46 protein-coding genes (2 of these 46 cut by a window edge) are annotated in these 57671 nt (G+C 63.0%); 22 read left to right on the plus strand and 24 right to left on the minus strand.

Annotation, left to right across the window (positions count from 1 at the left end):
- The 3 genes from DM806_RS12340 to pedF form a co-directional block, all read right to left on the minus strand.
- On the minus strand, nucleotides 1-1218 hold the 5' portion of the coding sequence (locus DM806_RS12340; protein ID WP_179043495.1) for a methanol/ethanol family PQQ-dependent dehydrogenase. Its footprint begins 537 nt before the window's first position; the window shows 1218 of its 1755 coding nt (coding positions 1-1218); it begins with the start codon at nucleotides 1216-1218; its stop codon lies off the left edge, out of view.
- A 97-nt stretch (nucleotides 1219-1315) separates the two neighbouring features.
- Nucleotides 1316-2188: a substrate-binding periplasmic protein gene (locus DM806_RS12345; protein ID WP_179043496.1), complete on the minus strand. Its 873-nt coding sequence runs from the start codon at nucleotides 2186-2188 to the stop codon at nucleotides 1316-1318.
- Between the two features lie 4 nt (nucleotides 2189-2192).
- Entirely contained in the window at nucleotides 2193-2618 is a 426-nt protein-coding gene (gene pedF / locus DM806_RS12350) for a cytochrome c-550 PedF (RefSeq protein WP_179043497.1), read from the minus strand.
- 147 nt (nucleotides 2619-2765) lie between these two features.
- Between pedF and DM806_RS12355 the strand changes: the two genes are divergently transcribed.
- The 4 genes from DM806_RS12355 to DM806_RS12370 all read left to right on the plus strand — a co-directional run bounded on the left by DM806_RS12355 (nucleotide 2766) and on the right by DM806_RS12370 (nucleotide 9729).
- Nucleotides 2766-3722: a PQQ-dependent catabolism-associated beta-propeller protein gene (locus DM806_RS12355; protein WP_179043498.1), complete on the plus strand. Its 957-nt coding sequence runs from the start codon at nucleotides 2766-2768 to the stop codon at nucleotides 3720-3722.
- Nucleotides 3723-3835: 113 nt separating this feature from the next.
- Nucleotides 3836-5230, plus strand: a complete 1395-nt coding sequence (locus DM806_RS12360; RefSeq protein WP_179043499.1) for a porin — start codon at nucleotides 3836-3838, stop codon at nucleotides 5228-5230.
- Nucleotides 5231-5341: 111 nt separating this feature from the next.
- Entirely contained in the window at nucleotides 5342-7345 is a 2004-nt protein-coding gene (locus DM806_RS12365) for a TonB-dependent receptor (protein WP_179043500.1), read from the plus strand.
- Between the two features lie 68 nt (nucleotides 7346-7413).
- Nucleotides 7414-9729, plus strand: coding sequence for a TonB-dependent receptor (locus tag DM806_RS12370; RefSeq protein WP_179043501.1), 2316 nt, complete (start codon nucleotides 7414-7416; stop codon nucleotides 9727-9729).
- Nucleotides 9730-9732: 3 nt separating this feature from the next.
- Here the strand turns inward: DM806_RS12370 and DM806_RS12375 are convergent, their stop codons facing one another.
- Both DM806_RS12375 and DM806_RS12380 read right to left on the minus strand, forming a co-directional pair.
- Nucleotides 9733-10674 carry a quinoprotein relay system zinc metallohydrolase 1 gene (locus DM806_RS12375; protein WP_179043502.1) on the minus strand — a complete coding sequence of 314 codons (942 nt, stop codon included), beginning with the start codon at nucleotides 10672-10674 and terminating at the stop codon, nucleotides 9733-9735.
- Nucleotides 10671-11465 carry a quinoprotein dehydrogenase-associated SoxYZ-like carrier gene (locus tag DM806_RS12380; RefSeq protein ID WP_372859514.1) on the minus strand — a complete coding sequence of 265 codons (795 nt, stop codon included), beginning with the start codon at nucleotides 11463-11465 and terminating at the stop codon, nucleotides 10671-10673. The genes DM806_RS12375 and DM806_RS12380 overlap by 4 nt, the downstream gene beginning before the upstream one ends.
- A gap of 81 nt (nucleotides 11466-11546) precedes the next feature.
- On the opposite strand from DM806_RS12380, the gene DM806_RS12385 reads away from it, so the two are divergent.
- Nucleotides 11547-12107: a rhodanese-like domain-containing protein gene (locus DM806_RS12385; RefSeq protein ID WP_179043503.1), complete on the plus strand. Its 561-nt coding sequence runs from the start codon at nucleotides 11547-11549 to the stop codon at nucleotides 12105-12107.
- Nucleotides 12108-12214: 107 nt separating this feature from the next.
- Nucleotides 12215-12691, plus strand: a complete 477-nt coding sequence (locus tag DM806_RS12390; protein ID WP_179043504.1) for a pseudoazurin — start codon at nucleotides 12215-12217, stop codon at nucleotides 12689-12691.
- Nucleotides 12692-13144: 453 nt separating this feature from the next.
- Here DM806_RS12390 and DM806_RS12395 read toward each other — a convergent pair whose 3' ends face one another.
- The 7 genes from DM806_RS12395 to DM806_RS12425 all read right to left on the minus strand — a co-directional run bounded on the left by DM806_RS12395 (nucleotide 13145) and on the right by DM806_RS12425 (nucleotide 25358).
- Nucleotides 13145-13384: a TonB-dependent receptor plug domain-containing protein gene (locus DM806_RS12395; RefSeq protein WP_218647479.1), complete on the minus strand. Its 240-nt coding sequence runs from the start codon at nucleotides 13382-13384 to the stop codon at nucleotides 13145-13147.
- Nucleotides 13385-13416: 32 nt separating this feature from the next.
- A complete protein-coding gene (locus DM806_RS12400; RefSeq protein ID WP_179043505.1) occupies nucleotides 13417-14772 on the minus strand; it encodes a sensor histidine kinase in 1356 nt (451 codons plus the stop codon).
- A complete protein-coding gene (locus tag DM806_RS12405; protein ID WP_179043506.1) occupies nucleotides 14772-15446 on the minus strand; it encodes a response regulator transcription factor in 675 nt (224 codons plus the stop codon). The genes DM806_RS12400 and DM806_RS12405 overlap by 1 nt, the downstream gene beginning before the upstream one ends.
- Before the next feature lie 8 nt (nucleotides 15447-15454).
- The gene (locus tag DM806_RS12410; protein WP_179043507.1) at nucleotides 15455-16849 is read right to left on the minus strand and encodes an efflux transporter outer membrane subunit; all 1395 of its coding nucleotides are present in this window, start codon (nucleotides 16847-16849) and stop codon (nucleotides 15455-15457) included.
- Nucleotides 16846-19956 carry an efflux RND transporter permease subunit gene (locus tag DM806_RS12415; protein ID WP_179043508.1) on the minus strand — a complete coding sequence of 1037 codons (3111 nt, stop codon included), beginning with the start codon at nucleotides 19954-19956 and terminating at the stop codon, nucleotides 16846-16848. The genes DM806_RS12410 and DM806_RS12415 overlap by 4 nt, the downstream gene beginning before the upstream one ends.
- Nucleotides 19956-20933, minus strand: coding sequence for an efflux RND transporter periplasmic adaptor subunit (locus DM806_RS12420; protein ID WP_179043509.1), 978 nt, complete (start codon nucleotides 20931-20933; stop codon nucleotides 19956-19958). The genes DM806_RS12415 and DM806_RS12420 overlap by 1 nt, the downstream gene beginning before the upstream one ends.
- A 282-nt stretch (nucleotides 20934-21215) precedes the next feature.
- Nucleotides 21216-25358 (minus strand): molybdopterin-dependent oxidoreductase, encoded by a 4143-nt coding sequence (locus DM806_RS12425; RefSeq protein ID WP_179043510.1) that lies wholly within the window; start codon nucleotides 25356-25358, stop codon nucleotides 21216-21218.
- Between the two features lie 657 nt (nucleotides 25359-26015).
- On the opposite strand from DM806_RS12425, the gene DM806_RS12430 reads away from it, so the two are divergent.
- The gene (locus tag DM806_RS12430) at nucleotides 26016-27248 is read left to right on the plus strand and encodes an SAM-dependent methyltransferase (protein ID WP_179043511.1); all 1233 of its coding nucleotides are present in this window, start codon (nucleotides 26016-26018) and stop codon (nucleotides 27246-27248) included.
- Nucleotides 27249-27361: 113 nt separating this feature from the next.
- Here DM806_RS12430 and DM806_RS12435 read toward each other — a convergent pair whose 3' ends face one another.
- From DM806_RS12435 to DM806_RS27600, 7 genes are all read right to left on the minus strand, one after another.
- Entirely contained in the window at nucleotides 27362-27598 is a 237-nt protein-coding gene (locus tag DM806_RS12435; protein ID WP_179043512.1) for a hypothetical protein, read from the minus strand.
- Between the two features lie 291 nt (nucleotides 27599-27889).
- Nucleotides 27890-28768, minus strand: coding sequence for an ImmA/IrrE family metallo-endopeptidase (locus tag DM806_RS12440; RefSeq protein WP_179043513.1), 879 nt, complete (start codon nucleotides 28766-28768; stop codon nucleotides 27890-27892).
- A 120-nt stretch (nucleotides 28769-28888) separates the two neighbouring features.
- Nucleotides 28889-29254 carry a hypothetical protein gene (locus DM806_RS12445; RefSeq protein WP_179043514.1) on the minus strand — a complete coding sequence of 122 codons (366 nt, stop codon included), beginning with the start codon at nucleotides 29252-29254 and terminating at the stop codon, nucleotides 28889-28891.
- A gap of 286 nt (nucleotides 29255-29540) precedes the next feature.
- A complete protein-coding gene (locus tag DM806_RS12450) occupies nucleotides 29541-30476 on the minus strand; it encodes an alpha/beta hydrolase (protein ID WP_256869282.1) in 936 nt (311 codons plus the stop codon).
- Between the two features lie 86 nt (nucleotides 30477-30562).
- Nucleotides 30563-31102, minus strand: a complete 540-nt coding sequence (locus DM806_RS12455; RefSeq protein ID WP_372859515.1) for a fasciclin domain-containing protein — start codon at nucleotides 31100-31102, stop codon at nucleotides 30563-30565.
- A gap of 111 nt (nucleotides 31103-31213) precedes the next feature.
- The gene (locus DM806_RS12460) at nucleotides 31214-31909 is read right to left on the minus strand and encodes an anti-sigma factor (protein ID WP_179043515.1); all 696 of its coding nucleotides are present in this window, start codon (nucleotides 31907-31909) and stop codon (nucleotides 31214-31216) included.
- The gene (locus DM806_RS27600) at nucleotides 31902-32780 is read right to left on the minus strand and encodes a sigma-70 family RNA polymerase sigma factor (protein ID WP_306294763.1); all 879 of its coding nucleotides are present in this window, start codon (nucleotides 32778-32780) and stop codon (nucleotides 31902-31904) included. Before DM806_RS27600 ends, DM806_RS12460 begins: the two co-directional genes overlap by 8 nt.
- Nucleotides 32781-33237: 457 nt before the next feature.
- Between DM806_RS27600 and DM806_RS12470 the strand changes: the two genes are divergently transcribed.
- The 4 genes from DM806_RS12470 to DM806_RS12485 all read left to right on the plus strand — a co-directional run bounded on the left by DM806_RS12470 (nucleotide 33238) and on the right by DM806_RS12485 (nucleotide 36440).
- On the plus strand, nucleotides 33238-34332 hold the full coding sequence (locus DM806_RS12470) for an alpha/beta hydrolase (protein WP_179043516.1): 1095 nt from the start codon (nucleotides 33238-33240) through the stop codon (nucleotides 34330-34332).
- Between the two features lie 86 nt (nucleotides 34333-34418).
- Complete coding sequence (locus DM806_RS12475; protein ID WP_218647481.1) at nucleotides 34419-35444, plus strand: alpha/beta hydrolase; 1026 nt, start codon at nucleotides 34419-34421, stop codon at nucleotides 35442-35444.
- A 58-nt stretch (nucleotides 35445-35502) separates the two neighbouring features.
- Complete coding sequence (locus DM806_RS12480; RefSeq protein ID WP_179043518.1) at nucleotides 35503-35931, plus strand: carboxymuconolactone decarboxylase family protein; 429 nt, start codon at nucleotides 35503-35505, stop codon at nucleotides 35929-35931.
- On the plus strand, nucleotides 35928-36440 hold the full coding sequence (locus DM806_RS12485; protein ID WP_372859516.1) for a (R)-mandelonitrile lyase: 513 nt from the start codon (nucleotides 35928-35930) through the stop codon (nucleotides 36438-36440). The genes DM806_RS12480 and DM806_RS12485 overlap by 4 nt, the downstream gene beginning before the upstream one ends.
- Here DM806_RS12485 and DM806_RS12490 read toward each other — a convergent pair.
- On the minus strand, nucleotides 36428-37321 hold the full coding sequence (locus DM806_RS12490; protein ID WP_179043519.1) for a LysR family transcriptional regulator: 894 nt from the start codon (nucleotides 37319-37321) through the stop codon (nucleotides 36428-36430). The genes DM806_RS12485 and DM806_RS12490 overlap by 13 nt on opposite strands.
- Before the next feature lie 143 nt (nucleotides 37322-37464).
- Here DM806_RS12490 and DM806_RS12495 point away from each other — a divergent pair, with 143 nt between their 5' ends.
- Together DM806_RS12495 and DM806_RS12500 are read left to right on the plus strand one after the other, a co-directional pair.
- On the plus strand, nucleotides 37465-38898 hold the full coding sequence (locus tag DM806_RS12495; RefSeq protein WP_179043520.1) for an MFS transporter: 1434 nt from the start codon (nucleotides 37465-37467) through the stop codon (nucleotides 38896-38898).
- 14 nt (nucleotides 38899-38912) lie between these two features.
- Complete coding sequence (locus tag DM806_RS12500; RefSeq protein WP_179043521.1) at nucleotides 38913-39770, plus strand: aldo/keto reductase; 858 nt, start codon at nucleotides 38913-38915, stop codon at nucleotides 39768-39770.
- 69 nt (nucleotides 39771-39839) lie between these two features.
- Here DM806_RS12500 and DM806_RS12505 read toward each other — a convergent pair whose 3' ends face one another.
- A complete protein-coding gene (locus tag DM806_RS12505) occupies nucleotides 39840-41072 on the minus strand; it encodes an MFS transporter (protein ID WP_179043522.1) in 1233 nt (410 codons plus the stop codon).
- A gap of 219 nt (nucleotides 41073-41291) precedes the next feature.
- On the opposite strand from DM806_RS12505, the gene DM806_RS12510 reads away from it, so the two are divergent.
- Together DM806_RS12510 and DM806_RS12515 are read left to right on the plus strand one after the other, a co-directional pair.
- Entirely contained in the window at nucleotides 41292-42725 is a 1434-nt protein-coding gene (locus tag DM806_RS12510) for an MFS transporter (RefSeq protein WP_179043523.1), read from the plus strand.
- A 99-nt stretch (nucleotides 42726-42824) separates the two neighbouring features.
- Nucleotides 42825-43760, plus strand: coding sequence for a LysR family transcriptional regulator (locus tag DM806_RS12515; RefSeq protein WP_179043524.1), 936 nt, complete (start codon nucleotides 42825-42827; stop codon nucleotides 43758-43760).
- 51 nt (nucleotides 43761-43811) lie between these two features.
- Here DM806_RS12515 and DM806_RS12520 read toward each other — a convergent pair whose 3' ends face one another.
- Complete coding sequence (locus tag DM806_RS12520; protein ID WP_179043525.1) at nucleotides 43812-45140, minus strand: aminomethyl transferase family protein; 1329 nt, start codon at nucleotides 45138-45140, stop codon at nucleotides 43812-43814.
- 127 nt (nucleotides 45141-45267) lie between these two features.
- Here DM806_RS12520 and DM806_RS12525 point away from each other — a divergent pair, with 127 nt between their 5' ends.
- Genes DM806_RS12525 through DM806_RS12535 form a run of 3 tightly spaced genes read left to right on the plus strand, consistent with a single transcriptional unit; the run spans nucleotide 45268 to nucleotide 47980 of the window.
- Entirely contained in the window at nucleotides 45268-46251 is a 984-nt protein-coding gene (locus DM806_RS12525; protein ID WP_179043526.1) for a methylenetetrahydrofolate reductase, read from the plus strand.
- A 32-nt stretch (nucleotides 46252-46283) separates the two neighbouring features.
- The gene (gene purU, locus DM806_RS12530; RefSeq protein WP_179043527.1) at nucleotides 46284-47135 is read left to right on the plus strand and encodes a formyltetrahydrofolate deformylase; all 852 of its coding nucleotides are present in this window, start codon (nucleotides 46284-46286) and stop codon (nucleotides 47133-47135) included.
- 2 nt (nucleotides 47136-47137) lie between these two features.
- Complete coding sequence (locus DM806_RS12535; RefSeq protein WP_179043528.1) at nucleotides 47138-47980, plus strand: bifunctional 5,10-methylenetetrahydrofolate dehydrogenase/5,10-methenyltetrahydrofolate cyclohydrolase; 843 nt, start codon at nucleotides 47138-47140, stop codon at nucleotides 47978-47980.
- 28 nt (nucleotides 47981-48008) lie between these two features.
- Here the strand turns inward: DM806_RS12535 and DM806_RS12540 are convergent, their stop codons facing one another.
- Both DM806_RS12540 and DM806_RS12545 read right to left on the minus strand, forming a co-directional pair.
- Complete coding sequence (locus tag DM806_RS12540) at nucleotides 48009-48986, minus strand: MBL fold metallo-hydrolase (protein WP_179043529.1); 978 nt, start codon at nucleotides 48984-48986, stop codon at nucleotides 48009-48011.
- Between the two features lie 97 nt (nucleotides 48987-49083).
- Nucleotides 49084-51306, minus strand: coding sequence for a TonB-dependent receptor (locus DM806_RS12545; protein ID WP_179043530.1), 2223 nt, complete (start codon nucleotides 51304-51306; stop codon nucleotides 49084-49086).
- A gap of 280 nt (nucleotides 51307-51586) precedes the next feature.
- On the opposite strand from DM806_RS12545, the gene DM806_RS12550 reads away from it, so the two are divergent.
- The 4 genes from DM806_RS12550 to DM806_RS12565 form a co-directional block, all read left to right on the plus strand.
- Nucleotides 51587-52666 carry an aromatic ring-hydroxylating dioxygenase subunit alpha gene (locus DM806_RS12550; RefSeq protein ID WP_179043531.1) on the plus strand — a complete coding sequence of 360 codons (1080 nt, stop codon included), beginning with the start codon at nucleotides 51587-51589 and terminating at the stop codon, nucleotides 52664-52666.
- Nucleotides 52667-52871: 205 nt separating this feature from the next.
- Nucleotides 52872-54554, plus strand: coding sequence for a thiamine pyrophosphate-binding protein (locus tag DM806_RS12555; protein WP_256869285.1), 1683 nt, complete (start codon nucleotides 52872-52874; stop codon nucleotides 54552-54554).
- Between the two features lie 61 nt (nucleotides 54555-54615).
- Nucleotides 54616-56484: a PD40 domain-containing protein gene (locus DM806_RS12560; protein ID WP_179043533.1), complete on the plus strand. Its 1869-nt coding sequence runs from the start codon at nucleotides 54616-54618 to the stop codon at nucleotides 56482-56484.
- Nucleotides 56485-57593: 1109 nt separating this feature from the next.
- Nucleotides 57594-57671, plus strand: partial view of a hypothetical protein gene (locus DM806_RS12565; RefSeq protein ID WP_179043534.1) — the 5' end (the start) only. Its footprint extends 129 nt past the window's final position; the window shows 78 of its 207 coding nt (coding positions 1-78); the start codon lies at nucleotides 57594-57596; its stop codon lies beyond the right edge, outside the window.

Genomic DNA, 57671 nt, shown 5'->3' on the forward strand with positions numbered 1-57671 from the left:
GAAGACGGGCTTGCCCTTTTCCGTTCCGGGGGCGGGCGGACGGCCTGCCTCGATATAGTTGGGGCGGCCGGTCTTGGGGTTGATGCCGTCGGCCCAGGTGGTCTGCATCACGAATTTGGATGCGCTGATAAATTTCCCGTTGGTGCGGTCGAGTATGTAGAAATAGCCGTTGCGATCAGCCTTCGCGCCGAGCTTCATCGGCTTGCCCTTGATCGTCGCGTCGAAGGGAATGAACTCGTTCACGCCGTCGAAATCCCAGCCGTCATGCGGCGTGGTCTGATAATGCCATTTGATGAGGCCGGTGTCGGGATCGATCGCCAGCGTCGAACTGGTGTAGAGATTGTCGCCGGGGCGCAGATGGCTGTTCCAGGGAGCCGGGTTTCCGGTGCCGAAGAAGAGCAGGTTGGTTTCCGGGTCGTAGGTGCCGCCGAGCCAGGTCGCGCCGCCGCCGGTCTTCCACAGGTCGCCTTGCCAGCTGGCGTTGGTCTTGCCGGTGATGCCGTTATCCTTGCCCCGCAGCGTTCCCATATGGCCTTCGATCACCGGGCGATGCCAGATGAGTTCGCCGGTATTGACGTCTCTTGCTTCAACGGCCCCCACGACGCCGAATTCGCCGCCGCTGTTGCCGGTGATGACCATGCCCTTGACGATAATCGGCGCTGCGGTGGCGCTATAGCCTTCCTTGTAATCGGCGATCTGCTTGTTCCAGACGACCTTGCCGGTGTTGCGGTTGAGGGCCACGATACGGGCGTCGAGCGTCGCGAAGATGATCTTGTCGCCATAGATGGCCGCGCCGCGATTGACGACGTCGCAGCAGGGCATGATCGCTTCGGGCAGGCGCGCGTCATATTGCCATTTTTCCTCGCCCGTGCGGGCGTCGAAGGCGAAGACGCGCGAATAGCTGCCGGTGACGTAGATGGTGCCGTCATAGACGATCGGCTGGGCTTCCTGTCCGCGCTGTTTCTCGCCGCCTAGCGAGGAGGCGAAGGCCGGCACCAGCTTCGCCACGTTGGACGTGTCGATCTGCTTGAGCGTACTGAAGCGCTGCGCCTGCGGGCCCATGCCATAGGTCAGCACGTCGCCGGTCGAGGCCGCGTCGTTCATCAGGTCTGCGTCATTTGGTCCGGCAGTACCGCCCTGGGCCAAAAGTGGCGCCCCCGCCACGACGAGCGCAAGCGCGGCGGCACTGCCGAGCGAGCGCAGGATACGTCCCTTCATCATCATCCTCCCTTGTTCGGGAATGGCCTGCATTCCCTTGCGAAAATCAGCCTATGCTCGTTGGCGCAGGCAGCAATTGGACCTTGGGTCGGGCGGTTCAGCCTGCGGCGACGGGCGCCATGTAGGTGACGCCATGCGCGGCGAAGAGCGCCTGCATCTCGCCCGACGAGACCATCCCGCTCATGATTTCCTCGATCGCGTCGCCCAGCGTGCGGCTGTTTTCCTTGACGGCAAGGCCGATGTCCCAGCCGGCGGAGGTGAAGGCGGGAAGGGGCATTTTACGGCGCGCGACGCCGCCGGCACCGCGTTCGTGCAGCACCGCCTCGATCTGGGCACGGCTGGCGAGGACGCCGTCGGCCTTGCCGTCGATCATCGCGTTCACGGCTTCCGCGCCGCTCATATAATGGGTGACGTCTTTCGACAGTGCGCCACCGAACGCGCCGATCAGGTAGAAGTCGGGAATGCTGTCCAGTTCGGCGGCGAGCCTTTTGCCCTTCCACTGGACCGGCGGGGCGTCGCAGTCGATATCGTCATGCCGCCCCGCGAACTGGAATGTCTCGCGATAATAGGGCGCGATGATCGCAACCTGGTCGTTGCGAGCGGCAAAGGTCCGGTCGAAGGGAATGTGCAGCATGATGTCGGCGGGCATGAAGCCCAGCAGGCCGCCCTTCCACACCGCGTTGCGCAGATCGTCGTCAACGCTTTCGTCGGCCGTGATCTGCGCCACGTCGGCGCGCAGGTTGAGCTTGCTTGCCAGCGCCTTTGCCAGGTCGACGTCGATGCCGACCAGCTTGCCGTCCTTCTCCCAGGACCAGGGGCGGTTGTCCCTGTAGACTGCGACCCGAAGGGTTCCCAATTCCCTGACCCTGGCGAGCGGCGCGGCGCCTGCAGGATTTGGAGCGAGGGCAGGAAAGGCGCCCGCCACCGCCATGGCGCCCGCACCCTGCAACAAAGCGCGCCGGCTCAACATCGCCTCAACCCTCGTGCTTGGTTTCGAGCCAGGCGCGGATCGCCCAGCCCGCCTTCTGCCCCAGCACGTCGCCGAAGGGCGGCATATAGACCTTGCCATCATGGGCCGAACCATGGCGGAAGCGTTCCATGAACCATTGGTCGCCGGTCTCGCCCAGTTCCAGATAGCGAAGGTCGGGCGCGATGCCGCCGCTTTCGGCGTCGAGGCCATGGCAACGCGCGCAATTCTGGCCATAGGCCGACTGGCCGATCTCCACCGCCTTGGCATTGCCGCTATAGGGGTTCTTTTCCAGCCAGTCCTGACCGATTTCCGGCAGCGCGGTCGTATCCACCGCCTGCGGCACCACGTCGCCATGCGCCATCAACTGGCCGGCGGTGGTGCCGCCCAATAGGACCATGGCGCCCAGCAAGATCATGCGACCCTTGTTCATCTACCCTATCCTCACCCTGCATCTGTCCCTGTTGCTGGCGAGTGTAGGCTGGTGCGGTGTTCGGCCCCATTGACCATTGGTACTATCCCGCGCGCCGGGCAGGGCGACTAGACCCTTGGGAGGAGAGGAATGAGGAAGGGCAAGACAATGAAATCCATATGGCTGGCGGGGCTTTTCCTCTTGCCGGGGACAGCGTTTGGCGAGACGCTCTACGTCTCGAACGAGCGTGGCAACAGCGTGTCGGTGATCGATGCCGCGACGCAGACCCTGATCGCGACATGGTCGGTGGGCGGGCGTCCGCGCGGCATCACCGTGTCGAAGGACGGTAAATATATCTATCTTTGCGCCAGCACCGACCATGCCGTGCAGGTGATCGAACGGGCGACGGGCAAGATCGTCGCCGAACTGCCGTCCGGGGAAGATCCCGAGCAGTTCTTTCTTTCGCGCGACGGCGAGACATTGTTCGTCGCCAATGAGGATGGAGCCGCACTGACCGCGATCGACCTCGCGACGAAGAGCGTGGCGTTCCAGGTCGATGTCGGCGGCGAGCCGGAAGGGGTCGCGCAAAGCCCGGACGGCCGGTGGGTCGCTGTCACCTCAGAGGAGGATAATGTCGTCAACTGGATCGACCTGAAGTCGAAGGCAATGGTCGAGGAGACGCCCACCGATCTGCGCCCCCGGCATGTCGAGTTCACCGCCGATGGCAAGGAATTGTGGATTGCGGCGGAGGTGGGTGGCACGGTCCAGATTGCGGACACGGCGACGAAGAAGGTCATCGCGACGCTCAATTTCGAGATACCGGGCGTCGGCGCACACAGGATATTGCCCTGCGGCATCCGTTTCACGCCGGATGGGCGGACCGCGATCGTGGCGCTGGGACGGGCGGATCATGTCGCGCTGGTCGATGTCGCCACCCGAACGGTGCGGGCCTATGTGCCCGTGGGCAAGCGCGTCTGGCATGTCGCGGTGAGCGCCGACGGGACCAGAGCGTACAGCGCCAATGGTCTTTCGGACAATGTGTCCGTGATCGACCTGGCCAATGCGAAGGTCGTCGGCACGGTCGCGGTCGGCACGGCGCCGTGGGGAATCGCCATCGCGCCCTGATCTTTCTCACCGATCCAAGGGAGGAGAACCTAAGTTCAATTTCCGCCCTGACCGGCTCAGCCCACTCTCCCTCCAGCCGGGGGCTTTACCGGCGCGATAAGAGGGAGGATGTTATGGGAAGGACGCTGCTCCTAGCGAGCGCGGCCATGGGGCTGCTTTGTGCGACCGCCACGCCAGTCATGGCCGGAACGACGGCCGATCTGCTGAAGCGACTGCACGAAAAGGGAATCCTCTCCGACGAGGAATTTCAGGAATTGTCGAAAAGCGAGAATGCGGAGGTCGCCACTGCGCCGGCCACGCCGCCCGCATCGGCCGCTGCGGCGGCGCTGGACGACAAGCGGATCGTGCGGATGAGCGAGAGCGGCGTCGGCATGGAAGTCGCCGGCGTGACGATCAAGCTGTCGGGGTCGGTCAACGGCTTCTACGTCCATGACAATGGCGAAGCGCCCAATGCCACCAACGCCGTCGTCGGCGGCGTGGCGACGGTTGGCGGCAACAGTTCGGCGATCCGCAACGGCCTGCTGCCCGGCTTCCTGAAGTTCGACGTCACCACCAATCAGGGCGGCTGGGACGTAGGCGCGCATTTCGGCATGTATCCGGGCATCAACTCGGTCAGCTATACCGGCGGCGGCGCGAACAGCCCCGGCAATCCGCGCGGGCTTCAGACAGCGGGCATCGACTTCCGCCAGACCTATCTGACCTTCGGCCGGGCGGGCTTCGGCGAGGTGAAGATCGGCCGCGACATCGGCCTGTTCGCGTCGGAGCAGATATTGAACGACATCACTCTGCTGTCGTCGGGCACGCCGGCGGGCAATGTCGCGCCGTCCAACACGACACTGGGGCGGATCGGCGTGGGCTATATCTACACCGACTTCCAGCCGCAGATCACCTATACCACGCCCAATTTCAGCGGCTTCACGGCCAGCATCGGCATTTTCGAGCCACTGTCCTCGCTGACCGGACCGGAGGAAGCGAACAAGGAGCCGGGCTTCCAGGGCAAGCTGGTCTATGACGGCAAGTTCGGGGATATCGCGACGCGCTTCTGGGCGGCGGGCATCCGGCAGAAGCATGATGTGATCGCCGGGCCGGATTATACCGGCTGGGGCTGGGACGCGGGTGCGAAGGTGACGGTCGGGCCGCTGACCATGGTCGGCACCTATTATGACGCATCGGGACTGGGCACCACGGCGCTCAACCTGTTCGACACCGACGGGCTGGGCAACAAACGCGACAGCCACGGCTTCTACCTGCAAGGCCTCGCCACATTCGGCAAAGTCTCGGTCGGCGGCAGCTATGGCGAGAGCAATCTCGATTATGCCAATGGCGTCGACGCGATCGCCAACCCGACGCTGGTCGACAAGAACAGCAGCTGGGTCGGGCAGTTGCGCTATGGGCTGACCAGCTGGGTGACGCTGCTCAGCGAATATGTCCACACCAGGTCGGAAGCGCATAACGGCAACCGCGCCCGTTCGGACGCGATCGCGGCGGGCGCCATTCTCTTCTTCTGACCCAAGGACCAATGTCACGGGGCGGGGGCTGCATCCTAAGAAGATGCAGCCCCTTTCCATTTGCAAAACCGGAGACAAACCACAAAAGGGGGCCAAGTCGAGGGGAGCGCCATGAAGAAGCCGTTTCTGTCCATTCTGTTGTTGACCGTTCCCACCATCGCCTGGGCCGAAGCGCCGGGGGATGCACCGTCCATCGTCGTGACGGGCACGGGGCTGGAGCTGCCGCCGGGAACGCCCGCCTATGGATCGGTGGTGATCGACCGGCAGCGGTTGATGGACAGTGCGTCGGGACGGATCGAAACGGTGCTGGGCGATGTCGCCGGGTTTCAGCAGTTCCGCCGGTCGGACAGCCGGTCGTCCAACCCGTCCAATCAGGGCGCGACGCTGCGCGCGCTGGGCGGCAATGCGTCGAGCCGGACGCTGATGCTGCTGGACGGCGTGCCGATCGCCGATCCCTTCTTCGGCTATATTCCATTCAGCGCGCTGGCCCCGGAACGCCTGTCTGTGGTGCGCGTAACGCGCGGCGGCGGCATCGGCGCGTTCGGGGCCGGCGCGGTTGCCGGCACGATCGAAATGGCGAGCGCGACGCGCGACCAACTACCCGATTTCGCCGCCAGCGCCTTTTACGGCAGCCGCGACGCGACCGAATTGTCCGCGACGGTGACGCCTGACCTTGGCAGCGGCTATGTTTCGCTGTCGGGACGCTGGGACCGGGGCGACGGGTTCCAGACCACGCCCAAGGATCAGCGCAACGCCGCAACCGTGCCAGCCGCCTATGATGGCTGGTCGACCAATTTGCGCGCGGTCGCGCCGATCAGCGCCACGTCCGAACTGCAGTTCCGCGCCACCCTGTTCGAGGATAATCGCACGCTGCGCTTTGGCGGCGCGGACAGCATGAGCCAGGGACAGGATGCCAGCATCCGCTATATCTCGCGCGGGCCGTGGCAGGTGGATGCGCTGGCCTATATCCAGGCGCGCAACTTTTCGAACATTGTGATTTCCTCGTCGACCTTCCGCAAGTCGCTCGACCAGCGGAACACGCCCTCGACCGGCGTCGGCGGCAAGATCGAGCTGCGGCCGCCGGTCGGCGCCGACCATGTGCTGCGCATCGGCGCGGATACGCGCTTTGCGACCGGCGACATGTATGAGGACGCCTATAACGCCAATGTCGCGGCCAATCCGCGCACCTTCCTGCGTCATGCTGGCGGCGACCAGTGGACGACCGGCCTGTTCGTCGAGGATGACTGGAGTATCGGAAAACTGGTCCTGACCGGCGGCGCGCGGGCGGACCGCTGGACGATCCGCAACGGCTTCTACCGGCAAGTGAGCGCTGCGACCGGCGCGGCGACGGGCAGCGACTATGCAGACCGGTCCGACTGGGAAGTGTCGGGCCGGGTGGGCGCACTCTACAAGGCCAGCGACGCGCTGGCGCTGCGCGCGGCCGCCTATAGCGGGTTCCGCCTGCCGACGCTGAATGAACTCTACCGCCCCTTCGTCGTCTTCCCGATCACGACGCAGGCCAATGCGGCGCTGACGCCCGAGAAACTGAAGGGCGTTGAAGCCGGGATCGATCTGACCCCAGGCGAAGGCATCAGCCTGTCGGCCACGGCCTTTTACAACCGGTTGGACGATGCCATCGCCAATGTGACGATCGCGACCAACACCCGCCAGCGGCAGAATGTCGAGCGGATCGTCGCCAAGGGCATCGAACTGGCGGCAATGGCGGAGCTGGGCGATTTCCGCCTGTCGGCCTCCTACGCCTATAGCCACAGCACGGTCCATGCGCCCGGCGCGGCCTTCGACGGCTTCACCCCGGCGCAAAGCCCGCGTCATGCCGCCAGCGCCACGCTCGCCTGGGCGCCAAAGCAGGGACCGTCGCTGTCGGCGACGCTGCGCTATGTCGCGGATCAGTTTGAGGATGACCTGCAAAGCGACGTCCTGCCCGATGCGCTGACGGTCGATGCCATTGCCCGCCTGCCGATCGGCCATGGCGTGACGCTGGTCGCGCGCGGCGAAAATCTGTTCGACGAGGAGATCGTAACCCGCAATGCCGGTGGCTCGATCGACCTCGGCACGCCGCGCACGCTATGGATCGGCGTCAGTTTCAGCCACTGACCCAAGGTATAATGGAGGTCGCAACATCCTCTCCCTAGCCTCTGTTTTCACAACAGAATGGGGAGAGGATGGTGCGGGCTTCAACGGCGCTTCTGGCCGGAACGGCGATGCTATGGGCGGGGCAGGCGATCGCGCAGACGCCTGACGAGGGGGGCGCCGATCGCGGCGCCATCATCGTGACCGCGCCGGGCGGGGCGGTCGATGTCGATGACGCGCTGACGCTGACGCGCGCGGACATCGGCCGGGCCGGGACGCCCGACCTGCTGGGGGCGCTGACCCGGACTGTCGCGGGCATCACCCTGCAGGACGCGCAGGGCAATCCCTGGCAGCCCAATCTTCTCTATCGCGGCTTTACTGCATCCCCCTTGCAGGGACAGGCGCAGGGATTGGCGGTGTATCTGGACGGCGCGCGCTTCAACCAGCCCTTCGGCGATACGGTGGCGTTCGACCTGCTCCCAGAAGCGGCGATCCGCAAGGTCAGCCTGCTCGACGCCAGTCCGGTCTATGGCCTCAATGCGCTGGGCGGGGCGATGCTGATCGAAACGCGCACGGGCCTGTCCGATCCGGGGCTGGAGGCGAGCATGACCGGCGGCCGCTTCGACTATCGGGAGGCCAGCGTCGCCGGCGGTTTCGCGCGCGGCGATTTCAACGCCTATGGCGCATTCCAGTACAGCCATGACGATGGCTGGCGCGCCTTCTCGCCCTCGACGCTTTACAATGGCTATCTCGACCTCGGCTTCGATACCGCGACCGGCGGGCTGCACATGAAGCTGATCGGCGCCGACACTGACTTGACCGGGAATGGCGTCGCGCCGGTGGAATTGCTGGCGGCGGACAGGAGGGCGGTGTTCACCTGGCCCGACAACAGCCAGGCGCGTTACGGCAGGGTGAGCCTGCACCCGTGGGTCGCGCTGTCCGATCGCACCCGGATCGAAGGCACGCTCTATGCCCAGCGATTGACGCTGCGCACGGTCAATGGCGATGCGGCCGACATAGAAGGCTGCGAGGATGACGATGCGGCGGGCCTGCTCTGTCTGGAAACAGTGGGCAGCGACGATGACGAGGAGCAGGCGGTCCTGACCGATGCCGCCGGCAATCCGATCGCGGACAGGCTGGGCGGCGAAGGCTATGGCGTACTCAACCGGGGGCGGACGCACACGCGGGCGATGGGCGCGCTGTTCCAGATCATCGACGAGCGGCCTCTGTTGTCGGGCGACAATCATTTCGCGTTGGGTTTCAGCTACGACAGCAGCCGTACCCGGTTCGACACATCGACCGAACTGGGGGAGATGACCAAGGATCGCAGCGTCGAGGGGCTGGGCGACCTGATCGTGCAGCAGGATGGCGCGATCGCGCCCGTCGGGCTGGTCGCGCATAGCGACTATTGGGGCGCATTCGTGCAGGATCGCCTGCCGATCACTTCCCGCCTCTCGGCCGAAGTCGGGCTGCGCTACAATCATGCGCGGATTGTGTTGCGGGATCAGATCGGCACGGCGCTTAATGGCCGGCACAGCTTCCAGCGGCTCAATCCGGGCGTCGAACTGGACTATAAAGTGAGTGATGGGCTGTCGCTGCGGGCGGGCTATGCGGAGAGCAACCGCGCACCGACTCCGGCTGAACTCTCCTGCGCCGACGAGAATGCGCCGTGCAGCCTGACCAACTTCTTCATCGCCGATCCGCCGGTGAAGCAGGTGGTGGCCAAGAACTGGGAAGCAGGGGCGAGCGGCCATGGCGAGACGGTCGGCTTACGGTTCGACTGGCTGCTGTCGGCCTATCGCACGCGCAACCGCAACGATATCCAATATATCGCCTCGGCTATTCGCGGCCGTGCCTATTTCCAGAATATCGGCAGCACGCGGCGGCAGGGCGTGGAAGCGAGCGTCAAGGCGTCGCGTGGCGGGTTCACGGGCACGCTGAGCTATGCCTTCACCGACGCGACCTATCGCGCGCCGCTGACCCTTTCCAGCCCCGCCAACCCGGAGGCGGATGATGACGGCACGATCGCCATCGCGAAGGGCGACCGGCTGCCCGGCGTCCCGCGTCATAGCGCGACCCTGAGCCTGGACTATGCGACCGCGCGCTGGTCGATCGGCGGCGACGTCATCGCGCGGTCGGGCCAGTATCTGGTCGGGGACGAGGGCAACGACACGGCGAAGCTGCGCGGCTATGCCGTGGTCAATCTCCGCGGCAGCGTGACGATCGTGCCGGGCGTCAGCCTGTTTGGCGAACTGCGCAACGCCTTCAACCGGCGCTATGCGACCTTCGGCACCTTCAGCGAAGTGGACGAGATCGACCTGGAGGAAGCGCCGGGCGTATCCAACCCGCGCGCCTATGGACCGGGGGCGCCGCGCCGCTGGTATCTGGGGGTAAAGACGCTATTCTGATCCTCAGCCCTGAATATCGATCCGGGGCAACAGCTTCGCCTCCAGCCCCGGATACAGGTGCGACACGCTCCGCTGATATTCGTAGCGGGCGACGGCCATGGTCGAAAAGCGATCGGGGATCGGCATCTCGCCTGCCTCCACCATATCGAGGCCGCTCTTCACCGCTTGTGTCAGTGCGTCTTCGATCCAGTCGATCCAGTCGCGCGTCTGGTCGATCGCGGCCGTCCCGTCGGGATCGAAAGGACCATGACCGGGGATCACGCCGCCATGCCGCTCCGCCTTCAGCCGGTCGAGACTGGCGCGCCAAGCGGTCAGGGCTGCGGTGGGCGTACTGGGCGCGCGATCGTGGAAGATCAGGTCGCCGCCGATCATGAGGCCCGTCTTCGAGTCGACCAGCGCCAGGTCCGCGCTGCTATGGCCGGACAGGGCGAGCAATTTTAAACGCCTGCCGCCGAAATCCTCGCTGTCGGTCGCTATCGGACGGCCCGGAAGGATCAGGTCGGTTCCGCGCATCCAGTCACCGAGCAGGCGATACATGGCATCCGAAAATCCTTGCCCCTGTTCGCGCAACGCATCGATCATGCCGGGCAGGGCGACAACGATGGCCGGATCGAAGGCGGCGATGCCCAGCCCATGGTCGGGATGGAGGTGGGTCGCATAGACCCGGACCAAGGGCTTGCCGGTCAGCTGTTCCGCCACGCGTCTGAGCGCGTGCGCATAGCGGAGCGACGGCCCGCAATCGCAAAGCACCGTGCCGGCGGGCGTGTCGATGATCGCGATATTGGCGATGGCGCCGCCATTGTCGGCTTCGATCGGGGCGTCAGCGCCATGAACCATCCAGATGCCGTCCGCGACCGGAACCGGGGCGACGGCATAGTCAGCGGCTCTCGCGACGGCGGGCAGGGCGGCGAGGCCGCCGATCAGCATCCGCCGCGACAGGATCATCGCGCTGCCGCCATCGGCGTCTGTTTCGTTACCGTCACGGTCGCGCGATAGTCCCGGCCGTTGGTGTCGCGGGCCTCGATCGCCAGCACATCCCCGGCTCTGGCGGCGGGGATCAGGGTGATCGCCGGATCTTCCGCGACGCTGGCCCATATCTCCATCTCGCCCAATATCCTGCCGGCCTGGGTCTTCACCGTCAGTTCTTCGAGATGATAGGTCGCGATATTGGCGACCAGCCCCGTGTCCATCGGGTGCCGAAAGGACAGGCGCAGCTTTGCCTCGTCTCCCGGCAGCGGCCAGGCTTGGCCGCGTATCTCGCCCAGATACTCGGCCCAGTCGCCCTTGACCCGACTGACCGGAGGCGTTGAGCAGCCTCCGCCCGCCGCGTCGATCCAGCCGCCCGACACCAGCCACGCGCCGCTCGCCAGTTGCACCGCCCCGCGCACCGGCGTACGCTGGTCCAGCTTGATCCGCGTGGCAAGATAGGGTTCGGCGCCTTTCGGGCGGTAATCGATTGCGACGGGAATGGGATTGAGATCGGCGAACAGGATGATGCGTTTCACCCCCTCTATGCCACGCGCGTCGATCGCGACCGGGAAGGCGCGCTGGTTTTCGGCGATCGGCGGGAAATCGACCTTCACACGGTTGTCGAACTGCACCGGATCGTCGCCGAACAGGGTGCGCGCATGGGCCGTCCACATCGGCGATCCAAGCGGGTCGGCGGGATAGCCGCCCTGTGCCTGCGCTGCCGGAGCGGCCAGCAGGGTGAGCAGCAGCGCCGTCATGCCTTTCATATCCTTCTCCCTAAGTGCAGGATTATCGCACGTCGATGGCTGCTACCATTGCACCTTCGGCCATTGGTTTATGGAGGGGATATGCGCCGCGCCTTGTCGATTGTCGTCATGGCGGCGTTGAGTCTTGCCGCGCCACCCACAGCTGCGCAGGTCGGCACGCTGTTCAACAGGGAAGGCTATCGCATCGCCCATTATCGTGCGCCGGCGCATCGTGCGCCCGCCGGTGTCGTGCGCATCGCTCCTGCGGCTGCGGCGCAGTTGCGGCCCGACGTCGATGCGTTGTTTATCGATGTGCTTCCGGCTGAAGGTGGTCAGCGCCAAGCCGACGGCCTTTGGCGACTGGCACGACCGCATGAGAGCATCCCCGGAGCGCGCTGGTTCCCCGAGGCCGGGCGCGGCGAACTGGCCGACGATGTCGAGGGCTGGTTCCTGGCAGGCATCGGCCGATTGAGCCATGGCAGGCGCGACAGGCCCATCATCCTCTTCTGCCTGGCCGATTGCTGGATGAGCTGGAACGCAGCGCGCCGGCTCAAGGCACAGGGCTACCCGCAGGTCTGGTGGCTGGCGGAAGGCGTCGACGGCTGGCGCGATCTTGGCCTGCCGCTCGCGCCCGTCACGCCCGGCGGCGGAGTTGCGCGCTGACCCGATCCTGCACGGGCGCTGAACCGCCGGTTGGACCAAAGGCCAATTGCGGAAGATCAGGGAAAGCAGGCATTTCTGATGTCAATCCGGCGCCGGACGCCGTGGGAATGCCATTGGAGAGTGCCTTGATCGAGAACCGTCATTTCGCCCGTCTCGCCGCCGCTGCGCTGCTGCTGTCGCCCCTGTCGGCGCCGCTACCGGCGATGGCGAAGGACATCGTCGTCCAGATGAAAAATCAGGGGGCCGATGGCGCCATGGTGTTCGAGCCGTCCTTCGTGAAGGCGGCGCCCGGAGACACCATCCGCTTCAAGCCGACCGACGCCAGCCATAATGCCGAAACCATGGCCAACATGCTCCCTGCCGGGGTAACGCCGATGAAGGGCGGCATGAACAAGGAAGCGGTGCTGACCGTGACCAAGCCTGGTCTCTATGGCATCAAGTGCATGCCGCATTATTCGATGGGGATGGTGGCGCTGGTGCAGGTCGGCAAGCCGACCGCCGCCGAGATCACTGCCGCCAAGGCGGTCAAGCTGCCGCCTTTCGCCGCCAAGCGCATGAATGTGGCGCTGGCCAAGGTGAAATAGGCCGCAGCTATTTGCAGCGTTGGAGACAGCGATCGGGGCGGGCACGATGCGTGTCCGCTCTTTTCGTCATGGCATCCGGAAGCCGGATAGGCCGACTTTAAAAGCAGCGATGCAAGAAGAAAATGGTGGACGCATTTTTTTAGGACTCGAACCAAGGACCCGCTGATTAAAAGGGCGATCGATGTTGTAGAGGTCGCGATAGGTCTGCACGTCGTCGCGCGCGCCGGACGAAGAAGTCGCTAGTCGTCGAATTGCCGCGGAACACTGGTGGTCCGATTCTGACATTCGGTACCGCTTGAGGCGATGTCGCACACGAATGTCAGAATATGTTCGGACCACTAGAAATATTGATTCTAGTGGATTTTACGATTTTGACATTTGTAGACCCATCCCAACCGCCAGGGGATGCAAATGTCAAAATCAATCCATTGGCGTCTCGCGATTGCCTTCGCCCTATGTGGAGAAGACGCCCGGGACATAGCGGATGGCGTCGCCGATGCTGTTGGCTGCCTGATCCTCGATCTGCCTGATCGATATGACGCTGACCGACTGCGACATGCCGATCAGCGGTGTGTCCGCGCGCGTGGCGCTGATCGATCGGTTTACCTTGTACGACGTCTGCGCGTCACTGGCGTCAATCGCGGTGTCAGTGACCGTAACCGAGCCGAAAGGCTGCTTCAGGGCGTCGCGCAACTGGCTCGTCCGGACATGGACATCTTCTATTTCTATATCGTCCCAATGTTCTGGTAATATCGGCGTGCCAGCCGCACTTCGATCCCGAATCCGGATGCAGGGAGGATCGCTGCAGATCCGCCATGCATACGCGCGACAGCCGCCACCAGAGCGAGACCCAGCCCATGGCCATCGGTGGACCGGCTGGCTTCTGACCGGCTGAACCGGTCAAACAGGCGGGGGATATCTTCCTCAGGGACGCCCGGACCATCGTCGTGTACGCATAGGCGGAGGAAATCTTCGTCCGGAGAGAGCGTGATCGAAACCCGCGTGCCGTAAGGTGTATGCCGCAGCGCATTGTCGAGCAGATTTGCGACCAACTGACGCAACAGGCGGCGGTCGCCATGCAGATTGAGATCGCGCGCAACACTGGATGAAAGCCGATGCGCAGAAATCTCGAAATCGGGATTATAAGAATCGACCAGATGATCGACCAAGTCGGTCATGGAGAGATTACGGAAATCGCGACGTAGCGTCCCGGCCTCGACTTCTGAAATGCGAAGGATCGCAGCGAACAGCTCCAGCAATTCGCGCGATTCCGTGGAGGCGGCCTCAATCGCTGCTATTCTTTCATCGCCCTCTCTTGTCAGCGCTTCATGTAACCTGTTGTGCACGCGGGTCAGTGGCGTGCGCAGGTCGTGAGCGACATCGCTCGACACCTGCCGCAGATTTTCGACCAGGGCGGCATTGCGGTCGAGCATATGGTTCAGCGTTTCGGCGACCCGGTCGAACTCGCTGCCCGACCCGTCGAGCGGCATACGCTGGTGCAGATCGCCGGCTATAATCACCTGGGCCGCATCGTCGAAGCGGCGTAGTCTGCGCTGCGTCACCACGCCCACCGTCCATGCGCCACCGACCGCGAGCAGCAACATATAGGCGAAAGCGGCAAGGAACAGCTTCAGGATGGTGATGTCCATCTCGTCGATCACTTGACGATCCCCGGCGACAAGAAGTCTGCTCCCATCAGGCAGGCGCGTCGTCAGCGATTGGGCGATGCCGTCGTCCCGGCCATAGGGCAGCAATTCGACATAGCCTGGCGTCGCGGGCACCTGCGCCTCGAAAGCGCCAGCCAGTCGCTTGTCCTGCGGATCAAGCAGGATATAGCCCAAGCTTGCCGTGCTATGGGCCGCATCACGCTGTTGTATCAACGCCGCCAGCCGCGGCGTGCCACCATTGCCGGTCCGGGCGAGCAACGCGCGGGTTTCGGTGGCGATGCGATGGTCGAGCTGCACTTCCATCGCTTCATGTACCACGGCATAGGCCAGCACCCCGATCACAACCGTGGCAAGGGCGAAAATCAGGCTTACCATCGCGGTAAGGCCGAATGTGGTGCGCCAGGGACGGCGCATCAATCGCTCCGGATCATATAGCCGGCGCCGCGCACGGTTTCGATCGCATCGACCGCGAATCCAGCGTTGAGCTTCGCTCGCAGGCGGCTGAGATGAGTTTCCACGATATTGGTCTTGGGCTCGAAATCGAAATCCCATACCCGTTCCAGTAACATCGTGCGGGTCATGACACGATGGCTGTTGCGCATCAGCTCGGCCAGCAGCAAGAATTCTCGCGGCTGAAGCGCCACCTTCCTGCCCGCCCGGTGGACCGTGCGACGATGCAGGTCGATTTCTATGTCGCCGATTGTCAGTTTCGCTGTCTCTATCTGCGGCGACTGGCGACGACCGAGGGCATTGATGCGCGCCACCAGTTCGGAAAAGGCGAAGGGCTTGACCAGATAATCGTCGGCGCCGGCCTCCAGCCCCTCCACTCGATCGGCAATCCGGCCGATGGCGGTCAGCATCAGGACGGGCATATTGTTGCCCGCAGCGCGCAGCATCTTGACCAGTGAAAGCCCGTCGAGGCCCGGCAGCATCCGATCGACAATGATCGCGTCGAAATCGCCATCGGCCGCCTGGAACAGGCCATCGCGCCCCTCAGCCGCGACCGTTACGGCGTGGCCGATCTCCCGCAGGCCGCGTTCGACGAAGTCGCGGGTTTCGCTGTCGTCTTCGATGATGAGGATGCGCATGACGTCTCCTAACCGATCGGTCGCACGGGATCGAGAGGCTGTAGCGCGTCCTGCCATCCGCCGCCCAGCGCCCGGAAAAGCGCGACATAGGATTGGGCGATCAACAGGTCAGATTGCGCGGTCGCCAACGCAGCGGTTGCCCGCGTGCGTTCCGCATCGATGGCGAGCAGCGGCGACACGTCGCCCAGACGCGCGCGCGATGCCGTGCGGCGGGCATAGAGCGCCGCCTCGTTGGTCGCCGTCGTCAGCGCGCTATTGCGCTGCGCTTCCGCCTGAATAACCGCCAGCGCGGTTTCCACTTCGCGCAGCGCCCGCAGGATGGCGACATCCCAACTGGCCAGCGCGCCGCGCTCTTTAGCCTGAGCCTGCGCGATCTTGGCCCGCGCGGGCGCCTGATTAGGAAAAGCCCAGCTAATGAGCGGGGATGCAGTCGCGGCGAACCCGCCGGACAGCAGGCCCAACGCGCCGCCCAGATTGACTTTGGGATAGAGTTCGGCGCGGGCCACGCCGATCCCGGCGGTGGCGGACGCCAGCCTGCGTTCCGCCTCTCGAATGTCCGGGCGACGGAGCAGAAGCGCCGCGCCGTCACCAACTGGGGCGGCCGCTGTCAGCCGGGGCAGCGCCGCGCAGTCAATGGCGGCGATGTACGCATCAGTCGGTGGCCGCCCCTGAAGGGTGGCGAGACGATAGCGTGCGCCATCGCGCGCGGCGTCGAAGGACGGCAGCATAGCGCGGGAGCTGGCAAGAAGGCTGGCCGCCTGCGACACCTCCAGCGGAGAAAGTTCTCCGGCGCGATATTGTGTCTGCACGCCCTTGAGGTTGCGCTCCTGCGTCGCGACGATTTCGCGCGCGATCCGGCCAACATGGGTCGCGCCGCACAGGTCTACATAGGCCAGCACCGTGTCGGCTGCGATGGAAACGCGTACCCCGTCCATCGCGGCCGCCTGCGCGTCAGCATCGGCTTGCGCGGCCAGCGCCCCCGACCTCAGTCGTCCGAACAGGTCGATGTCCCAACTGATCGTTGCGGCGGCGTCATAGTCGCTGGCGGACACATTGGCAGCGCTTGGCTGGCCGGACGGATTGTCCACGCTCATGCTGCTTTCGATAATCGGCTGCGGCAACCGTGCGGCGTCGGCTTGCCGCATCGCGGCGCGGGCTGCGTCCAGATTGGCATAGGCGACGCGCAGATCGGCATTGGCGGCGAGGCTCGCCTGCACAAGGCTGTCCAGTTGCGCATCGTTGAACAGGCGCCACCACTGGTCCGGCACCGGTGCGATCGACGCAGCGGCCCGTGTCGTGAAAGGGGGGCTGGCCGTCGGCGGCGCGACGCGGACGGGCGGGGGCGATGCGGCCATGCAGCCGCCTGCCAGAAGCGCGCCCAATGCGCTAAAACGGTGGATCATGCCGCGTCTCCCTTCGCCGCCGGTGCTCGCTCGGTCGCGCCCTGCGGATCCTCGCCGAAGCGCGCATAGAGCGCGGGCATCAGGAACAGGTTAAGCAGGGTCGAGGACACAAGACCACCCAGGATCACGATCGCCATCGGATGCTCGATCTCATGGCCCGGCGCATTGCCCGCCACGATCAGCGGCACCAATGCAAGCCCCGCGCACGCCGCCGTCATCAGGATCGGCACCAGCCTCTCCTCCGCACCACGCAGGATCAGGGCAGGGCCGAATGGCTCGTGCTCATGAACCCGCAGATGATGATAATGGGATAGCAGCATGATGCCGTTGCGCGCGGCGATGCCGATCACCGTGACGAAACCGACCAGTGAGCCAAGCGACAGCAGGCCGCCGGTCAACGCCACCGCCACCACGCCGCCGACGAGGGCGAAGGGCAGGCTGATTGCGACCAGCGCCGTGATCCGCCCGGACCGGAATTCCAGCCCCACCAGGATCAATATGCCGATCAGGCACAACAGTCCGGTCGTCCAGAGCCGCTGGCGCGATTCCTTCAGAGCGGCATATTCACCCAGCACCTTGGCATGATAGCCCTGTGCAAACGGCGTCTGCGTCACGGCCTGCTCCACGGCCCGCGCCACGGTGCCCAGATCCGATCCGCTGACGTTCAGCGTTACGTCCAGACGGCGCTGGCCGTTTTCGCGTTTGACTTCGTTGGGTGCGGGTTGGATGCGCACATCGGCGACATCGCGCAGCCGCACCGGCGTTCCCGCGGGCGTCTGGATCATCAGATTCCGAAGCGCGTGAAGGTCGCCCCGGATCGCCGGCTCGCCCCAGATCGCAACGTCGAACGCCTTCTGGTCGCGATATACCTCGCCAAGCTTCTGCCCGGCGATCAGGCTTTGCGCCTGCCGACGGACTTCGCCCGGCGTCAGGCCCAGCGTCGCCATGTCGGCGGGGCGGGGACGGATCTGGATTTGCGGCACCAGCACTTGAGATTCGACCTTTAGGTCCGCCACGCCGTCCAGATGCGCGATCTTTGCCTTCAGTCGATCAGCGCTGGCGCGCAATTCGGCTTGGTCGGGGCCGAAAATGCGCACGACGACTGTAGCGCCCGCGCCTGACAGCACTTCCTTGATCCGTTCACGCAGATAGGTGAGAACGTCGCGGAACAGGCCAGGATAGCCTTCGATCACTTCCTTGATCTTCGCCACACTGCCGTCATAGTCGGCCTTCTCGTCTAGACTGATCCACAATTCGGTGAAGTTCGGACCAACCACTTCGTCGGCGGCCTCGGCGCGGCCGATATGCGCGCCGAAATTGCGGACGCCGGGGATGGCGCGCAGTTCCTTCGACACCTTGATCGTGATCCTGTCCATCGCCTCGATCGAAGAGCCGGGCTTTTCCAGCCAGTGCATCAGGAAATCGGTTTCACGAAAATCGGGCAGGAACTGGTCCTCGAACGTCGCGTAGCCGATGCCAGCGAGCAGCAGTCCGCCAGCCACCACGCCCATCACCGAGCGCGGTGCGTCGATCAGGCGGGGCAGGGCGGCGGCATATCGGCGCTTGAGCGCAGCCACGAAGGGCGTGTCCCGTTCGGCCTTGAGTGGCGCATTGGGTAACAGGAGCAGACACATTGCAGGCGTCACGACCAGCGCCACCAGCAGCGACGCGCCGATCGCCAGCACATAGGCGATCGCCAGCGGCTGGAAGAAGGTGCCAGCCACGCCACCAAGGAAGAAGATCGGCAGGAACACCAGCATCACGATCAGTGATGCGAACACGACCGCCGAACGCACCTCCAGCGATGCCGTCAGCACAACGTCGAAGGCGGATCGGGGATGGTCTGCTTGCCCGTTGAGCCGCAGGCGGCGAGCTATATTCTCGACGTCGATGATCGCATCGTCCACGACCTCGCCCAGCGCGATGACGAGGCCCGCGATGACCATCGTGTTGATCGTCGTGCCGCTCCACAGCAGGACGAGACCCGCGCCGAGCAGCGAAAGGGGGATCGCGACCAGACTGATCGTCGCCTGCCGCCAGTCGCGAGTGAAGAGGAACAGCACGACAGCGACAAGAAAGCAGCCGATCGCCAGCGCGCGGGTCAGATTGTCGATCGACCGTTCGATGAAGGTGGCTGGGCGGAAGATCGTGCTGTCTATCTTCACGTCCTTCAGGCCCGGTTTGATCTCGTCGAGCGCGGCCTCGACTGCGTGTGTCAGGTCCAGCGTGTTACCGGTCGGCTGTTTCTCGACGATGAGCATGATGCCGGGGCCATCGTCGATGATGGCATTGCCGATCGGCGCGGCGAACTCTTCGGACACGCGCGCGACGTCGCCGATCCGCACTGGCGCGTCGCCTGCCAGTTTGATGATGGTGCGGGCCAGATCGTCGGGGGTCTGGATCGCGCCGGGTTGCTGTACCGCCAGCCGCTGGTTGGCGGTATCGACGAAGCCGGCGCCGCCGACCAGCACGGCGTCACCCGCCGCCGCACGCAGGTCGTTCAGCGTTATGCCCGCCGCGCGCAGCCGATCGGGATCGACCAGTATCTGCAACTGTCGGTCGCGCATACCCCACATCGCCACATTGGCGACGCCCGGCACCGCCATCAGGCGCGGCCGGATGGTCCAGCGCACCAGTTCGGATAGTTGCATCTGGTCGAGCTTTTTGGACGAGATGCCGATCTTCATCGCCCGGCTGGTCGAGGACAGGGGCGGCAGCATCACCGGCGGCCGGGCCGCCGTGGGCAGACGGCCCTGCACCTGCGCGACGCGTTCCTGCACCATCTGCCGCGCACGCATGACGTCCGTGCCGCGGTCTAGCAGGATCACGACCGACGACAGGCCCAGCACGGATTTGGAGCGTAGCGTGGCGAGGTTGGGAATGCCGTTAACCTGGGTCTCGATCGGTACGGTAATCAGGCTTTCGACTTCCTCGGTCGACAGGCCTGGCGCTTCTGTCTGGATCTCCACCATCGGCGGAGCGAATTCGGGAAAGACGTCGAGTGGAACGTGGGTGGAGGCGCGTAGACCCAGTACTACCAACAGCGCGGCCATTGCCAGCACCAGCACGCGCTGGGTCAGCGCCGCGCGAACAAGCCATGCCAGCATCAGTGCGCGACCCCGAACTCGGTGCCGAACAATTCCATCGCCCCGGTCGTGACGACGCGCATGCCCGGTTCAAGTCCGCGCGATATGATCGCGCGACCCGCCCCGATAGATGCGATCTCCACGCGCTGGCGCAGATAGTGGTTCGGCTCGGTCTGAACATAGACCCATTCCCCGCCATAAATGTCGCGCAGAATGGCGGAGGGGGGCACCGTCAACCCTTGCTGCATCCGCCCCATCGGTAGCTGAACTGCGACCCTCTGACCGACGCGCCATTCATGGTTGCGATTGTCGATGGCATAATAGAGATCGACGGTACCCGCCACAGCATTGGCCGAAGGCGGCGCCTGAACCGGACGCGCATTGCGGCCAGCGTCGGTCGCGCCCAGCGTCCGGATGAGCGCGGACGAGGATCGGGCCACATCGGCGACATCCGTCCCGGATACGGAGACACGCACCCACAGCGTCTTTTGGCGATCCAGCGCGGAGACGGAAGGCCCCAACAACCGCCGTTGTTCGACCGCCACATTGGCCTGCGCCTGCGCGGTGGCGAGCGCCGCTGCCGCCTCGTCGCGCGCGCGGATGCTGCCCGCCTCTTCGGCCACCAACTGGCTCGCCCGGTCGAGGGCGATGCGGGCGAGGCGGGCCTGGGCGCGCGTCCGTGCGACCTCGCCATCGGCCGCGGCCTGCGCGGTCCCGATCTGGGCAAGGTTGCTGAGCGATCCGATCGGCACGCCGCCCGCGCCATTGGGCACTACGATCTCTCCGCTGGTCTCGCGCATCATCGCGGCTTGGCCTTCGTCAACCTTGACTGTGGCGATGCCGAGCCGCTGGACGGCTTGCGGAGTCAGCGTGAGTTTCAGCAGTTCCGCTTCATGCGTGATCGCCTCCGCCTTGGCCGGGGCCGTCGCGGGCGACTTGGCTTTTTCATCGCACGCCGGCAGCAGAAGCAGAACGCAGAGGCAGGAAATGCGGTGCATGGAGACTCGCCATCAATGAAACAGACCGTCTCTGTATCGGCGCGTGGTGGAACCCTGCTTTCGGCAACTATACCATTTGTCCATCTTTCGCCGGATCGTTGCTAAAATTGCAAATGAGTGGGGGCGGATGTGCCCGTCCTCACATCGGTCGCCCCCCAAATTCTTTGAAACGCTCCCGGCCAACATGGTTGCGATCGGGGCTTGGTGGGGAAGGGCGCGCGCAGGCCGGGACAGCGCGCAGACGTCAGGCCTTCGCCTGATCCCGGCTCAAGCTGTCGTTCATCAGTAGACATCCCGCACATAGCGCCTGTCCTGCTGCATCTGGGCCACATAATCGGCGGCGAGATCGTCGCTCATGCCGCCATGCTTGGCGATCACCTGCTTGAGTGCTGTATCGACGTCCTTTGCCATCCGGCTTGCGTCACCACAGACGTAGAAATGCGCGCCACTCTCGATCCAGCGCCAAAGGTCAGCGCCTTCTTCGATCATGCGTTGCTGGACGTAGATTTTCGCGGCCTGATCACGAGAGAAGGCGAGGCTAAGCCGGTCAAGATGGCCGCTTCTGCGCCACCCATCGATCTCGTCACGATAGTAGAAATCGGTGGCCTCATGCTGCTCGCCGAAGAAGAGCCAGTTCGAACCGGTCGCGCCGTTGGCCTGACGGTCGTGCAGGAAGCCCCGGAACGGCGCGATGCCGGTGCCTGGCCCAACCATGATGGCCGCGCGGTTGAGGTCGGCGGGTGGATGGAAATGCGTTGAGGGCTGGAGAAACAGGCCGGAAAGCTCGGCGCCCGCTCGATCGGCCATGAAGGCGGAGCAGACGCCCTTGCGCCGCCGTCCCTCGCAATCATAGCGGACGACCGACACGGTCAACTGCACCTCCGCGACCTGCGCAGCGGGGCTGGAGGCGATCGAGTAGAAGCGCGGTTGCAGCGGGCGCATGACCTGCATCAGATCTTTGGGACTGAGATGCGGGCGGGCTTCATGGAGGATGTCCGCTATCTGTCGTCCCCAAAGCCAGCGGTCGAAATCGGCCTTTCGCGCAGGATCCAGCAGTGGCGCGAAGCCGATATCGGGCTGACGTTCGGCGATGAGGTCCAGGAGATTGCGCGTGGGTTTCACAATGTCCCAATGGCGGGTCAGGGCCTCGCCAAGGGGAAGTTCCCCCACATCCTTGATGTTTACCGGCGCTTCAGTGGACAGGTCGACCAGAGCCAGGGTTTCGGCCACCAGGTCCGGGCAGTTGACCGGCCAGACGCCGAGCGAGTCCCCAGCCTGATAGCTGAAGTCCTGATCCTTGAGGTCGAAGCCGAATTGCCGAACCTCCTTCTGTGCGCCAACGCCGCTGAGCCGATGATTGCGGACCAGTTGCGTTCTGAGTGGGGTCTTGCGGCTGTAGAGCGATGCCGCCTTGACGGGCGGTGTCTCAGCCTGGGGTTGCGGTGCGGCGTTACCGAGCGATGCTTTTACCGCTTTCAGCCAGACCGCCGCGCTGTCCTCATAATCCGGTTCGCAATCGGTGCGCGGCGCTATCCGGGTGCCGCCAAGCGCCTCCAGTCGTGCGTCGAGCTTGCGGCCGAAGCCGCAAAACTGGTCATAGCTGGAATCTCCGAATGCCAGGACCGAATAGGAAAGACTGTCCATGCGCGGAGCGGCTTCTGCGACCAGCGCTGACCAGAAACCACCGCCATTGTCGGGCGCGTCTCCGTCGCCAAATGTGCTGGCGACGAGCAGCGCGTGACTGGCGGTTGCAAGGTCCGCGGGTTTTGCAGCGTCCATCGACAGCACCCGCGCGCGGCGTTCAGGTGTGGCGATCTGCTGAGCGCAGCTCTCCGCGAAGCCTTCAGCATTCCCAGTCTGCGAAGCCCAGAGGATGAGAATTTCCTGTTGCTCCGCCGGTGGCGCCGCGGCTGAACTGGCGAGTGGCGCGAAGGCGATATCGCCGGCCGGCATCGGCGCCCGCGCGAACAGGCCTGCCAACAGTCCATTCACATATTGCAAGCGGACCGGCTCCAGCGGTGCAGCTTGAGGCAGGAAAGGAACGCCATGTGCTGGATTAAGATCGGAAGCGCGCAGCCCTGTTGTGAAGCCGGTGAGATAGGCTTGTTCTCCACCGGACAGGACAGGCGCTTCGTTCGGTTGCAGGCCCATGATCCGGGCAAAGGCATCAATTGCCGCGAACTGATCGGGGCGCAATTTTTCGGGCATCGCTGTGGAAGGGGTGGGGGTGGCCTCTTCCGATGTCGGTGGCGGGAGCGCTTCTTCAACCGGACCGGACAGGCGGGTCAGCGCCACGGCCGAGAATTTGAATTCAGGCTGCATGGATATCGGATCGATGGCGTCGCTGGTGACGGCATTGACCGCCAGATCGTCGCCGAACACGTCATTCCAGTGGAAGGGCGCAAAGCAGTTTCCAGGGCGCACGCGATCGGTGACGACAGCGGGCAGGACGGTGCGACCTCGCCGGGAGCGCAGCTCGATCTGGTCCTTGTCGCCGATGCCCAGCGTCCTGGCATCTTCGGGATGGATTTCGATGAAGGGGCCAGGGTTGAGCTTGTTGAGCGTCGGAACTTTCCCGGTCTTGGTGAGCGTGTGCCATTGGTGCTGGAGGCGGCCGGTGTTGAGCACCAGCGGATAATCCTCGTCCGGCATCTCCTTGGGGTCCATATGCGGCCGGGGCAGGAAGAAAGCCTTGCCGCGCTCAGTCGGGAAGCTGATCGCCGGGCGGCTGCCATCGCCGTTCAGGCGTTCGGTCTGGCTGATTCCGTCATTGAGATAGCGGATCGGGTTCCGGTCACTCTCGGCCGCGGGCGGGCACGGCCATTGTAACGGCCCCTGGAGCAGCCGTTCATGGCTGGCGCCGCGAATGTCATAGCCGGTTCGCGGGTTCGAGAACTGCCGGATTTCCTCGAACACGGCGGATGCGCAATCATAGGTGAAGCCGTCCGCATAGCCCATTTCGCAGGCGACCCGGGCGATAATCTCCCAATCCGCCATCGCCTCGCCCGGTGGATCGACGGCCTTCTGCATCAGGGTCAGGTTGCGCTCGGAATTGATCATCACGCCTTCCGCCTCTGCCCAGAGCGCGCCGGGCAGGATGATGTCGGCATAGCGGTTCGTCTCCGTGTCGACATAGACATCCTGGGTGATGACCAGTTCGGCGGCTTCGAGACCCGCCACGACTTTCTTGCGATTGGAGACGCTGGCGACCGGGTTGGTGCAGATGATCCAGCAGGCCTTGATCTTGCCGGCGGCCATCTCCTCGAACATCGCGACGGTGCCAGCGCCGCTCTCGACCTTCAGCGTGCCGCGTGGGATGCCCCACCTATCCTCGACAAAGGACCGGTCGATCTCGTTCGGCGTAGCGCGCTGGCCTGGAAGCCCCGATCCCATATAGCCCATCTCGCGCCCGCCCATGGCATTGGGTTGGCCGGTCAGCGAGAAAGGACCGCTACCCGGTCGACAGATCGCGCCGGTGGCGAGATGCAGGTTGCAGATGGCGTTGGTGTTCCAGGTGCCATGGGTGCTCTGGTTGAGGCCCATGGTCCAGCAGCTCATCCATTCGGCGGCATTGCCGATCCATTCGGCAGCCTGGCGCAGATCAGCTTCTGCAAGGCCGGTCAGCTCAGCGACCTTGTCGGGCGCATAGTCGGCCAGAAATTCCGGCATCGTTTCCCAGCCCTCGGTATAGCTGGCGATGAAGCCCTGATCGACCTTGCCGTTCGCCGTCAGCAGGTGAAGGAGTCCGTTGAGCAGCGCGAGGTCGGTGCCCGGCTTCACCTGGAGAAGTAGGTCTGCCTTGTCGGCGGTGGCATTGCGGCGTGGGTCCACGACGATGAGCTTCGCGCCCGCCTTGACCCGGTCCATCATGCGGAGAAACAGGATCGGATGGCAGTCGGCCATGTTCGCGCCGATCACGAAGAACAGGTCGGCCTTGTCGAAATCCTGATAGGAGCCAGGAGGGCCATCCGCACCGATGGAGAGCTTGTAGCCACTGGCTGCGCTCGCCATGCAGAGGCGCGAATTGCTCTCAATATTGTTGGTGCCGATATAGCCTTTGCAGAGCTTGTTGGCGAGATATTGCGCCTCCAGCGACATTTGCCCGGAGACATAGAAGGACACGGCATCGGGGCCATCCCGGTCGATGATCGCCCGCAGCCCCTGCGCTGTACGGCTGATCGCCTCCGTCATTGCGATCGCACCCTGGTCCGAGCCACCGGGAAGTTTGGCATAAGCCTTGTCGGCGCGGCCGCTTGCCGTAACCGGCACGTTGCAGCTGCTCCCCTTGGTGCACAGGCGGCCGAAATTGGTGGGATGGCTCTTGTCGCCACTGACCTTGACGATCCTGTTGTCGGCCACCTCCATCACGATGCCGCAGCCCACGCCGCAATAGGGGCATACGCTCTTCACCGTCTTGTTCGTCACCCAGAACCTCCGAACCAACAAAAAAGGCGCCATCGATCGGACACTCATGGTCCGATCGATGGCGCCTTTGCCACATCATGCAGCTCCCGTTCGGAAGCCTTAGCCAGCCAAGCGACGTTGCTCGACCTGCCTTAATCTCCTGCCATATCTATTCGGATATAGCATGTATCCGCAAGCATTTTGTGCGGTGCGGCATTGCCGACTTGCGATCTGCCTTTTCCGGGGCATCCCTAACCGGGAGGTATCTGCAGGGACGGGCCACAAAATGCTCTCACGCCAGCTAACCGCATGTGCCTTTGCCAAGCCGCCATTGCGCAACCGGCATTTTGACGGGGATAGTTTGCATAGCTGAACGTCCGGACCTGGAGTCAAAAACTCACTCCTGAACGGCTCTTTAGGTCGAATTCCACTTGCTTTAAGTCTTGGGGGTCAACAGCTTCCCGAGCCGTAAAATGGCGTCGCCGCCCAGTTCATCAGGATTTTGCTTCGAAGGCTTGTCCTGGAATTGAGCGGCGGCGTTGCTACATCCGATCCATTTTGTCGATCATTAAGATCAACTCACGTTCGGTTGCTCATGGCAGTGTACGCCTCAAAAGTGAGTCGCTCAAGCGATTTGCTCCGATTGGCAGAGCGGAACGGAAGGCCTAGTCTTCGTGGATGAGGCTGTTTGATGCACTGCTCCGCAAGCTGATCCGCAAGGGCACGTTGATTGTGGTGGATGCTGCTGGTCGGCGCCATATCTATGGAGATCCGGTTCTTGGCGTTTCGCCAGTCGCAATACGGTTTACCGACAGCGCGACACCACGGCGAGCGGCGTTCAATCCGGCTTTGGCGCTGGGCGAGGCCTATATGGATGGTCGCTTGCTTATTGAGCAGGGCGATATCCGTGCCTTTCTGGAGTTGATTGGACGGAATACCCATTGGGATGACGATGACGCCGTCCGCTTGAGATTATGGCGCCCCTGGAGGCGCGGGGGACTATGGGAAACATGGAATTGGAAGCGCAGGGCAAGGCGCAACGTTGCTCATCACTACGACCTTTCCAGCAGACTCTACGCGCTCTTCCTCGACGAGGATCTGCAATATAGCTGCGGGTATTTCCCGACCCGGACAACGGGTCTGGAAGAAGCGCAGGCAGCCAAGAAGGCGCATATCGCCGCCAAGCTGGACCTGTGCCCAGGGCAGCGCGTGCTGGACATCGGCTGCGGTTGGGGCGGCCTGGCTTTATATCTGCATCGGCTGGCGGACGTCGATGTCACAGGCGTCACACTCTCGCAGGAACAGCTCGCAGTTGCTCGCGAACGGGCCGCCGCTGCTGGTGTAGGCGACCGCGTCAGATTCGAGCTGCTCGATTACCGCGAGGTTCGCGGAACATTTGATCGGATCGTGTCGGTCGGAATGTTCGAACATGTCGGGCCGCCAAACTACCGGTCTTTCTTCGAATGTTGCCGCGCACTGCTTTCGACCGATGGGGTGATGCTTCTCCACAGCATCGGGCGAGCGGATGGACCCGCTCCAACGGATCGCTGGCTCGAGCGTTATATATTTCCAGGTGGCTATGTGCCCGCATTGAGCCAGATTGCACCGGCGATCGAAGCGGCCCGCCTATGGGTCACGGACGTCGAAGTCCTTCGCCTTCATTACGCCCATACGCTGTCGCACTGGTATCAGCGGGTTGTCTCGTCACGTGACGCGATCATCGCGCTGTACGATGAGCGCTTCTTCCGCATGTGGCAATTTTACCTGGCAGGCGCAATTGTTGCCTTCCGCCATGATGCGCATTTGAACTTCCAGATTCAGTTGAGCCGCCGACGCGAGGCATTGCCGCTGACACGGGATTATATGGTTGAGGCAGAACTGACGTTCATCGCCGGAGCGGCCGTGAGGTGAGAACTCCTTGAGCTTCCAAAGGGTCGCAACCCGAATAGTCGACCGGACGCCGGTGCCCTCACGCGTTGCCAATATCAGCTTGGGCATGATGTAAGGGGGCGACATCGAGCAGATCAATCCACGGCCGCTTTTGTCGCGTTGCCCAACGCTCGATCGATATTGGCAAAGAGTATATGGAGATCGTCGTGACCTGCATTTTCGGCGTGAATACGTACTGCTGTAGCGAGTTTATGGAGTTGATGCTTCGTTCCATCATCAAGCTGGCCTACATCGTCCAGCCGCTTGATGAGTACGCCAACCATCATCAAGGTCAGCATCGCGATGTGGTCGGTCTGACTTTCAACTTGCATGCCGCGCTCCTTCTTTGAGTCGGGAAGATATCATCTGCCTGACTGGATCGCTTTACAAGCGCGACACCCCCACTTGCGACACATCGCGAAAGAAGCGCCGGCAGTCGGCTGAAGTAGAGACCGGAGGCCGACAAACGTCGGCATTCGAGCCGTCCAATTGCGCGCCGGCACGGCTATAATGGGTCGTTTGCCCTGCTGCTAGTTCTGAACCAAGCGCGACTTGGACGCGCCCTTTGGAGTTCTATCGCGCACGATTAAGATGAGGCCTGGCATCCTGGCCCAGCCGCCCCTCTAACGACGATCTGACCCACGCCCGAATCTAGGGCGTTCGATTGCATATTTCTCCGCCTCCTCGTCCGCCCGCTTTTCCGCTGCGGCGTTTATGAGGAGCATTACGAGATGCAGGCCGTTTTTCTTTGCGAGGATCTGCATGTTGAGGTTCGGCTTTCGTATATCCCGTGACAGGACGAGCCAGTCGCGCGCTTCGACGGCGAGCCAAGGCGTCGGCTGATCGATGCTGTCGCTCCGGACCGAGGAAGGTGCGGCATGGCCCCGTTGGATCGACATCGATGGGAAAGTCCGGGAAGGCCGCACATAATGCACAACGCCATTTTTGATGAAAAGGATTGCGCATGGGGAGGGTGTGACATCGACGTAGCGGTTGGCGGCCGCCTCAATGCTGACGTCGTAGGTGGCGGCAAGCATAGGCAGATGGGCGATTGCGGGCTTGCCCAGGCTGTCGAGGGATGCGGCCATCAGAGGCTTGGGCATCAACAGTCCGGCGGCAAAACGGTTCGCTTGCGCTTCCTGTTTGCGCTGAGGCGTGTCCCGCCGATTTTCGCCGAGATCGCGCGCTGTGCAATGTTTACCTTCGCGCTGGGTTCGAAGCAGGAAATGGCCTAGTTGATGCGCGATGGCAAAGCGTCGCCGCTGAGCAGAAAGGGCGGCGGAGCGCAATATGATGCCCGTCGCGCCCCTTGTATCGACAAGGAGGCCGCTGGCGAATCCCTCCTCCACCAAATCGCGAAATTCCGTGATCCCGATGCGGCGGGCGATTTCCTCGACGGAGATGGGAGCACTGATATCCGGATAATGTTTCAGGATCGCCGCGAGCAATGTCTCTGCGGAGCTACAGCCTGCCAGATCTATCAGAAGTGCGTCTTTCGCCATGGCGGCTTCCTAACTCAAGGGACGGCGATAGGCGAGGATTCGGTGCCATCTCCAAATTCTGGAAACAACTCCTCGATCCTCGCCTTGAGATCGCTGTGTCCAGGGAGCAGGTCGAACTGCTCAAGCATCCGCTTCACCAACCGCACGCGATGAGGACCGATAGCCGCCAAGGGTTTCTAGCCCAGGAAGGTCGGGATCAGCCAGTCGGTCTTCTAGATCCCCTAGCGTGCGGAAGCCCGCTGCGGCCAGGCGCTTGCGCAAATCGGGCGGCAATATGGACTGACCGACAGGCAGGTCGCGCGCTGTCGCGTCTGGTTTGATGCGGCGCAGCCGGGTCTGAGCCGCCTTCGCGCGCTTCAGGGTGCGTTTGATCAGGGCAAGCTGGTTGACTGTGAGGCCGAGTTTCTGTCGGATCTGACGGTAGGAATGGCCGGTGGTGCGTAGGTAATGTGCCTCTTCAAGATTCAGCGTTGCCTGTTCAGACATGCTCGGCATTGATCGGACAACCATGATCCGATGATCGGTAAGGGATGGGGTGGATGGTGGCAAGCCATCATCGCCGGTGCCGCCAAAGGCGCTGAACCCGCTTGGAACGCGATAGGCGGCTATGCGACTGGCGCACTCGGCCTTCAAAATATGGCGACGTCGTTGTACCGAGGAAGTTCATTCAAGCCGCTCGTCCGCAATTGAAGATCGAATAGCGGCCTCTGAATGACGACAAAGGGTCGGCTTCAACCAAGTAAAACGACAGTCATGATGGACGAGCCTCTGATCATTCAATGGCTGTGACATGCCGTGCAAAATTCGCAGTATCGTCGACTATGTCAGCGCGATGACGAAAGGGACGAGCAATTGCCGTCACCATGCCGATATGACCGATTCCCGGATAGCGCTTGATCTGAACTGCCACTCCGCCGAGCCTCAGCTTTGCGGCAAGCGCTTCGCTATTGCGCATGCGGACGATGTTATCTGATCCACCGACCAGAAGAAGAGCAGGCGGATCCCCTGTTCCTGCCCAGGTAACAGGCTGCGTCTCGGCTGGCCTGGGCCATTTGCCGAAGGCTGCCTTGCTGGCGGGAACATCGAACGGCGCGAAATCATAGGGCCCTGCGATCCCGACAAGCCCTTTGATCGCGTTTCTGTCCTCGCCGAGCCAGCGGTCGTCAACCGCGAGCATCGCGGCGATATAGGCTCCCGCGGAATGGCCGCTGAGCACGATATCATCAGTGTCGCCGCCATATGCTCTCCCATGAGCCAAGATCCATCGAATCACGCTGGCGCCATCTTTCACAAAGTCGGGATAGAGATTGGCCGGACCGATACGATAGTCCGGGATGACAACCAGGAATCCTTGCGCGGCCAAAGCTCGACCAACAAAAGTATAGCCGTTTCTGGTGCCACTGGTCCAAGAACCACCATAGAAGAACAGGATGATTGGGAGCTTGACATTAGCGGCGCTGTGAACCGGAGCATATAGATCCAGCTTCTGTCGCGGCCCTTCGCCATAGGAAATGCTACTTGCCACCTTGACCCCGCCGGCATCCTTGGGAACCAGCATGTCAAATGTCAGCAGCGGCGAAAAGACCGCAGCGACCGTGGCAGCCACCATGCATGTTCCTGCCGCCACCCATCCAATGTGCAGGCCCATCGGTCTTCCTTCCAGGTTCAGCGATGATGTCCGGTTCAGCGCATAGTCGAATGGAACCATGGATGAGAAGTCGGCCTTCCCGACACGGATGGCCGCCGAACGAAAATCGGCGGCCTGCTCCTACTTGGCGGAAAGGCGTGTTCCAGTCAGGGCATCAGAACGGTATCGACCACATGGATGACGCCGTTGGACTGCATCACGTTGGCGATCGTGATCCTTGCCGAGCCACCCTTGGCATCTGTCAGATACCAGTCATTGCCCTTTTTCCAGGCAGTCAGCTTCTCCCCCTGAACCGTCGTCAACATGGCCTTTCCCGCATGAGCCTTGGCATTCGCCGCAATGTCCGCTGCAGTCATGCGGCCCGCGACGACATGATAGGTCAGGATCTTGGTCAGCATGGCCTTGTTCTCGGGCTTCACCAATGTCTCGACGGTCCCGGCGGGCAGTTTGGCGAAGGCCTCGTTCGTGGGCGCAAAGACGGTGAACGGACCTGGGCCTTTCAGCGTGGCGACGAGGCCGGCGGCCTTGACTGCAGTGACCAGCGTGGTGTGGTCCTTGGAATTGACGGCGTTGTCGATGATATCCTTTGTCGGATACATCGCCGCGCCGCCCACCATCGGATTTTTCATCCCCATATCCCTGGCAAGGGCGATGCCGCCGCCGGCCAGTAAGGTGGCGCTGGCCATGACGAGCGCGAGCTTGGATATTGTCATTTCAAAGGCTCCTAAAACATCATCCCGATTTGCGGGACGTGTTGCAGCTACGGAGCCCTGCGCCAAAAGATGCGCGGATCCCAATCACAAAAGCAATATTTTCCCGGATGCGATCGGCGCGGAGCTGGGCGCGGGGTGCGGCGCCCCATGCTGCGGCTCCATCGTGATTGCCAGAGTGGCGCCCTCGATCAGCAACCGGCGCTGTTCGGCCGATAGTGGCACCAACGCCTGACCTTCGCGCGGGATCAGGCCCAGCGACACCGGCGCGCCGCCGTCAGGAATCACCCAGAGTTCCGGGACTAGCCTTGTTGCCGGCACGGCGGCCACGATGCGAAGCCGGATATCAGCCGCCTGCGGGTCGTAGCGGGCGACGACGACTGGCCCGTCCGCTTTGCCGGCCATCTGCGCGACGGCCGTCGGCGCAGGCACCGACTCAAGCACCGGCTGACGCATGACCAGCATGATGGCCAGGACCGTCGCGACAGCGCCGCTCATCAGCGCTCCCGCGCGCCACCGCGAAAGTCGGGCCCTTAGACGAACTGTCGGGTCGGCGATCCGCGCCGCGACTGCGTCCCACACGGCATCATGCGGAGCGACGTCGTACCATGCGCCGTGGAGCGGCGCCAGCCGCGTTTCCCAGTCCTGCACCAGGCGCGCGAACGCTGGATCAGACAATCGCAGCCGCAATGCCGCCGTCCGCTCCGCACCCGCCAGAACGCCAAGAGCGAGTTCTGCCGCCAGCGCGTCGCGCTCTTCCTCTGGAGTCAGGGGATCAGTCATCGCTCAGACACGCTTTTAACCGCAGCAGCCCGCGCCGGATCAGACTTTTCATCGTAGCCAGCGGCATTGCCGCTCTTTCGGCCAGTTCGGCATAGGTCAGCCCGTCGAAAAAGGCCGCCCGGATCGACTTGCCGGTGCGGTCGTCGAGCTGTTCCAGGCAGTCGAACACACGCGCCTGGTCTTGCCGGGCCATCATCACTTCGTCGGCGCGGGGCTGCACATCGGCGACCTGGGATGCGGCGTCCTCCGGCAGCAGAAGCGTTCGGCCCGTCATTCTCCGCCAGTCGATCGCGCTGTTGCGGGCGATCGTGCATAGCCAGGTGACAGGGCTGGCACGCCCGGCATCGAACCGGGCTGCCCTGTTCCAGACCTTGATATAAACATCCTGCAAGATGTCCTCCGCGCTCTCCCTGTCACCCGAGATACGCAGGCAGATTCCAAATAGTTTCGCACATGTCAGCTCATAGACCTGTCGCAGGGCAATCTGATCGTGCCTTGCCACGCCGGACAGCGCGACGATGAGCCGTTCGCGGGCCTGTTCGGCCTCGTCTTTCATCCAGCTATCCTCTTGCGCTCGAACCTCAATGGCCGACATGCCCCCATTAGAATCATGGCCATATGACATGCCAGATTTATCATATGGCAGGCGATGGATATCGGTAACGCGCGGACCCGCTTTTCGGGTTCCAGCGGTGATGTCGATCCACATCCGTTCTTCAAACTTCATCCATGATAGTCGGGCGCAGCAGTGGCCAAAGCGGCTTTTCGCGCGTTGGGCAAGAAGAAGAGGCAAAATGTTGTTGCCTTGGTTTCCAGCAGCAAGGGTGCAGGCCATGGCTGACCAGGCAAAGGACGCGATCGCGCTTCTCAAGGAGGATCATCGCAGACAAAGCGGACCAACCGCACCTGGTAACGCAGAACCGGCGGCTGGATGGTGATTATGGGTCGATCAGGCTTTGAGCGTTTCTACTTTTGGCGAATTCAGCAGCGCAAGGGCAAGAGCTTTAGGCTCCTGTGAGGGGTTTCTGGTAGGCGTGGCGCACGAAATGGCGAGTTATAAGGAATAGAATCGACAAGGCTGCCGGTGCAAGAACGAAAAATTGGGATGGGAATGACTGGAACGGCTCGACAGATGCTCACCCCGGTTGTTTGGTGAGCATGGGTTCCAGGCCAAGTGCGCTGCCGCGAGACGCACCCCGGATGCAGAGTCGAATGAATCATCGGCCTGCATAGATTTTATTAGCTCAGATTATAACGGCATGCATATTTTGATGGCTAATTACTAAGAGAGCCTTGCGCTAATTTCCTTCCAAACGCGGGAGGAAAACATGTCGCGACGCCCGTCCTTGTTGTCAGTGATCCCGTTGATCGGCGGGCTGGCGCTATCGCCTGTTTTGGGCGCCGAGACCAAGCAGCCGCATCTCGTTATTGCCGAACAGGGCAGTTTCACCGCTGGTGGAACCATTAGCAAAACGCCTGGGACATACGCCAATAATGCGCCGACCGCGCAAGGCCAGAGCCTGCACGGCGACCATCTCTATGCCTTCTATCAAACTCCGGAGAGACCACGCGATTTGCCGATCGTGATGCTTCATGGCGCTTATCAATCTGGCCGCAGCTGGGAAACGACGCCCGATGGTCGAGAAGGATTCCAGACAATCTTCCTGCGCCGCCACTTCACAACCTATGTCGTTGACCAGCCGCGTCGCGGGCGCGCCGGTAATGGCACAGTCGCTACGACCATCGACCCAGTACCCAACGACCAGCTCTTCTTCGATCAGTTCCGGCTCGGCGCCTGGCCCAAATTCTTCGACGGCGTGCAGTTCGATCGCAGCCCTCAGGCGCTGGATCAATTCCTGCGATCGGTGACGCCCAATACCGGCCCCTATGACGCCAGAGTGATTGCGAGCGCAATGACTGAGCTGCTGGAACAGACTGGGCCGGCGATCCTCTTCGTCCACTCCCAGGGCGGCGAGCCAGGCTGGTTGACGGCGATCCAGAGTGCGAACGTCAAGGCGGTGGTCGCCTTCGAACCGGGCAGCGGCTTCGTCTTCCCCAAGGGCGAGGCGCCGGCGGACATGCCCAGCGCTGCCGGCACGCTCAAACCGGTGGAGATCGCGGCAAACGACTTCGCCAAGCTGACGCGAATGCCGATCGTCATCTATTATGGCGACAATATCCCGGCAACGCCGACCGACGAGCGCGGCAAGGACAATTGGCGCGTTCGTCTGGCAATGGCGAAACTCTGGATCGCGGCTGTCAACCGCCATGGCGGTGATGCCCGGCTCGTGCATCTCCCGCAAATCGGTATCCGTGGGAACACCCACTTCATGATGTCCGATCTCAACAATCTTGAAGTCGCCGACCAGGTGTCGCGCTTCCTCGCAGAGAAGCATCTCGATCGAACCAAGGCCCAGAAATGACCAATCCACTATTTCATCACAACAGGCGCGAATTCCTTGAAAGCTCCGCGCTGATCCTTGCAGCCGCAATGACAGGAGCATCCTCCATGAGCAAGGCAAACACGTCCCCGGTGGCAACTCCGCTGGATTTCAGGAACAACCTGTTCACCCTCGTCTATGAGGGCGCGCTGACGAAGAACGAGCCAGACAAGGTCAATATTCATCCCGTTACCTACACGCTGAACGGCCTTGATATCACCGCCAATGTCTACACGCCCGCAGGCTATGAACCCGGCAAATCCTATCCGGCCATTGTCGTGGCGCACCCCAATGGCGGGGTGAAAGAGCAGACGGCTGGCCTTTACGCCCAGCATCTGGCCGACTCCGGCTTCATCACCATCGCCATGGATGCAGCCTATCAGGGCGGCAGTGGCGGCATGCCGCGCAGTGTCGACAAGCCGATGTTCCGGATCGAGGATATCCATGGCGCGGCCGATTTCATCGCGCGTTTTCCCGGTGTCGATGCTTCCCGTCTGGGGCTTTACGGCATTTGTGGCGGGGGCGGCTATGCACTGGCCGCAGCCAAGACCGACAAGCGCTTCAAGGCGGTCGCGACCTTGAGCATGTTCAATTCCGGCCGCGTGCGGCGCAACGGCTTTCAGGATAGTCAGATGGCCACCATCCAGGAGCGCCTCAATCAGGCTTCGGCGGCACGCGCGCAGGAGGCTGCGGGCAGGACAATCGCCTATTCGGGGGACGCCGACCTGACCGATGCACAGATCGCGGCACTGCCGTTCGACCTCTATCGTGAAGGCTATCATTATTATTGGCGTACCAATGCGCATCCCGGCTCGACGTTCCGATACACTACCAGCAGTCTAATGGACCTGATGCGCTGGGACGCGACCGATGAGATCGCTTTGATCGACGTGCCGCTCCTGATGATCGCGGGCAGCGCGGCAGATACGCTCTACATGAGCAAGGATGCCTTTGCCAAAGCCACCGGCACAAACGACAAGACATTTTTCAAGATCGAAGGCGCGCGCCACATCGAAACCTATTGGGTTCCCGACTATGTCGCGGCGGCGCTGGGCCAGTTGACGCCCTTCTTCGCTCGCACGCTCAAGGCCTGAACCGCCGCCACGCTGCGCTTGGCAGTCGTGATGTACCTCGCCCCAGGAGAAGAATGCCATGATATTTAACAGCCCCAGCCTGTGGATCGGAGCAAGCCTGATGCTGGCTTCAGCCGTCCCTATGATGGCGCAAACTAAGGCAGCGGGCGACGCGGGAGCCCTTCCGCCGTCGCGCGCGCAACAATTGATGGGTGACGTCGCGCCCAAGCTTGCAGAACTGACCGACGAGGTCTTGCTGGGCGATGTGTGGGAACGGCCGGGCCTTGCAAAACGCGACCGTAGCCTCATCACGGTGGCGGCGCTGATCGCGCTGAACCGGCCCGAGCAGTTGCGATCTCATATGGAATTGGCGCGCCGCAATGGCATCACCGAAGATGAAATGGTCGAGGCGATCACGCAGCTCGCCTTCTATGCGGGTTGGCCTAATGCCATTAACGCGGTCGGCGTTGCCCGCACGGTCTTTCACCCAGAGGGCGATGGCAAGTGATACGCCAGACGAGCAAAACGATCCTGGGGCTTGGACTGGCTTACCTGGCGGCTTCTGCAATGGCGGAAGAAAGGCCAACCGGATCGCCGGTCCTGTCGGTCATTCGTCAGGGCAGTACAGCCAGGATTGAAGGTGCGCCCGAGAACTTCAAAGGGATCGCTCATGTCGAAGGTCGCTTCCAACAGGAGGCACCGGCACGGATCGGCGGCGCTACCGTGACGTTCGAACCCGGTGCCCACACGGCATGGCATACGCATCCGCTTGGCCAGACGCTGGTCATCATGAGCGGTCACGGTCTTGTTCAGCAGTGGGGAAGCCCGGCCGAGCAGTTCGGACCGGGTGATGTCGTCTGGATCCCAGCGGGCGTGAAACATTGGCACGGTGCCGGGCCGCTTGAGCGCATGACACATGTCGCCCTGGCCGAGCGCCTGGACGGCCTATCTGTCAACTGGATGGAGCTGGTCAGCGATGCAGACTATTCCCGTGCGGCTCGCGCTCAGCCGCGATAGCGCAGGGTTTCGACCAGCAGCGCGAAAGCCGGCGAGGCGTGGCGCCGACTGGGGTAATAGAGATGATAGCCGGGGAAAGGTCCGCACCAGTCCTCCAGCACTCGAACCAGCCGGCCATCCGCGATATGGGGCAGAACCTGGTCCTCCGGCAGATAGGCCAGACCCAGGCCATCCAGCGCTGAACTAAGCCGCAGGCCGATATTGTTGAACACCAATTGCCCCTCGACACGGACATTGACTTCATGCCCGTCCTTGTCGAGATCCCAGGGAAAGATACCGCCATAGGTCGGCAGACGGATGCCGATGCAATTATGGCCGGTCAGATCCTGCGGCACGTGCGGGGCCGGGTGGCGGACGAAATAGTCGGGGGAACCCACGACCGCCATGCGCAGGTCCGGACCGATCCGGACCGCAATCATGTCCTTGGCTACTTGGTCGCCCAGGCGCACGCCCGCGTCATAGCCCTGGGCAACGATATCTGTCAGACCATAATCGACGATGATCTCGACGCGAATGTCGGGATTGTCGGGCAGCAGCCTGCGCAAGGCCGGCTGCAGGATCGAGATGGCGGGATGTTCGCCGCTATTGATCCGAATCGTGCCCGATGGCTTGTCGCGCAACTGGCTGAGCGCGGCGAGTTCCTGCGCGATTTCCTCGAAACGCGGCGCCAGCGTGTCGAACAGTCGGTGGCCTGCCTCGGTCGGCGATACGCTGCGGGTCGTGCGGGCGAGCAGTCGCAGGCCCAGCCGTTCCTCCAGCCCTCGGATGGTCTGGCTGAGCGCCGATTGCGAAACGCCCAGCTTGGCCGCCGCACGGGTGAAGCTGCGCTCGCGCGCAACCATCACGAAGGCCGAAAGCTCGTTATAATTCTCGCCCGCCATTGATTAGACTACCTTATAGCGACATGCTGATTATGGCGTCTAATCGCATTCCACTTCCCAGGCTATATCCTCGGCATCGATTTCCTGCGCTGCCTGAGCCGGGTTTGCCGGCAGCCTGACCAGAACTTCGGAAAGCCCCAGCGATGAGCCTTTATCCCCGCATTGACAGCGAACCCCACAAGAGCGCCATCTTAGCGATCATCCTCGCCAGCTATGTGATGATCGTGCTCGACATCTCGGTCGTGCTGACCGGGCTGCCCCGGATCCGCGACCAGCTTGGCTTCAGCGAGGTCAATCTCGCCTGGGTGCAGAGCGCCTATACGCTGACCTTCGGTGGCTTCATGCTGCTGGGCGCCCGCGCCGGTGACATATTCGGTCGCCGACGGATGTTCGTGTTGGGCCTGGCCCTCTTCACGCTGGCATCGCTCGCGATCGGCACTTCGCTCTCAGCCAGCTGGATGCTGGCATGGCGCGCAATCCAGGGACTTGGCGCCGCCGTGCTTGCACCTTCGACACTGGCATTGTTGCAGACCAATTTCGCTGAAGAGGAGGAACGCACGCGCGCCATTTCCTATTATGCGGCCGCTGCCGGCGCATCGGCGACGGTCGGACTTGTGCTCGGCGGCATTCTTGCTGAGTGGGTCTCTTGGCGTGCCGGCTTTTATCTGAACCTGCCCATCGGTGTGGGTCTCATCCTCGCTGCTTATCGCTATATTGACGAAACGCCCCGGCATCGAGGCCGCTTCGACATTTCAGGCGCCTTGACCTCGACGCTGGGCATTGGGGGCCTGGTATTTGGCTTTATCCGCTCGGCCCAGGTCGGCTGGCATGACCCGCTTACCATCCTGTCGATCATCGGCGCGATCGGACTAATCACCCTGTTCGTGATGATCGAGCAACGAGCGGCGCAGCCAATCCTGCCGCTTGCCCTGTTCGCGAGCCGGGCGCGTTCGGGCGCCTATGCGGCCCGTATTCTCTATCTGGGCGCAATGGTCGGCTTTTTCTTCTTCTCGACCCTCTATCTGCAGGAAGTGAAGGGCTATGGCCCGGCGCAAAGCGGTCTGGCTTTCATTCCGGCGACCATCCTGCATGTGCCGTTCGCCATTGCCGTGCCGCGTCTGGTCAAATCCTTCACGGCCAATCGCTTGATGATCGCCGGTATCATGATCGGTATCGTCGGTATGGCCTGGCTCAGCCGGGCGGACGCGGGTTCGCCCTACGTCACCGCCGTCGCTCTACCCATGCTGCTGATTGGTGTGAGCCAGGGGCTGACGTTGAGTCCGTTGACATCGGCCGGCGTGGCCGGGGTGGCGCATGCGCATGCCGGCGCGGCATCGGGCGCGGTCAATGTCGCCCACCAGATCGGCAACTCGGTCGGCCTCAGCGTCCTCGTCGCTGTTGCAGGAGCTGCCAGCGCTGGATTTCAAGGGGATAGCATTGTCGTGCGGCGTATCAGTGCCGCGTTCGATGCCGGCACTCTGATGCTGGCCCTCGCGCTGATCATAGTGCTGACGACGATCGTGGCCGCCGGAAAGGCGGCTCACCCCAGGAATATCGGCGCCACCGGCGCTGTCTGAACGGAGATTTGCCCATGGCCAATACCTTCCCCCATATAACCCTCAACAACGGCGTCGAAATGCCGAGCCTGGGCTTTGGTGTATTTCAGGTTCCCGATCCGGCCGAATGCGAACGCAGCGTGCGCGACGCCATCGATGTCGGCTATCGCCTGCTCGACACCGCAACTTCTTATGGCAATGAGGAAGCGGTCGGAAAGGGCATTCGCACTCATGGCATCGCCCGTGACGAACTGTTCGTCACCACCAAATTGTGGATCGAGGATGCCAGTTACGAAGGCGCTAAGGCCGCCTTCGAGCGTTCGCTCAACAAGCTGCAACTCGACTATCTCGACCTCTGGCTGATCCACCAGCCTTATGGCGATGTCTATGGTGCCTGGCGTGCCATGCAGGAACTTTATCGGGCAGGCCGAATCCGCGCCATCGGGGTCAGCAACTTCTATCCCGACCGGCTGCTCGATTTCGTGCTGCACAATGACATCGTGCCTGCCGTCAACCAGATCGAGATTCATCCCTACCATCAGCAGCATGATGCCCGGGCGCTGCTGACCGAATATGGCGTCCAGGCCGAAGCCTGGGGCCCTTTTGCCGAGGGCAAGAACGGGCTGTTCAGTAACGAACTGCTTGCATCGATCGGTCGGAAACATGGCAAGAGCATCGCGCAGGTGGTGCTGCGCTGGCTCAACCAGCGTGGCATCGTCGCGATCCCCAAGTCGGTCCGCAAGGAACGCATGGCCGAAAATTTCGCGGTCTTCGACTTCGTGCTGGATGACGACGATATCGCCGCCATCGCCACGCTCGACCAGAAGGCCAGCAGCTTCTTCGACCATCGCGACCCTGCCATGGTGAAATGGCTCGGCACCCGCAAGCTCTGACAGGGGCAGCGCATATGGCAGACCAAATCGCATCAGGACATGTGAGCCGGCGCGGCCTGATGGGCACAGTTAAAGCGCGGCGCTGCCATTCGATATGGAGCGATCCGTAATGAATGACGATCTTTGTACGGGATCATGATTTCGGCGCCAGATGGGCCAGCCGACCATGCTGGCCGCCAGCGCCGCGCCGAGGAAGATCAGCATCATTTCCGGCCCGGCGTGCAGTGCGTTGAAGGCGGCGGGCGGGCCGAACAGGACGCCGAGCAGGGTGATCTGGGTGATCAACCCGCTTGTCGCGCCGGTCGTCTGCGGCGATGGCGTGACGGCAGGGAGCAGCGCCCACATGCCGACCAATATGCCAAGGCCGAACATCAAAGCGCAGTTCATCAGGATGGCGAGCGCCAGGTTGGTCGGGGCAAGCACAAGGCCCAAGCCCGCCGCGCCGCACAGCAGCACCGCGCCAAAGCCCATCTGCCATGGCTTCAACCCGCGATTGTAGAGCAGGCCGAAGGAAAAGGCGCCGACCATGTTGCAGATCATGGCGAGGGCGTTGAAGCTATGGACCTGCGCTTCGCTCGCGCCGATGCCGCTGGCGAGCAGGCGAGGCAGCGTGGCGACGAAGCCGGTCTGGAGGAAGGCCGCCGCGGCGAAGGACGCGCCCAACGCATAGGGCCAGGGGCTGCGTAGGACCAGGCCGATCCCGTCGAGACGCGACCGGGTCGGCTCTTCGGCGGGTCGGCCGGGCAGCCGCACGAGCGCGAGAAGCGTCAGCAGGGCGACGCCGCCGCCATGGAGCAGGAACACGGTCCGCCAGCCCGCGCCATGGCCGACGACCGCGCCATAGAGCGATGCGACGACGAAGCTGGCCGGGATGACCGTCGACCAGAGCGCGAGCGCGGCGATGCGGGCGCGACCGCTGGTGAGCCGGGAGATCATCGTCACGGCCGCCACGACCATGCAGACATAGCCCAGGCCCGCCGTGACGCGCCATCCCAATAGCAGGTCCATGGACGTTGATGTCACGACGCCGCCGTCGCCCAACAGCACCAGCAGGCTGCCGAGGATCATCATGCGGCGGTCGCCGAAGCGGTCGACCAGCCATCCCACCGCGAGCGAGGCCACGGCCGCAGCCAGCGCCGGGATCGACATGACCCAACCGATGGTGGCGGGGGAGGGCGGGTGGAACTCGCGCGCGATGCCGCCAAGCGCAGGCAGCGCGGCGCTCACCACCATCATGCCGAAGACGCCGATCAGATAGATCAAAATGATGTGCGGCCACGGCGCACGGACGGCATCCGACATGCAAGCTCCTCCCTTTTCCTGTTCTGCCCAGTTTTTGCTGTGTCTCTTGTCGACCAGCGGGCATGTCGGCGCAACCGGAGGTGCGACACTTCAGTGTTGCGGATCATGCATCAATGCCCGGCTTGCGGAGCGGACCGGCATTTGACAGGCTTAGGTTTGAAAGAAGCTGCGGACGGCGGGAACGGCGCGGCACTGATCCCAGACATTCGGAGAAAAATGGTGAGCGAAAGATTGGCCGCGATGGTGGGGGGACGGTCCATGCTGGTGTCGCTGATCGTCGCCATCGCCTTTTTCATGGAGACGCTGGACGCAACAATCATCGTCACGGCCCTGCCGCAGATGGCCCGCGATTTCAACGTCGACGCGGCGCGGATGAGCATGGGCATCACCGCCTATCTGATGGCGGCGGCGGCCTGCGTCACCGCATCGGGCTGGCTGGCGGACAGGATCGGCACGCGCACCTTGTTCTGCGCGGCGATCGGGCTATTCACCGTCTCCTCGCTGATCTGCGGGCTGGCGCCCGATTTCACCATCTTCATCGTCGGGCGCGCGTTGCAGGGCGCGGCGGCGGCGATGATGTCGCCGGTCGGGCGGCTGGTGGTGCTGCGCACGTCGGAGAAGAAAGACCTGATGCGCGCGCTGTCGGCGCTGATCTGGCCGGGGCTGGTCGCGCCGGTGCTGGGGCCGCCGCTGGGCGGCTGGATTACCGACGCGGCGTCCTGGCACTGGATTTTCTACGTCAACATTCCCGTCGGTCTGATCGGCATGGCGCTGGTGCGGGCCTATGTGCCAGATGAGAAGAAAGAGCCGACGCGCTTCGACGGCCGGGGCTTCATCCTGACGGCGATCGCGCTGCTGTGCCTGACCTATGGGTTCGACCTGTTGGGCCTGCGCAGCGAGACCGGGCTGGCGATCGGGCTGGGGCTGATGCTGGCGGCGCTGGTCATCGGAATGGCGGCGCTGCGCCACATGCGCGGCGCGCCCGCGCCACTGGTGCGGCTGGACGCGCTCAAGGTGCACAGCTTCTTCGTCAGCAGTGTGACCGGCGGCGTCCTGTCCCGCGCGACGATCAGCGTCACGCCCTTCCTCCTGCCGCTGATGTTCCAACTCGCCTTCGGCCTCAGCCCGCTGGAGGCGGGCGGGATGCTGATGATCTACATGGCGGCCAATCTGGCGATGAAGACCGTCACCAATCCGATCATCAGCCGGGTGGGCATCCGCGCCACGTTGATCGCGAGCAGCCTGTTGGCCGGCGTGACCATCGCGCTCTGCGCCTTCATCGTGCCGGGCCAGCATCTGTTGCTCAACGGGTTGATCCTGGCGCTGGCCGGGGCGGGCCGGTCGTTGCAGCTGACCGCCATCACCATGGTCAACTTCGCCGATATCGGCCCGGCCCAGCGCCAGCCAGCCTCCGTCCTTTCCTCGCTGACGCAGCAGATCGGCATGGGCGCGGGCGTGGCGGTGGGCGCGTTGCTGCTGACGGTCAGCCAGATGGTGCGCGGCGCGACGGAGATCGGCCTGGTCGACTTCCGCGTCGCGCTGGTCGCGGCGGGGGTGATGAGCGCGGTGGCCGCGCTGTCCTACCGTACCCTGGCGCGCGATGTCGGTGACGAGATCAGCGGAAGGGGCAAGCCCCGGCAGGCCTCAGCCTGATCGCTCTGGCGCGGCACCGGCATCCCTGCCATGACAGGGAGAGCGACGATCTGACAAGCCGCGCGCACGACGGGGCATGATGGGGCGGCAGGAGAAGCGATGGACAGACTTGCGACGATGGCGACCTTCCAGAAGGTCGTCAAATATGCCAATTTCACCACGGCCGCCGATGATCTCGGCATATCGCGCACTTTGGTGTCGCGGCATATCGCCGACCTCGAAGCCTATCTCGGCATTCGTCTGCTCAACCGCACGACCCGCTCGGTCACGCCGACCGAAGCGGGTCTGCGCTATCATGAGCTGTGCAACCGGGTGCTGGGCGACATCCGCCATGGCGAGGAAGAAATCACCGCCATCAAGAATGAGGTGGAGGGCGAGATATCGATCCTTTGTCCGATCTGGATTGGCAGTTTCGGCATATCGGTCGCCACCGCCGAATTTTGCGCGCTCAACCCCAAGGTGGGGATCAAGATTCATTTTGCCGAACCGTCCGCCAACCCGCATGAATTTCTGGCGATGGGTTTCGACGTCTGCATCCAGCCCAATGTGCTGCGCGATTCATCGATCATGGTGAAGAAGATCGGCCAGATCGATCATATCCTCGCCACTTCGCCCGACTATATCGCCCGGCGCGGCGCCCCTGCGCAGATTGCCGACCTCGCCGAGCATGACTGTCTGGCCAAGACGACGGAAAGCTCGTGGAGTTTCGCCAATGGCGAACGGGTCATGCTGAGCCAGCCTGTGCGTTTCTCCTCCAACAGCGTCTTTGCGCTACGGGAAGCGGCAGCGGGCGGTCTTGGCATCGCGATGCTGCCGCAGGGGATCATTCAGGGCACGCTGGCGCAGGGTGCGCTGGTTCATGCGCTGCCGGATTTTCCGTTGGCCAGTAGGCCGCTCTATGTTGCCTTCCCACCCGGCGGTGACGCGCCACGCAAGACGCGGGCGCTCATTTCCTTCCTCGCCGACTGGTTCAAGGCGCGGGGAAGTGCGACGCGCAGCCTTGCGTCGATACAGGATGACACGCCCCGGACATGACAAAGCGCCCGGTCCTTTCGGACCGGACGCTTCGGGCATCGGGTGATCGCCTCAGTCCTTGCGATAGTCGGTCCGCGCATGGTCGTTATAAGGCGACGGCGCGACCATGGCGCGCAGACGCTGGAAACCGAAATCGCCTGCCGGATCATGGCCCGGACCGGGATGCTCGCCCCAGACGAATTCGACCGGCGTGTCGGGCGCGGCATAGTCCCGGTCGACCAGCGCCAGCGACAATATCTTGTTCAGCGGCCCGATCAGGCCGGTCTGGAACGACATGCCCACCATCTTGCCGCCCGCCTCGACCCGATAGCGGCCATAGGTGTTGAGATAGTCGGGCTGGCCGAACACCCGGTCCATATCATCCTTGTCGAACACCAAAGTCACGCGGCGGCGGCGGTAATCGTTCTTTGCCCGCTCCAGCGCTTCGCGGCCCAGATAGTCATGGTTGAAGGCGATCGACTTGCCATAGCCCAATTCGAAGGGCGAGACATAATAGTCCTCGATATTGCCGGAATAGAAGCTGCCATGCAGCGGCTTTTGCCCTTCATAGGAAAAGAGGCTCAGCCATTCGCGATAGTCGCGCAGGTCCGGGTCGCTGAAGATGCCGGGCGTGGGCGTGGGAATCCAGCCGCTTTCGATGCCGTTGGTATAATAGGCCTTGCCGCCCACATGAACGAGGCCGAATTCCTCGCCTGACTTCAGGATCGCGTCCTTCACATAGGCCGCGTCGGCCCAGTCGCCGATGAACTCGTAACCCGGCATTCCCGCCATGCCGTGGCGAAAGGCGCGAAAGCGGCGGCCACCAAGCGACACTGGCGTCGAGTGGAAGAATTTGGTCTTGGGCAGCGGGCCGCCGAACAGCTTTTCGGCAAGCGGCAATGCATTCGGCCCCTGAAGCTGGTAACGGAACAGGATTGGCTCGCCCGCCTTGCGCAGGCCGGAGTCCGGGTCGACCCGCATCTCGACATCATAGCCGCCCTTTTCGCCATGATAGCGGATCCAGCTCTGCGAGGCGGGGACGCCGGACAGGTTGAACCGTTCCTCCGCATCGCGCATCAAGATGCCGTCGGTGATGATGTCGCCCTTTGCCGTCACGGGGACGAACTGCTTGGCTTGTCCGACGACGAAATTCTCGTAATTGTTCGCGCTGTAATCCTTGAGCAGGCGCAGCGCGTCCGGCCCTTCGATCCAGAGATCCCACATATGATGGGACAGGTCGCTGAGCGCGACATTGTCGCGCCAGGCGGCCTGTTCCTCGCGCCAGCCGATATATTCGGGGGCAATGACCGGAACTTCCCAACTCTTGGCATTGGGTTTCCAGACCACGCCCAGCGGCGATCCGGCATCATCGATCGCCTGCTGCAGGCTTTTGGGCGTCATGTGCATTCCTTTCCTCGATCCTCCTGCCGCGTTCTCGCGGGCCGTGAAGAGGTTTAGCAAGGCTCGATCGTTCCCAGATACGGCTCGATCCGCGCCACACTGTCGCGGTTTCCGAAACAGCGGAGTGATGGCCGCAAAAGCCAAGGAAAAGCGCGGGATCGCCATGTTCCGCACCAGATTGTTGCGGGTTCGGGCGCTACTGCCGGCCGTCCGCCGATGGCATGTCGCTGGCATCCAGACACAGCGACAGGTGATGCCGATGTTCAGCGATATTCTTGCCCATTATAGTATCGAAGCCACGGCGAAGGACGCCCCGACCATCGTCATGTCCGATGGATTGCCGTCGGCCGCCGAAGTCTATGTCCCCTATCTGCCCGAAGAGAGCGACGCGGCGCGGATAGAGGCTTGCGCCATGATCCGGCGTGCGGGCCTGATCCCGGTGCCGCACATCTCCGCGCGGAGGCTGACCAGCGTGGAGGCGCTCGATGCGTTGCTTGGCGCGCTGCGCGAACGGGCGCAGGTGGACCGGATCTTTCTGATCGCGGGCGATCTTGCCCGGCCGGTGGGACCGTTCGCCGACAGCCTGTCTGTCATCTCGACCGGCCTGATCGAGCGGCATGGCATCCGCAGCGTCGGCATTGCGGGGCATCCCGACGGCCATCCCGATGTGGCGGAGGATGTCATCTGGCAGGCGATGCAGGATAAGGTTGCGGCGCTTGGCGCACGGGGGCTGAACAGCCAGATCGTCACTCAATTTTCTTTCGACGCGCAACAGGTGCTGAACTGGCTGAGGGAAGTGCGCGCGCGCGGGATCGTGGAGCCGGTGCGGGTCGGCATTCCGGGGCCGACGGGGGTGCGCACCCTGCTGCGCTATGCCACGCGCTGCGGCGTTGCTGCGTCGGCCGGTGCGGTCGCCAAATATGGCCTGTCTCTTGGCAGGCTGCTGGGCAATGCCGGGCCGGACCGATTTGTCTCCGAACTGCGCGATGGGCTGGACCCGACGCGGACGGGTGAGGTGTTGCTGCACATCTTCCCCTTTGGCGGCTTCGCCCAGACCGCCGATTGGCTGGCGCAGGCCGGGGCGCGCGCGCCCGGCTGTCGTGCCGCCTGAGGCTTTTTGAAAAGAAACAGCAGGAGAGCGAGATGCCCCAGACCTACACCCTTGTCCTCAGTTGCCCCGACAGGCCGGGGATCGTCCATTATGTGAGCGGCGCGATCTTCGCGCAGGGCGGCAATATCCTTGAATCCCGTCAGTTCGACGACCGGGAGACGGGGCGCTTCTTTCTGCGGATCATGTTTGAAAGCGACAATGATCTGGACAGTCTGCGCGCGGCGATCGCGCCCCTTGGCGCCGATTATGGGATGGACTGGAAACTGGCCCCGGCGGACCAGAGAATGCGCGTGCTGATCCTGGTGTCGAAGTTCGACCATTGTCTGGGCTATCTGCTCTACAAGCAGCGGATCGGCGAATTGCCGATGGATATCGTCACCATCGCCGGCAACCATCCCGCCGATAGCCTGACCGTCAGCCAGATCGGCAATATTCCCTTCCACCATCTGCCGATCACGAAGGACAGCAAGCCCCAACAGGAGGCGCGGATCAAGGCGCTGGTGGAGGAGACGGGCGCGGAACTGGTGATTCTGGCCCGCTACATGCAAATATTGAGCGATGATCTGGCCGCCTTCCTGTCCGGCCGGTGCATCAATATCCACCACAGCTTTCTCCCCAGTTTCAAGGGCGCCAAGCCCTATCATCAGGCGCATGCGCGAGGCGTGAAGATGATCGGGGCGACGGCGCATTATGTCACCGCCGACCTCGATGAAGGGCCAATCATCCATCAGGCGACGGAAGCCGTCAGCCATGAGGACACGCCCGACGATCTGGTCCGCAAGGGACGCGAGATCGAAAGCCGGGTGCTGGGCCGTGCGGTCGGCTGGCACATCGCGCATCGTGTGCTGGCGAACGGCGCCAAGACGGTCGTGTTCGGGAACTGAGCATGGTGCGGATCGTGCAAGGCGACCTGATCGCCCGCGAGATGGAGAACGAGGTACGGGCCGGTGTGGAGGCATTGGTGGGGAAGGGGGTGATTGTCGCACTCGCTGTCGTGCTAGTCGGTGACGATCCGGCCAGCGACATTTATGTTCGGCGCAAGCAGCGGGCGGCGGAGCGGGTCGGCATAAGGTCAGTCGAGCATCGGCTGGACGCCGCGACCAGCGAGGCGGACCTTCTGATATTGATCGAGCGGTTGAATGCCGATCCCGACATCCACGGCATTTTGGTCCAGCTGCCGCTACCGCCGCAGATCGCAAGCGACAGAGTGTTGGGCACCATCGCGCCCGAAAAGGATGTCGATGGCTTCCATCCGGTCAATGTCGGGCGATTGTCGACCGGAACGGGCGGGTTGATCCCCTGCACGCCGCTCGGCTGCATGATGTTGCTGGACCGAGTCGTCGCGGATTTTCGCGGCCTGAAAGCCGTGGTGATCGGCAAGTCAAACATCGTTGGCAAGCCGGTCGCGCTGCTCTTGCTGGAGCGCGAATGCACCGTGACCGTTACCCATATCCATACGCGCGGCCTGCCCGACATTGTCCGCAGCGCCGACATCATCGTCGTTGCGGCCGGCAGTCCCCGGCTGGTACGCGGCGACTGGGTAAAGCCGGGCGCGGTCCTGATCGACGTCGGGATCAACCGGGACGCGGGCGGCCGGATCGTCGGTGACGCGGCGGCGGATGAGATGGATCATGCGGCTGCGCTGACGCCGGTGCCGGGCGGGGTCGGGCCGATGACCATCGCCTGCCTGCTGCGCAATACATTGCAGGCGGCGCGGGCTATGCGCTGACCGTGACCATAGAGGGCTGATGGCGATCCTAAAGTTGGATCGTCATCAGATCCTGCCCGACGATAATCTCTCCGCCGAAATGCTTTCGCAGCGGCGCGACGAAGGCGGTGGGATCGAAATCGCGGCCAATGACATAATGGCTGAGCGCCAGCTTCTTCACGCCAGCCTGTGCGGCAAGTTGGCCAAGTGCCTCAGCGGTCAGGTGCTGGTGCGCCATATGCTGCATCAGCAGGTCCAGTTCCTGCCCCTTGCTGCCCGCCGCCACCAGCGCGGCCCGCATGCTGGGCAGGTCGACAATCTCCGCCACCATCAGCGCCGCCCCTCTGGCGAAGCCTGCCAGTCCATCCGACGGACCAGTATCGCCGGTGAACACCACCGCGCCTTCGGCCGTGTCGAAACGGTAGCTGTAGGCCTTGTCGACGCCATAATCATGCGGTGCGCTGCGAATCTCCGCAAAATGCGTATTGGCGACCGCGCTCAGCTTCACAATGCCGTCGTCGAACAGGGTTTGGGAGGTGGCGACATCGACCTCGCGTGCCGGATAGAGGCTGGCCAGCGGCGGTCGGTCCTGCGCTTGTGCGCGGAAGATCGCCTCGCCCACGCCGATCGCCGCCAGCGTCCGATCGACCAAATTGCGCGTGCCCGGCGGTCCCCAGATCGGCATCGGCTGGCGGCGGCCGCGCATCCACCCCGTCGCCATCAGATAATCGAGACCCAAAGTGTGATCCCAATGCAGGTGGGTCAGCAAGGTCGCGTCCACCCGCGAGGCGACGACGCCCGCGCGCGCCAGTTGCTGGCCGACATTTTCGCCCGCGTCGATCAGATAGGCCTTGCCGCCCACTTGCAGCAGGCTGGCGGGCTGCGACCGGCCAACATGAGCAGGCGGCCCACCGGCCGTGCCCAGCAAAATCACGGTCGCGCCTGTCGTATCCTGCGCCAGCAGGCGCATCGGCATCATGGCGGCCACGCCCAACAGGCCGATCATCCCGCGCCGATCATATTTCATACCCATCTCCTGCTCGTTACGACAACGCGCCATCCGCCCGGCCAGGCGGATGGCGCGTTCCCCCTTTGTCTCCAGCGCTCGTCGGATTCCCTTGCGTCTAGAAATCGAATCCGAGGGTCACGCCATAGGTTCGCGGCGACGCCTGGACACCGTTGTCGGCGAAATTGCTGGCGCCGAGCTGCTGGAAATAGAAGGCGTTGGTAAGGTTCTTGCCCCAGATAGAGAGGCTGGCGCCGCCGCCGATCTGCCAGTTGATCGAGGCGTCGACCAGATCATAGGCTTGCTGCCGCACACGATTGTCCGGGTCGGCGGCCCAGCCGTCATTATGATAATAGTTGCCGGTGATCGTGACCGGCCCGATCTCATAGGAAGCGCCGAGCGTCAGCGTCCAGTCAGGTACATTCTGCAATCTCTTGCCGCTGGCGTCGCCCGTGGTCAGGATGTTGCCGCCCGCAGGATTGGGCGTCGTCACCTGCGCATTGGTGAAATTCTTGTAGCGCGCATGGGTCCAGTTGACGCCGCCCGTGATGCTGAAATGCGCGAAGGGCTGGAGGATCAGATCGGCATCGACACCGTAAATCTCCGCGCCATCGGCATTATAGACCGTCTGGATGCCGTTCTGAATCTGCATCACCTGGACATTCTTCTGGTCATAATAATAGCCGGCGACATTGAAGCGTAGGCGACGATCGAACAGGTCGGTCTTGAGGCCCACTTCATAGGCGTCGACGACTTCGGGCTTCAGCACCTTGTTGGTGATCGAGGTCGCGAGACCGAAATTGCCGACGACATAAGCGGCGCTGCGAAAGCCGCGATTATAGCTGGCATAGGCCATGACCTGCGGTGAGAAGCGATGGTCGAGCGACAGCCGCCAGGTCATTTTCGGGAATGTGTCTTCATAGCTTTCGATCACCCCCTGTGGTGGCGTCTGTACCGCGAGGGGGGTTCCGTCGGCGGCGTAGGTGATGCGCACGCCCTCCGCCTCGCGCTTGTCATGGGTGTAGCGGATACCGGCGGTCAGGTTGGTCGCTTCGCCCAGATGATAGGCGCCCTGCGCGAAGGCCGCGAGGCTGTTGAGCTTTTGCGTCGCGGTGACGTCGGTATAGCGGCCGAACTGGTTGAGGAATGCGGTGCGGCTGCGTCCGGGGGCGAAGCGCCCCTTGCTCCACATGTAGAAGCCGCCCAGCACCCAGGTCAGGGCGCCGTCATCGTCCGAGAGCAGTTGCAGCTCCTGCGTGAACTGCTCGTCGATCTGCGTGTTTTCGATCTGGAAGCCATGGGCGAAGCCGAGTGGCGGGCTGTTGGCGCCGGGCACGCCGACCCAATCGCTTTCGGTCGTGCCGTCGGGGTCGAACTTCACATAGAGGCGCATCTTGCGATAGGCGCTCAGGCTCTTGACCGAAAAGCCGCCGAAATCATGGGTGATGTCGATGCTGCCGCCATATTGTTTCGAATCGAGGGCCGGATCGAAATCGGAATCGATGTCGCGCCGTCCGCCACCGGCGAACAGACCGCGCACATTGCGGGTGAGCGGGCGGAAGGCGGGATTGACGCCCTCCATCGTCGCATAATCGCCCGACAACTGGACCGTCGTGTCGCCCGCTTCCCACAGCAATTTGCCGCGCGTGGTGAAACTGCGCTGCGTCATGATGTCGTTGCCGGTATTGACGTTGGTGCCGAAGCCCTTGTCCCTATTCTCATATTTGGCCGCGATGCTGGCTGACAGACCGTCCGCCAGCCCGCCGCTGACATAGGCGGATGCCGTCACCGTATCATAATTGCCGTATCCGAAGCGAACATTGGCGGTCGGCGTGTCGCTGGGCTTCTTGGTAGTGATCTGGATCAGGCCGCCGGTCGCGTTGCGGCCGAATAGCGTGCCCTGCGGTCCCTTGAGCACCGCGACCTGCTCGATGTCGTTGAGGTTGGTGAGCGCGCCGATCGGGGAACTGACATAGACACCGTCAATATAGGTGGCGACGGGATTCTCCACGCCCGGTCCGGTGCCGGTCGACCCGACGCCGCGGATGCGCGGCAAGCCGAAGCCGCCGACCGCGGTGCTGAAATTGAGGCTGGGCGCGACGTTCTTCAGGTCGGAGGTATCGGCGATCCCGACCCTCTCCAGCGTTGAGGCGGATACGGCGGTAACGGCGATCGGCACGTCCTGCTGGTTTTCGGCGCGCTTCTGCGCGGTCACGATGATATCGGCGATGCCGCTGGACGCGGCGGCTTGCTCCTGTGCCAGCGCCGGAGCCGTGAGTGCGCACGCAGCGCTCGTCCCGGCCATCAGCAGCGTGCGGGCGTCCATCTTGGTCGAAAGCATGACTTTCCCCTCCATTAGTCTGCCGGACGATCGGCTGTCGCGCCGATTGTTTCGTCAGACATGATGCTAGGGAAGCACATTGGTCCCGGCGATAGCGCTAATCGCAAATATGTGTCGCGCCGATCGCACCAATCGGGCCGATTTTCGATCGCGCCTGCGTAGAATCTGATCCCGTCCGCGCGACCATTGCCGTTTCCGCACCACAGCTTTGCCGATTGTCGCCTTTTTGGCGCGCCGGCACCTCCTACACTGGGGAAAAGGACAAAGAAGGACCAGAGGCATGTCGATCAAGGCGGATTTCACTCAGGGTTTTGCCCGCAATCATTGGTATGCGGCGGCCTGGGCGACCGAAATAGGAGAACAGCCCTTCGCCCGGCAGATTTTGGGCGAGCCTGTAGTGCTGTTTCGCCAGCCCGACGGCACGATCGGCGCGCTGGAGGATCGCTGCCCGCATCGCCTGGCGCCGCTGTCGCTAGGGGAGTGCGCTGATGGCGGGTTGCGCTGCGGCTATCACGGCATGGTCTTCAACGGCCGGGGCGATTGCATCGGCATACCGGGGCAGGACATCATTCCCCCGACGGCGCGGGCGCGGGCCTATCCGGTGGCGCAGCGTTATGGACTGGTCTGGCTCTGGACAGGGGAGGGGGCCGCTGACGAAAATGCACTGCCGCGCGTGCTGGGCCATGGCGAGCCGGGATGGGCCGTGCTGGATCAGGGGTATCAGCATCATGGCGCCAATTATCGGATCGAGGTCGAAAATCTGATGGACCCCGCCCACACCACGTTCCTGCACAAGGAAACGATCGGCAACAGGGCGGCCAAGGATATTCCGGTGCAGGTGGCGCAGAGCGACTATGGCCTCAAGGCCTATCGCTGGATCGAAAATGTGCCGCCGACCCCGCTCGACAGCAAGAGCCGGGATTTCGGCGAGGGGCAAGTGGACCGACAGGTGGCTTTCCATTTCGAACTGCCCGCGACCAGCTTCGTAGACATCGCGGTGATTCCGGCGGGCATGAAACGGACCGACGACAATCTGATGCACGGCGGCATCCGGACCTTCAGCTACAAGTTCCTGACACCCGAAACCCAGAGGACGACGCATTTCTTCTGGCTGCATCTGCGCAATTACCGGCAGATGGACAGCGCCTTCGACGCGGGCCTGCGCGCCAGTCTGGAAAAAACCTTTCAGGAGGATAATGTTATGGCGAGCGCCATCCAGGTCGAGCAGGAGCGAACGGGGCTGCGGCAGAAGACCGCCATCGCGATCGATCGCGCCCCGGTCATGGCGCTGCGGATGATCGACCGGATGATCGAGCGAGAGCAGGCCGATCCACAGCCGGCGACGACGGTAAATTTATAGCCGGACGATCGTGCGATTAATCGCCCATGCGCCCATTTTGATAAGCTTTCATCCGAAGGCCTTCTATGGTGCGTCCAGTATCGAGCGAGAGGATGAAAGGCGGGAAAATGATATCGTGCGACCGGCTGCGGCTTTCTGAATTGGCGGCCGGATCCCGTTCCAGCCCGGGCCATCCCTCTGAGACTATCCGCACATGACGGAGGCGATGACAGGCGCGGACGCCGCTGTCCGCACGCTGCAGGCCCATGGCGTGCGCCATATATTCGGCCTGTGCGGCGACACCAGCCTGCCTTTCTATGATGCGCTATATCGGCTCGATCATGGCATGGACCATGTGTTGGCCCGCGACGAACGCAGCGCCGCCTATATGGCGGACGCCTATGCGCGCGTGACCGGGCGGGTCGGCGTGTGCGAGGGGCCGAGTGGGGGAGGGGCCACCTATATCTTGCCGGGCGTGATCGAGGCGAACGAAAGTTCGGTCGCGCTGCTGTCGATTACGTCCGATATCCCGGTGACGGCGCGCGGGCGCTATCCGCTCACTGAACTGGATCAGCGCGCGCTGTTCGCGCCGCTCACCAAATGGAATGCAGTGGTCGACCATGTCAGCCAGATCCCGCACATCTTCCGCACCGCCTTTCGCGCCGCGACGACCGGGCGGCCGGGCGCCGCGCATATCGGCCTGCCCTATGATTTGCAGAAGCAGCATGTCGATCCGGCGGACATTTGGGCCGATCCGCGCCATGGAAGCTTTCCGGGCTATCGCACCGGTCCCGACCCGGACCTGATCGGGGCGGCGGCCGAGGCGATGTTGGCGGCGAAGCGACCGGCCTTCATTTGCGGCGGCGGCGTCATCCTCTCGGGCGCGTGCGAGCTTCTGGCAGAGTTGGCCGAAATGCTGGACGCGCCGGTGGCATCGACCGTCAGCGGCCATGGCGTCATAGCGGACGATCACCCTCTCGCCGTGGGTGTGGTCGGGGCGAATGGCGGCACGGACGAAACGCGCGCGGCGATCGCCGACGCGGACACCGTGATCTTCGTCGGCTGCCGGGCAGGGTCGACCACGACCGAGCATGGTGCGGTGCCTTCGCGCCATGTGCCGATCGTCCATATCGACATCGATCCGATGGTGGTGTCGGGCAATTATCGGGTCGAGGCGGGGATCGTTGGCGATGCGCTGCTTAGCCTGTCGGCGCTACGGATCGAGATAGAGCGGCGGCTGGCGGGAGAGCGGCGGCATAGCGGCGCTGCGGAACGGCTGACGGGATTGAAGGCGGCGAAGCGCACGGCATTCGACCGGCTGGCTTCGTCCACCGAAACGCCCATCCGGCCCGAACGGGTGCTTGCGGCCTTGCAGGCGACGCTCCCTGCCGATGCGATCATCGTTGCCGATCCGGGGACGCCCTGTCCCTATTTTTCCGGCCACTTCCAGTTGAACTCGACCGGTCGCCGCTTCATCACCAATCGCGCCCATGGCGCGCTGGGTTTCTCGTTGCCCGCCTCCATCGGCGCGCAGATCGGCGCGCCCGACCGGAAGGTCGTGGCGGTCATGGGCGATGGCAGTTTCGGCTTTGCCGTCGGCGAACTGGAAACGATCGTGCGCAAGCAGCTGCCCATCACCATGATCGTCTTTTCCAACGCCTCCTTCGGCTGGATCAAGGCGAGCCAGAAGGATGGCTATGGAGAGCGCTATTTCTCGGTCGATTTCAGCCGCACCCACCATGCCCGCATTGCCAAGGCTTATGGCGTCAAAAGCTGGACCGTGCGCGATCCGCTGGAACTGGACGCCGTGGTGCGGCAGGCGGTGGCGCATGATGGACCCACGCTGATCGACGTGATCGCGCAGCCGCTCGAACAGTCGGCGGTGCCGGTCAGCAAATGGATGGGATGAGACGAGAGGTCGCCGACGGATGCGATCCGAAACCATGATGAATTTTATTGGAGCAGGAATAATGAATCGCAGATATTTCATGGGGTTGTCACTTGGCGCCTTGGCTACCGGCGCGGCGCGGGCAGCGGATGTGCCGCTAGGGCGCAAGGGTGTGATGCTGATGAACCGCATCGCGCCGTCCATCTCGCAACTGATGATCGCCAATCTGGATGGCAGCAATGAACGTAAGCTGCTGGTGGATAGCGGGTTCGAATATAACGGTTCGCTCTCGCCCGACGGCCAGTGGCTGCTCTTTACGTCCGAGCGGCGTGGCGACGGGCAGTCCGACATTTTTCGCGCCCGCCCTGACGGCACCGGCATTGCGCCGGTCATCACCACCGACAGCATGGACGACGCCGCCACCCTCTCGCCCGACGGCCGGACTCTGGCCTTCGTATCGACCCGCGACGGCTATCGCGCGAATATCTGGTTGCAGGATCTTTTCACCGGCCGGACCAAGCAACTGACCGGCATCGGCGAGGTCAAGGGCACGAAAGACATGCCCGATTGCTATTTCCGCCCGCAGTGGTCGCCCGACGGCAAGTGGATCGCCTTTTCCAGTGACCGCAACACCACATGGACCGGCCATGATCAGGGCCATGGTTGGGAGCATACCCAGGAACTGAGCATCTACATCATCCGGCCTGACGGCACCGGCTTCCGCAAGGTCGCGTCCAAGCCCGGCTATTGCCTTGGTTCGCCCAAATGGTCGCCGGACGGCAAGCGGATCGTCTTCTACGAAATGACGGTCGAGGCGACCTGGGGGGCGCGCCGACCCAACTATATTGGCAAAGCCTACTCGCAGATCGTGTCGGTCGACGTCGCCAGCGGGGAGCGGGTCGAGCATAGCACAGGCACCGACCTCAAGCTCCAGCCGCAGTTCCTGAGCAACAATGAGATCGGCTATCTGGTCAAATATGGTCCCAATGAAGGGCTAGCCTACACCTCCGACCGCCCGGCGCTCAAGCAAAGCTTCATCCGCGCGCCAAGCTGGACGCGCGATGGCAAGTCGGTGATCTACGAGAAGGTCGCGTTCAAACCGGTCCGCCCGCTCTACAAGCCGTTGTTCAGCTGGGACAAGGATTATGATTACCAGCATGTCGACGTCTTCCCGCTGCTCTCGCGCGACGGCTGGATCGTCTTCACCGAAAAGCAGCTGGGCAACAGTTCGGTCTGGGTGATGCGGCCCGACGGGTCGGAAAAGCGCAAGGTCTTCGAATCCAGTGGACGCGGTCTGGATGACAAGAAGGTGCAGATGGGCCTCGCTGGCGCCTTCCAGCCCTGCTGGTCGCCCGATGGCCAGTGGATCGCCTTCGGCCTTGGCTATTGGTTTGCCGAGCGCAGCAAGATGACGGCGGCGCTGTGGCGCGTGCGCCGCGACGGCACCGGCGCGGAGCAGCTGACCGACGGCACGACCCATTCCGGCTTCCCCAGCTATTCGGCGGACGGCAAGGAACTGGTGTTCCGCGTCTGGAGCGAGACGGAGAAGGGGCTGCGTGTCCTCAACCTCGACACGCGCAAGACCCGCGTGCTGACGCAGGGGCTGGACAATCTTCCCGGCTGGTCGCCCGATGGCAAGCGCATCGTCTTCACCCGCAAGCGCGAGGAGGACGGCAATTTCGACATCTTCACGATCAAGCCCGACGGCACCGGCCTGTTCCGCTGCACCACCCATCCGTCGAGCGATGGCCATGCGGTCTGGTCGCCCGACGGCCGGATCATGTGGAGCGGATCGCAGCACGGTTTCCGCGACGAAGCGGCCCTCTATGACCAGACCTTCCAGCAATATGGCCAAATCTACGTCATGAATGCCGACGGGTCGAACAAGCGGTTGCTGACCGACAGCAAATGGGAAGATAGCATGCCGCTTTATCTGGCCGATCCAAGCTGATCGCGATCATTCGAGGCTTTTTGCCTTGCCGACCCCGCGACGCCATGCGTCGCGGGGCTTTTGTTTGGACCGAGTAACCGGCTTGATGCTACCAGAAGTTATCATCATCACCCCGGCCCCTTCGACAAGCTCAGGACAGGCTTGAGCCGGGGTTCCGCTTCTTCATTTGAGCGAAGAAAAGCGGGATGCCGGGCCAAGCCCGGCATGACGACTGTAGGAATGGCAGGAAACGACCATTTTTAGACGTTGCGCGACACTGGCGACCTTCCCACAAGCCGCCATGCATCGATCAAATGTCAGGGCGTTACAGAATATCCATCAGCGGGTTGGACCCACTTCACCCGCTGATCGGCACCCGCTTGATACACGCCATTCATAGTTGCTTTTGCGGTCAAGCCATCCGCAGTCTGGACGTAAGACGTACAAATTTCCTGCCCCATAATCCCGCTCATCGATTGCACGACTTGCCCCAACATAGGGGCCGCCTCGGCATCGGTCAGCAGCCTACCAGCTACATGGAGCTTACCCGCTCGAACATCCTCTGCTCGGATAAATCCACATACCGCACCGGCTCTTATAGTCACTGGCGTGATGGTCTCAAGAATAACAGGTCCATTGGGTGATAAGAGCACCACAGCCTTGTTAGCGTACGTGGTTTCGCCTGTAGGCACATACGATGCTATAGACCGGCATGTGCGTTGCTGGTCGTCAGGCTGATAGCATTGAACGCTACCATTCCGCGCTTCTTGAAGGGGATTCATCGACGTATCGGCGGATGCAGTCGAAGCAGTTAAGGCCAGCAGGGCAAAAAGCATCATCAAGAACCTCTCAAGGTGCCCGTCTGGTAGCCGGACGAACGGCAGCTTTCTAGCGATTTGGGCTTAGAAGCAGCCAGTCCGCTTCCCACCTTAGGCCGCCCGAAAGCCGCCAGTCGCCTAACCACCCATTTCTGACATACAATTCACACCGACACGAGGCACGCGCAAAGACCCGATCCGACCCATGGCAGCGCCCGTTTTCGGAAAGAAGGGATGGAGGCTGTCCTACATGCTTTCTGCGCGGCATAGTCGAGCAGCGGCGGCTATGGTCTTTTTGGCGGGGGTATCGACATGCAGGATGGCGACCAGGGAAAGCAATATCCCAGCGACGCTGTGAGTTGCACCGCGATGTCCTGTGCGGCGGGCATT

This window comes from Sphingobium lactosutens, assembly GCF_013393185.1.
Lineage (GTDB): Bacteria > Pseudomonadota > Alphaproteobacteria > Sphingomonadales > Sphingomonadaceae > Sphingobium > Sphingobium lactosutens_A.

Bases quoted from the DNA above. Each gene is read 5' to 3' on its own strand.
- DM806_RS12345 (WP_179043496.1), bottom strand. From the start codon at position 2,188: ATGTTGAGCCGGCGCGCTTTGTTGCAGGGTGCGGGCGCCATGGCGGTG.
- pedF (WP_179043497.1), bottom strand. From the start codon at position 2,618: ATGAACAAGGGTCGCATGATCTTGCTGGGCGCCATGGTCCTATTGGGC.
- DM806_RS12355 (WP_179043498.1), top strand. From the start codon at position 2,766: ATGAAATCCATATGGCTGGCGGGGCTTTTCCTCTTGCCGGGGACAGCG.
- DM806_RS12360 (WP_179043499.1), top strand. From the start codon at position 3,836: ATGGGAAGGACGCTGCTCCTAGCGAGCGCGGCCATGGGGCTGCTTTGT.
- DM806_RS12365 (WP_179043500.1), top strand. From the start codon at position 5,342: ATGAAGAAGCCGTTTCTGTCCATTCTGTTGTTGACCGTTCCCACCATC.
- DM806_RS12370 (WP_179043501.1), top strand. From the start codon at position 7,414: ATGGTGCGGGCTTCAACGGCGCTTCTGGCCGGAACGGCGATGCTATGG.
- DM806_RS12375 (WP_179043502.1), bottom strand. From the start codon at position 10,674: ATGATCCTGTCGCGGCGGATGCTGATCGGCGGCCTCGCCGCCCTGCCC.
- DM806_RS12380 (WP_372859514.1), bottom strand. From the start codon at position 11,465: ATGAAAGGCATGACGGCGCTGCTGCTCACCCTGCTGGCCGCTCCGGCA.
- DM806_RS12385 (WP_179043503.1), top strand. From the start codon at position 11,547: ATGCGCCGCGCCTTGTCGATTGTCGTCATGGCGGCGTTGAGTCTTGCC.
- DM806_RS12390 (WP_179043504.1), top strand. From the start codon at position 12,215: ATGCCATTGGAGAGTGCCTTGATCGAGAACCGTCATTTCGCCCGTCTC.
- DM806_RS12400 (WP_179043505.1), bottom strand. From the start codon at position 14,772: ATGCGCCGTCCCTGGCGCACCACATTCGGCCTTACCGCGATGGTAAGC.
- DM806_RS12405 (WP_179043506.1), bottom strand. From the start codon at position 15,446: ATGCGCATCCTCATCATCGAAGACGACAGCGAAACCCGCGACTTCGTC.
- DM806_RS12410 (WP_179043507.1), bottom strand. From the start codon at position 16,849: ATGATCCACCGTTTTAGCGCATTGGGCGCGCTTCTGGCAGGCGGCTGC.
- DM806_RS12415 (WP_179043508.1), bottom strand. From the start codon at position 19,956: ATGCTGGCATGGCTTGTTCGCGCGGCGCTGACCCAGCGCGTGCTGGTG.
- DM806_RS12420 (WP_179043509.1), bottom strand. From the start codon at position 20,933: ATGCACCGCATTTCCTGCCTCTGCGTTCTGCTTCTGCTGCCGGCGTGC.
- DM806_RS12430 (WP_179043511.1), top strand. From the start codon at position 26,016: ATGAGGCTGTTTGATGCACTGCTCCGCAAGCTGATCCGCAAGGGCACG.
- DM806_RS12435 (WP_179043512.1), bottom strand. From the start codon at position 27,598: ATGCAAGTTGAAAGTCAGACCGACCACATCGCGATGCTGACCTTGATG.
- DM806_RS12440 (WP_179043513.1), bottom strand. From the start codon at position 28,768: ATGGCGAAAGACGCACTTCTGATAGATCTGGCAGGCTGTAGCTCCGCA.
- DM806_RS12445 (WP_179043514.1), bottom strand. From the start codon at position 29,254: ATGTCTGAACAGGCAACGCTGAATCTTGAAGAGGCACATTACCTACGC.
- DM806_RS12450 (WP_256869282.1), bottom strand. From the start codon at position 30,476: ATGGTTCCATTCGACTATGCGCTGAACCGGACATCATCGCTGAACCTG.
- DM806_RS12455 (WP_372859515.1), bottom strand. From the start codon at position 31,102: ATGGCCAGCGCCACCTTACTGGCCGGCGGCGGCATCGCCCTTGCCAGG.
- DM806_RS12460 (WP_179043515.1), bottom strand. From the start codon at position 31,909: ATGACTGATCCCCTGACTCCAGAGGAAGAGCGCGACGCGCTGGCGGCA.
- DM806_RS12470 (WP_179043516.1), top strand. From the start codon at position 33,238: ATGTCGCGACGCCCGTCCTTGTTGTCAGTGATCCCGTTGATCGGCGGG.
- DM806_RS12475 (WP_218647481.1), top strand. From the start codon at position 34,419: ATGAGCAAGGCAAACACGTCCCCGGTGGCAACTCCGCTGGATTTCAGG.
- DM806_RS12480 (WP_179043518.1), top strand. From the start codon at position 35,503: ATGATATTTAACAGCCCCAGCCTGTGGATCGGAGCAAGCCTGATGCTG.
- DM806_RS12490 (WP_179043519.1), bottom strand. From the start codon at position 37,321: ATGGCGGGCGAGAATTATAACGAGCTTTCGGCCTTCGTGATGGTTGCG.
- DM806_RS12495 (WP_179043520.1), top strand. From the start codon at position 37,465: ATGAGCCTTTATCCCCGCATTGACAGCGAACCCCACAAGAGCGCCATC.
- DM806_RS12500 (WP_179043521.1), top strand. From the start codon at position 38,913: ATGGCCAATACCTTCCCCCATATAACCCTCAACAACGGCGTCGAAATG.
- DM806_RS12505 (WP_179043522.1), bottom strand. From the start codon at position 41,072: ATGTCGGATGCCGTCCGTGCGCCGTGGCCGCACATCATTTTGATCTAT.
- DM806_RS12515 (WP_179043524.1), top strand. From the start codon at position 42,825: ATGGACAGACTTGCGACGATGGCGACCTTCCAGAAGGTCGTCAAATAT.
- DM806_RS12520 (WP_179043525.1), bottom strand. From the start codon at position 45,140: ATGACGCCCAAAAGCCTGCAGCAGGCGATCGATGATGCCGGATCGCCG.
- DM806_RS12525 (WP_179043526.1), top strand. From the start codon at position 45,268: ATGGCCGCAAAAGCCAAGGAAAAGCGCGGGATCGCCATGTTCCGCACC.
- purU (WP_179043527.1), top strand. From the start codon at position 46,284: ATGCCCCAGACCTACACCCTTGTCCTCAGTTGCCCCGACAGGCCGGGG.
- DM806_RS12535 (WP_179043528.1), top strand. From the start codon at position 47,138: ATGGTGCGGATCGTGCAAGGCGACCTGATCGCCCGCGAGATGGAGAAC.
- DM806_RS12540 (WP_179043529.1), bottom strand. From the start codon at position 48,986: ATGAAATATGATCGGCGCGGGATGATCGGCCTGTTGGGCGTGGCCGCC.
- DM806_RS12545 (WP_179043530.1), bottom strand. From the start codon at position 51,306: ATGCTTTCGACCAAGATGGACGCCCGCACGCTGCTGATGGCCGGGACG.
- DM806_RS12550 (WP_179043531.1), top strand. From the start codon at position 51,587: ATGTCGATCAAGGCGGATTTCACTCAGGGTTTTGCCCGCAATCATTGG.
- DM806_RS12555 (WP_256869285.1), top strand. From the start codon at position 52,872: ATGACAGGCGCGGACGCCGCTGTCCGCACGCTGCAGGCCCATGGCGTG.
- DM806_RS12560 (WP_179043533.1), top strand. From the start codon at position 54,616: ATGAATCGCAGATATTTCATGGGGTTGTCACTTGGCGCCTTGGCTACC.